This window comes from Halococcus dombrowskii (assembly GCF_022870485.1).
GTDB lineage: Archaea > Halobacteriota > Halobacteria > Halobacteriales > Halococcaceae > Halococcus > Halococcus morrhuae.
In genome coordinates, this window is record NZ_CP095005.1 from 335550 (window position 1) to 391984 (window position 56435).

Annotated in this window: 56 protein-coding genes (2 of these 56 cut by a window edge); 32 read left to right on the forward strand and 24 right to left on the reverse strand. The window is 64.2% G+C overall.

Features of this window, described 5'->3' with window-relative positions:
- Positions 1-309 carry the 5' portion of a sulfatase family protein gene (locus MUK72_RS01825; RefSeq protein ID WP_244703248.1) on the reverse strand. The gene continues 1158 nt to the left of window position 1, outside the view, so the window shows 309 of its 1467 coding nt (coding positions 1-309); the start codon lies at positions 307-309; its stop codon lies beyond the left edge, outside the window.
- Between the two features lie 115 nt (positions 310-424).
- Between MUK72_RS01825 and MUK72_RS01830 the strand changes: the two genes are divergently transcribed.
- On the forward strand, positions 425-2137 hold the full coding sequence (locus tag MUK72_RS01830) for a cation:proton antiporter (RefSeq protein WP_244703250.1): 1713 nt from the start codon (positions 425-427) through the stop codon (positions 2135-2137).
- Between the two features lie 97 nt (positions 2138-2234).
- Here the strand turns inward: MUK72_RS01830 and MUK72_RS01835 are convergent, their stop codons facing one another.
- On the reverse strand, positions 2235-2600 hold the full coding sequence (locus MUK72_RS01835) for a NifU family protein (RefSeq protein WP_244703252.1): 366 nt from the start codon (positions 2598-2600) through the stop codon (positions 2235-2237).
- A 25-nt stretch (positions 2601-2625) separates the two neighbouring features.
- A complete protein-coding gene (locus MUK72_RS01840; RefSeq protein WP_244703254.1) occupies positions 2626-2961 on the reverse strand; it encodes a DUF5783 family protein in 336 nt (111 codons plus the stop codon).
- Between the two features lie 87 nt (positions 2962-3048).
- On the opposite strand from MUK72_RS01840, the gene MUK72_RS01845 reads away from it, so the two are divergent.
- Positions 3049-4149, forward strand: a complete 1101-nt coding sequence (locus MUK72_RS01845; protein ID WP_244703256.1) for an aminopeptidase — start codon at positions 3049-3051, stop codon at positions 4147-4149.
- A gap of 46 nt (positions 4150-4195) precedes the next feature.
- On the opposite strand, the gene MUK72_RS01850 is transcribed toward MUK72_RS01845, so the two are convergent.
- From MUK72_RS01850 to MUK72_RS01870, 5 genes are all read right to left on the reverse strand, one after another.
- A complete protein-coding gene (locus MUK72_RS01850) occupies positions 4196-4384 on the reverse strand; it encodes an antitoxin VapB family protein (protein ID WP_244703258.1) in 189 nt (62 codons plus the stop codon).
- Positions 4385-4440: 56 nt separating this feature from the next.
- Positions 4441-5538 (reverse strand): phospholipase D-like domain-containing protein, encoded by a 1098-nt coding sequence (locus MUK72_RS01855; RefSeq protein WP_244703260.1) that lies wholly within the window; start codon positions 5536-5538, stop codon positions 4441-4443.
- A gap of 70 nt (positions 5539-5608) precedes the next feature.
- Positions 5609-6304 carry an SDR family NAD(P)-dependent oxidoreductase gene (locus MUK72_RS01860; protein ID WP_244703262.1) on the reverse strand — a complete coding sequence of 232 codons (696 nt, stop codon included), beginning with the start codon at positions 6302-6304 and terminating at the stop codon, positions 5609-5611.
- A gap of 279 nt (positions 6305-6583) precedes the next feature.
- The gene (gene fer, locus MUK72_RS01865; RefSeq protein ID WP_004051793.1) at positions 6584-6973 is read right to left on the reverse strand and encodes a ferredoxin Fer; all 390 of its coding nucleotides are present in this window, start codon (positions 6971-6973) and stop codon (positions 6584-6586) included.
- Positions 6974-7029: 56 nt separating this feature from the next.
- A complete protein-coding gene (locus tag MUK72_RS01870; protein WP_244703264.1) occupies positions 7030-8175 on the reverse strand; it encodes an inorganic phosphate transporter in 1146 nt (381 codons plus the stop codon).
- A 114-nt stretch (positions 8176-8289) separates the two neighbouring features.
- Between MUK72_RS01870 and hisA the strand changes: the two genes are divergently transcribed.
- On the forward strand, positions 8290-9015 hold the full coding sequence (gene hisA / locus MUK72_RS01875; protein ID WP_244703266.1) for a 1-(5-phosphoribosyl)-5-[(5-phosphoribosylamino)methylideneamino]imidazole-4-carboxamide isomerase: 726 nt from the start codon (positions 8290-8292) through the stop codon (positions 9013-9015).
- 74 nt (positions 9016-9089) lie between these two features.
- Here the strand turns inward: hisA and MUK72_RS01880 are convergent, their stop codons facing one another.
- Entirely contained in the window at positions 9090-9815 is a 726-nt protein-coding gene (locus MUK72_RS01880) for a hypothetical protein (RefSeq protein WP_244703268.1), read from the reverse strand.
- Between the two features lie 88 nt (positions 9816-9903).
- On the opposite strand from MUK72_RS01880, the gene hisB reads away from it, so the two are divergent.
- The 3 genes from hisB to MUK72_RS01895 are packed head-to-tail and all read left to right on the forward strand — an operon-like array spanning position 9904 to position 11599.
- Complete coding sequence (gene hisB, locus MUK72_RS01885; protein ID WP_244703270.1) at positions 9904-10488, forward strand: imidazoleglycerol-phosphate dehydratase HisB; 585 nt, start codon at positions 9904-9906, stop codon at positions 10486-10488.
- A complete protein-coding gene (gene trpY, locus MUK72_RS01890) occupies positions 10488-10991 on the forward strand; it encodes a TrpY family transcription regulator (RefSeq protein WP_244703273.1) in 504 nt (167 codons plus the stop codon). The genes hisB and trpY overlap by 1 nt, the downstream gene beginning before the upstream one ends.
- The gene (locus tag MUK72_RS01895; protein ID WP_244703275.1) at positions 10988-11599 is read left to right on the forward strand and encodes an IMPACT family protein; all 612 of its coding nucleotides are present in this window, start codon (positions 10988-10990) and stop codon (positions 11597-11599) included. The genes trpY and MUK72_RS01895 overlap by 4 nt, the downstream gene beginning before the upstream one ends.
- 15 nt (positions 11600-11614) lie before the next feature.
- Here the strand turns inward: MUK72_RS01895 and MUK72_RS01900 are convergent, their stop codons facing one another.
- Both MUK72_RS01900 and MUK72_RS01905 read right to left on the reverse strand, forming a co-directional pair.
- Positions 11615-12328 (reverse strand): queuosine precursor transporter, encoded by a 714-nt coding sequence (locus tag MUK72_RS01900; protein ID WP_004051782.1) that lies wholly within the window; start codon positions 12326-12328, stop codon positions 11615-11617.
- Between the two features lie 75 nt (positions 12329-12403).
- Positions 12404-14647, reverse strand: a complete 2244-nt coding sequence (locus tag MUK72_RS01905) for a twin-arginine translocase subunit TatC (RefSeq protein ID WP_244703277.1) — start codon at positions 14645-14647, stop codon at positions 12404-12406.
- 94 nt (positions 14648-14741) lie between these two features.
- Between MUK72_RS01905 and tatC the strand changes: the two genes are divergently transcribed.
- Positions 14742-15515 carry a twin-arginine translocase subunit TatC gene (gene tatC / locus MUK72_RS01910; protein WP_244703279.1) on the forward strand — a complete coding sequence of 258 codons (774 nt, stop codon included), beginning with the start codon at positions 14742-14744 and terminating at the stop codon, positions 15513-15515.
- A 27-nt stretch (positions 15516-15542) separates the two neighbouring features.
- Here tatC and MUK72_RS01915 read toward each other — a convergent pair whose 3' ends face one another.
- A complete protein-coding gene (locus MUK72_RS01915) occupies positions 15543-16658 on the reverse strand; it encodes an ORC1-type DNA replication protein (RefSeq protein WP_244703281.1) in 1116 nt (371 codons plus the stop codon).
- Positions 16659-16705: 47 nt separating this feature from the next.
- On the reverse strand, positions 16706-17494 hold the full coding sequence (locus MUK72_RS01920) for an SDR family oxidoreductase (protein ID WP_244703283.1): 789 nt from the start codon (positions 17492-17494) through the stop codon (positions 16706-16708).
- A 269-nt stretch (positions 17495-17763) separates the two neighbouring features.
- Here MUK72_RS01920 and ggt point away from each other — a divergent pair, with 269 nt between their 5' ends.
- Complete coding sequence (gene ggt, locus MUK72_RS01925; protein ID WP_244703286.1) at positions 17764-19638, forward strand: gamma-glutamyltransferase; 1875 nt, start codon at positions 17764-17766, stop codon at positions 19636-19638.
- 23 nt (positions 19639-19661) lie between these two features.
- Here ggt and MUK72_RS01930 read toward each other — a convergent pair whose 3' ends face one another.
- The 3 genes from MUK72_RS01930 to MUK72_RS01940 all read right to left on the reverse strand — a co-directional run bounded on the left by MUK72_RS01930 (position 19662) and on the right by MUK72_RS01940 (position 23534).
- The gene (locus MUK72_RS01930) at positions 19662-20876 is read right to left on the reverse strand and encodes a trans-sulfuration enzyme family protein (RefSeq protein ID WP_244703288.1); all 1215 of its coding nucleotides are present in this window, start codon (positions 20874-20876) and stop codon (positions 19662-19664) included.
- A 114-nt stretch (positions 20877-20990) separates the two neighbouring features.
- Positions 20991-21368, reverse strand: a complete 378-nt coding sequence (locus MUK72_RS01935; protein ID WP_244703290.1) for an FAS1-like dehydratase domain-containing protein — start codon at positions 21366-21368, stop codon at positions 20991-20993.
- Positions 21369-21554: 186 nt separating this feature from the next.
- Complete coding sequence (locus tag MUK72_RS01940; RefSeq protein WP_244703292.1) at positions 21555-23534, reverse strand: MutS2 family protein; 1980 nt, start codon at positions 23532-23534, stop codon at positions 21555-21557.
- A gap of 85 nt (positions 23535-23619) precedes the next feature.
- On the opposite strand from MUK72_RS01940, the gene larE reads away from it, so the two are divergent.
- The 5 genes from larE to MUK72_RS01965 all read left to right on the forward strand — a co-directional run bounded on the left by larE (position 23620) and on the right by MUK72_RS01965 (position 26506).
- Complete coding sequence (larE, locus tag MUK72_RS01945) at positions 23620-24480, forward strand: ATP-dependent sacrificial sulfur transferase LarE (RefSeq protein ID WP_244703294.1); 861 nt, start codon at positions 23620-23622, stop codon at positions 24478-24480.
- 58 nt (positions 24481-24538) lie between these two features.
- Complete coding sequence (locus tag MUK72_RS01950; protein WP_244703296.1) at positions 24539-24736, forward strand: hypothetical protein; 198 nt, start codon at positions 24539-24541, stop codon at positions 24734-24736.
- Positions 24737-24802: 66 nt separating this feature from the next.
- Positions 24803-25192 (forward strand): hypothetical protein, encoded by a 390-nt coding sequence (locus MUK72_RS01955; protein WP_244703298.1) that lies wholly within the window; start codon positions 24803-24805, stop codon positions 25190-25192.
- A 61-nt stretch (positions 25193-25253) separates the two neighbouring features.
- On the forward strand, positions 25254-25466 hold the full coding sequence (locus MUK72_RS01960; protein ID WP_004051753.1) for a DUF4177 domain-containing protein: 213 nt from the start codon (positions 25254-25256) through the stop codon (positions 25464-25466).
- Positions 25463-26506 (forward strand): DUF7972 family membrane protein, encoded by a 1044-nt coding sequence (locus MUK72_RS01965; RefSeq protein WP_004051752.1) that lies wholly within the window; start codon positions 25463-25465, stop codon positions 26504-26506. Before MUK72_RS01960 ends, MUK72_RS01965 begins: the two co-directional genes overlap by 4 nt.
- A 19-nt stretch (positions 26507-26525) precedes the next feature.
- On the opposite strand, the gene MUK72_RS01970 is transcribed toward MUK72_RS01965, so the two are convergent.
- Entirely contained in the window at positions 26526-27137 is a 612-nt protein-coding gene (locus MUK72_RS01970; protein WP_244703300.1) for a histidine phosphatase family protein, read from the reverse strand.
- A 102-nt stretch (positions 27138-27239) separates the two neighbouring features.
- On the opposite strand from MUK72_RS01970, the gene glmM reads away from it, so the two are divergent.
- Positions 27240-28568 (forward strand): phosphoglucosamine mutase, encoded by a 1329-nt coding sequence (glmM, locus tag MUK72_RS01975; protein WP_244703303.1) that lies wholly within the window; start codon positions 27240-27242, stop codon positions 28566-28568.
- On the opposite strand, the gene MUK72_RS01980 is transcribed toward glmM, so the two are convergent.
- A complete protein-coding gene (locus tag MUK72_RS01980; RefSeq protein ID WP_004051749.1) occupies positions 28565-28723 on the reverse strand; it encodes a DUF7563 family protein in 159 nt (52 codons plus the stop codon). The two genes, glmM and MUK72_RS01980, sit on opposite strands and share 4 nt — an antisense overlap.
- A 197-nt stretch (positions 28724-28920) precedes the next feature.
- Between MUK72_RS01980 and MUK72_RS01985 the strand changes: the two genes are divergently transcribed.
- Genes MUK72_RS01985 through MUK72_RS01995 form a run of 3 tightly spaced genes read left to right on the forward strand, consistent with a single transcriptional unit; the run spans position 28921 to position 31584 of the window.
- The gene (locus MUK72_RS01985; RefSeq protein WP_244703305.1) at positions 28921-30006 is read left to right on the forward strand and encodes an ABC transporter ATP-binding protein; all 1086 of its coding nucleotides are present in this window, start codon (positions 28921-28923) and stop codon (positions 30004-30006) included.
- Entirely contained in the window at positions 29999-30784 is a 786-nt protein-coding gene (locus tag MUK72_RS01990; RefSeq protein ID WP_244703307.1) for an ABC transporter permease subunit, read from the forward strand. The genes MUK72_RS01985 and MUK72_RS01990 overlap by 8 nt, the downstream gene beginning before the upstream one ends.
- The gene (locus MUK72_RS01995) at positions 30781-31584 is read left to right on the forward strand and encodes an ABC transporter permease (protein ID WP_244703309.1); all 804 of its coding nucleotides are present in this window, start codon (positions 30781-30783) and stop codon (positions 31582-31584) included. Before MUK72_RS01990 ends, MUK72_RS01995 begins: the two co-directional genes overlap by 4 nt.
- 270 nt (positions 31585-31854) lie before the next feature.
- Here MUK72_RS01995 and MUK72_RS02000 read toward each other — a convergent pair whose 3' ends face one another.
- Complete coding sequence (locus MUK72_RS02000) at positions 31855-32022, reverse strand: hypothetical protein (RefSeq protein ID WP_004051745.1); 168 nt, start codon at positions 32020-32022, stop codon at positions 31855-31857.
- Positions 32023-32253: 231 nt separating this feature from the next.
- Here MUK72_RS02000 and larB point away from each other — a divergent pair, with 231 nt between their 5' ends.
- From larB to MUK72_RS02065, 13 genes are all read left to right on the forward strand, one after another.
- The gene (gene larB / locus MUK72_RS02005; protein ID WP_244703318.1) at positions 32254-33018 is read left to right on the forward strand and encodes a nickel pincer cofactor biosynthesis protein LarB; all 765 of its coding nucleotides are present in this window, start codon (positions 32254-32256) and stop codon (positions 33016-33018) included.
- 115 nt (positions 33019-33133) lie between these two features.
- Positions 33134-33283 (forward strand): DUF7563 family protein, encoded by a 150-nt coding sequence (locus MUK72_RS02010; RefSeq protein WP_004051743.1) that lies wholly within the window; start codon positions 33134-33136, stop codon positions 33281-33283.
- A gap of 9 nt (positions 33284-33292) precedes the next feature.
- Positions 33293-33532 (forward strand): GIY-YIG nuclease family protein, encoded by a 240-nt coding sequence (locus MUK72_RS02015; RefSeq protein ID WP_244703320.1) that lies wholly within the window; start codon positions 33293-33295, stop codon positions 33530-33532.
- A 36-nt stretch (positions 33533-33568) separates the two neighbouring features.
- The gene (locus MUK72_RS02020; protein ID WP_244703322.1) at positions 33569-34951 is read left to right on the forward strand and encodes a phosphohexomutase domain-containing protein; all 1383 of its coding nucleotides are present in this window, start codon (positions 33569-33571) and stop codon (positions 34949-34951) included.
- A 182-nt stretch (positions 34952-35133) separates the two neighbouring features.
- Positions 35134-36294 carry a multicopper oxidase domain-containing protein gene (locus tag MUK72_RS02025; RefSeq protein WP_244703324.1) on the forward strand — a complete coding sequence of 387 codons (1161 nt, stop codon included), beginning with the start codon at positions 35134-35136 and terminating at the stop codon, positions 36292-36294.
- A 5-nt stretch (positions 36295-36299) separates the two neighbouring features.
- Complete coding sequence (locus MUK72_RS02030; protein ID WP_244703326.1) at positions 36300-37307, forward strand: halocyanin domain-containing protein; 1008 nt, start codon at positions 36300-36302, stop codon at positions 37305-37307.
- A 257-nt stretch (positions 37308-37564) separates the two neighbouring features.
- Positions 37565-37912, forward strand: a complete 348-nt coding sequence (locus MUK72_RS02035) for a group I truncated hemoglobin (RefSeq protein ID WP_004051738.1) — start codon at positions 37565-37567, stop codon at positions 37910-37912.
- A gap of 200 nt (positions 37913-38112) precedes the next feature.
- Positions 38113-39315, forward strand: a complete 1203-nt coding sequence (locus MUK72_RS02040) for an MFS transporter (protein WP_244703328.1) — start codon at positions 38113-38115, stop codon at positions 39313-39315.
- 399 nt (positions 39316-39714) lie between these two features.
- Positions 39715-41607 (forward strand): histidine kinase N-terminal 7TM domain-containing protein, encoded by a 1893-nt coding sequence (locus MUK72_RS02045; RefSeq protein ID WP_244703338.1) that lies wholly within the window; start codon positions 39715-39717, stop codon positions 41605-41607.
- Positions 41608-41987: 380 nt separating this feature from the next.
- A complete protein-coding gene (locus MUK72_RS02050; protein ID WP_244703340.1) occupies positions 41988-48170 on the forward strand; it encodes a DUF7507 domain-containing protein in 6183 nt (2060 codons plus the stop codon).
- Positions 48171-48231: 61 nt separating this feature from the next.
- Entirely contained in the window at positions 48232-48672 is a 441-nt protein-coding gene (locus MUK72_RS02055) for a response regulator (RefSeq protein ID WP_244703342.1), read from the forward strand.
- The gene (locus MUK72_RS02060; protein ID WP_244698896.1) at positions 48647-49816 is read left to right on the forward strand and encodes an ISH3 family transposase; all 1170 of its coding nucleotides are present in this window, start codon (positions 48647-48649) and stop codon (positions 49814-49816) included. The genes MUK72_RS02055 and MUK72_RS02060 overlap by 26 nt, the downstream gene beginning before the upstream one ends.
- A 299-nt stretch (positions 49817-50115) precedes the next feature.
- On the forward strand, positions 50116-51333 hold the full coding sequence (locus tag MUK72_RS02065; protein WP_244703344.1) for a helix-turn-helix domain-containing protein: 1218 nt from the start codon (positions 50116-50118) through the stop codon (positions 51331-51333).
- A gap of 445 nt (positions 51334-51778) precedes the next feature.
- Here the strand turns inward: MUK72_RS02065 and MUK72_RS20400 are convergent, their stop codons facing one another.
- The 4 genes from MUK72_RS20400 to samp2 form a co-directional block, all read right to left on the reverse strand.
- The gene (locus tag MUK72_RS20400) at positions 51779-52048 is read right to left on the reverse strand and encodes an HAD family hydrolase (protein ID WP_425311075.1); all 270 of its coding nucleotides are present in this window, start codon (positions 52046-52048) and stop codon (positions 51779-51781) included.
- Complete coding sequence (locus tag MUK72_RS02070; RefSeq protein WP_280518313.1) at positions 52045-52479, reverse strand: HAD family hydrolase; 435 nt, start codon at positions 52477-52479, stop codon at positions 52045-52047. The genes MUK72_RS20400 and MUK72_RS02070 overlap by 4 nt, the downstream gene beginning before the upstream one ends.
- A gap of 192 nt (positions 52480-52671) precedes the next feature.
- Entirely contained in the window at positions 52672-52998 is a 327-nt protein-coding gene (locus MUK72_RS02075; protein WP_244703346.1) for a GNAT family N-acetyltransferase, read from the reverse strand.
- Between the two features lie 46 nt (positions 52999-53044).
- Complete coding sequence (samp2, locus tag MUK72_RS02080; RefSeq protein ID WP_244703348.1) at positions 53045-53236, reverse strand: ubiquitin-like small modifier protein SAMP2; 192 nt, start codon at positions 53234-53236, stop codon at positions 53045-53047.
- 99 nt (positions 53237-53335) lie between these two features.
- Here samp2 and MUK72_RS02085 point away from each other — a divergent pair, with 99 nt between their 5' ends.
- Positions 53336-54316 (forward strand): replication factor C small subunit, encoded by a 981-nt coding sequence (locus MUK72_RS02085; protein WP_244703357.1) that lies wholly within the window; start codon positions 53336-53338, stop codon positions 54314-54316.
- A 4-nt stretch (positions 54317-54320) separates the two neighbouring features.
- Here MUK72_RS02085 and MUK72_RS02090 read toward each other — a convergent pair whose 3' ends face one another.
- The gene (locus tag MUK72_RS02090; RefSeq protein WP_244703359.1) at positions 54321-54824 is read right to left on the reverse strand and encodes a TspO/MBR family protein; all 504 of its coding nucleotides are present in this window, start codon (positions 54822-54824) and stop codon (positions 54321-54323) included.
- Between the two features lie 147 nt (positions 54825-54971).
- On the opposite strand from MUK72_RS02090, the gene alaS reads away from it, so the two are divergent.
- Positions 54972-56435 carry the 5' portion of an alanine--tRNA ligase gene (gene alaS, locus MUK72_RS02095; RefSeq protein ID WP_244703361.1) on the forward strand. The gene runs 1317 nt beyond the window's last position, so the window shows 1464 of its 2781 coding nt (coding positions 1-1464); its start codon is at positions 54972-54974; its stop codon lies off the right edge, out of view.

Consider the following 56435-nt stretch of genomic DNA (forward strand, 5'->3'; position numbering starts at 1 on the left):
CCAGGCGTTTGAGGAGTAACACGAACTTCGGTGGTCAGTGAGCGACTGAGCAAGCGTCGGGTGGCCTTCGAGATAGGGTTTCTCCTGGGTCGCGTTGTGCTCGCCAGGATAGCGACCGGTGAACATCGAGGCGTGCGAGGGGAGCGTCCACGGGGCCGGGGCGACCGCCTGATCGTAGACGGCGGCTTCCTCGGCGAACGTTTCGAGTCCGGGCGTCGTCTCGCGCTCGTCGTCGTAGACCGAGAGGTGGTCCTTGCGGACCGTGTCCATGACGACGAACAGGACGTTCCGCGCGGGCGTGTCGCTCATACGTTCCCGTGGCGACCGCGACCCTAAATACGCGCGGTTCGCCCCGCTCGGCAGCCAACCGGTCGTCTCCGCCGCAGGCGAGGCGCTTAACCGATCGTGTCGAATACCCCGCCACATGCTGGCCCAGACGGTCGCGGCGACCGAAGTCAATCTGCTCGTCGTCTTCATGATCGCCGCGGGCGTCGGCGTCTTCGTCGCCAAGATCGGCCGCTTTCCATATACGATCGCCCTCCTCCTCGCCGGCTTCGGCATCTCGATCATCCAAGCGCTCACCGGCATCCAGCTGTTCGACATCCAGCTCTCGCACGATCTGATCCTGCTGGTGCTCCTGCCGCCGCTGCTGTTCGAGGGCGCGGCGACGACCGACCTCGAATCGTTCCGCAACAACCTCGTGACGATCCTCACGCTCGCGGTTCCCGGCCTGATACTCGCCGTGCTCGTGCTCGGACTCGTGGGCCAGTTCGCCTTCGGCTTTCCACTGCTGGTCTCGCTGCTGTTCGCCGCGATGATCCTCCCCACCGATCCGGTGAGCGTGCTCGCGCTGTTCGACGAGCTCGGCGCGCCCGAACGGCTCTCGACGCTCGTCGAGGGCGAGAGCCTGCTCAACGACGGCGTCGGCGTCGTCGTCTTCACGGCGCTGTTGACGCTCGTCCAGGAAGCCAGACGGACCGGTACGCCCGTTTCGGAGCTGCTCACGCTGCAGGAGATCGGCTCGACGGGGTTGGACATCCTCGTGACGAGCTTCGGCGGGATGGTCGTCGGCCTGCTCGCGGGCTACGCGGTCTATCGCGTGATGGTCAACCTCGACGAGCACATGACCGAGATCGTCCTCACGCTGATCCTCACCTACGGGAGTTTCCTGCTGGCCGAACACTACCTCCACGTCTCGGGCGTGATCGCCACCGTCGTCGCGGGGCTGTTCATCGGCAACCGCGGCGTCGAGTACGCGATGAGCCCACAGACGAAGCTCTCGATCTTCAACACGCTCGAAACCGCCGCGTTCATCGTCAACACCTTCATCTTCGTCGCCATCGGCGCGACGACGCCGATCCGCCGGCTGGGCGAGTTCGCCGTCCCGATCGCGATCGCCATCGTGCTCGTCATCCTCGCGCGTGCGGTGGTTGTCTATCCGCTCACCGGGCTCGTCAACCGGTTTGCGAGCACCGAGGTGCCCTTCGACTACCAGCACGTCATGGTCTGGGGCGGGCTCCACGGCTCGATCCCGATCGCGCTCGTGCTCGGGCTTCCACCGGGCTTCGAGCTCGGCACCCAGCTCCGGGCGATGGTCTTCGGCGTCGCCGCCTTCAGCCTCGTCGTTCAGGGACTGACGATGCCGCGCCTGCTCAACGGGCTGAGCATCGTCACGCGCTCGGCCGACCAGCAGCTCTACGAACTGCTCAGCGGGCGCGAACGCGCCACCGACGCCGCCCTGGACGCCGCCGATCGCCTCCACAGCCGTGGCGACATCCCGGCCGATGTCTACGAGGACTTCACGACCGAGTACGAAGAGGAGCGTGACGACCTCCGCGAGGCCATCTCACAGCTCATGCGCGAGAACCCCGACCTCCGGCGCGAGGAGCTGCTCGTCGGCGAGCGCCGCCTGCTTCAGCGCGAGAAAAGCGCCGTGCAGGACGCAGTCCAGAACGGCGTCATCAGCGGCGACATCGGCGATCGCCTGCTCGAAGAGGTCGATCTGAAACTCGACCGCGTCGACGACGGCCGGAGCACCGTCGACGAGAGCGAGGAGGCCTACGAGGAGTTCTGGCGCACGCAGGCCGCGGAGTTCGGTCTCGACATCGAACCGAAGGGCAAGGGCGCGGACGACTGACGCGGCGCTCGGTGGCGACAGTAGACACTGAGAGAGATAGCCGGCCGAAAAATCGTCGATCGTTTTCGGATCCTGCGATCGGAACCCGCGGAGTGGCTTAGAACGGGGCCTCTGGGCCTTCGTCGTCCTCGGTCGTCTCGCCGGGGAACGAGGGGCTCATGCCGCCGCCACCGAAGCCGCCGTCGCCCATGTCACCGCCACCCATCCCGGTGTTGGCGTGGACCTGGTTGATCTCGGGGATCTCCTTGACCATCCGACTCTTGATCGCCTGGATCGTCATCGGCGAGATGCCACAGCCCGAGCAGGCACCGCCGAGCGACACGGTCACTTCGCCCGACTCGCGGTCGAGCTCCTGGATCGCCGCGCTGCCGCCGTGCATCTGGATCTGCGGGAAGTTCCGGCGCAGGAAGTTCGAGATCTCCTCGCGCAGGTCGTCGTCGCTGCTCTGACTCTCGGTGCTCATGCTCGTCGGTACGCTCGCACGCTTCTTAGACCTTTGGACTCCCGGCATCGAGGTCGAACACGTTCGCCAGCTCGGTTTCGAGCGTCGTGGTGTATTCGGCGAGCACCGCGTCGAACTTCTCCTCGTCGACGACGATGGCCGTGAGCCGATCGTAGGGCTCGTCGGGGATCGCGATCCGGAACCCCTCGTCCGTGTCGTAGAACGGTTCGCTCTCGTTGAGCACCTGTTGGTCGACGGCGTGGATCAGTTCCGAGTCGTAGCGCTCGCTCATCGACTCGAAGGCGTTGCGGTAGGCGGTCTGGAGCTCGGGGAAGTAGTTCGCGTACTTGTCCTCGAACTGCTCGGGGCTGAACTCGGTCATGCACGGCAAACGTGCGGCACGGACTAAAGCGGGCCGATGGAGATCGGGTTCCGAAACTGGTTTGGATCGTCCACGGCTCGATGAGACATGGACCCACGAGTCCGCGAGCACGCACAGCTGATCGCCGACGCCGTCGATCTCGCGGCCGGCGACGAGTTCCTCATCAAATCCGAGCCGCCGGCCGACGACCTCGTGACCGCCCTCTACGAGGTCGCGGGCGAACGCGGTGCCAATCCGCTCGCGATCCGGACCAATCGCAGCGGCCGGGCGATGCGGGCCTATCTCAACGCCGCCGACGAGAGTGGAGTGGAGTTCGAGACGCCTGCCCACCAGCGCGCGCTCGTCGAGGCCGCCGACTGCCACGCGATCATCCGCGGCCACGAGAACGTCACCGAACTCGGCGACGTCGATCCGGACGTGAACTCGGCCTACGAGAAGGCCCACGGCCCGATCCTCGAAGAGCGCCTCGGCCACCGCTGGACGCTCACCCAGCATCCCACGACGGCGAACGCACAGCTCGCCGAGATGAGCATCGAAGCCTACGAGAACTTCGTCTACGACGCCATCCTGAAGGACTGGAACGAACAGGCCGAGTTCCAGGCCCAGTTGGTCGAAATCCTCGACGACGCCGAGGAGGTCCGAATCGTCTCGGGTGCCTCGACCGACGTCACGATGTCGATCGCGGGCAACCACGCGATCAACGACACCGACAGCCACAACCTGCCCGGCGGCGAGGTGTTCACCGCACCGGTGCCGGATTCCGTCTCGGGCGACGTCCACTTCGACAAACCGGTCTATCGCCGCGGCCGCGAGATCACCGACGTGCGACTCACCTTCGAGGAGGGCGAGGTCGTTTCCCACGAGGCCGAGAAGAACGAGGACCTCCTGACGACGATCCTCGATACCGACGCGGGTGCGCGCCGGCTCGGCGAGCTGGGCATCGGGATGAACCGCGACATCGACCACTTCAGCTACAACATGCTGTTCGACGAGAAGATGGGCGACACGGTGCATATGGCCGTCGGCCGTGCCTACGACGACAACGTCGGCGAGGACAACAAGCAGAACCAGAGCGCACAGCACGTCGATATGATCGTCGACATGAGCGAGGATTCGCGGATCGAAGTCGACGGTGAGGTCGTCCAGCGCGACGGTACGTTCCGGTTCGAGGACGGTTTCGAAGGCTGAGTTAGCTATTCAGGTCAACAAATAATTTTGCAGTCATACGCGAACGTTAACGCCGCTCGGCAACGGTTTCGCGCATCGTTTCGGCCTCGTCGTCCGAGAGAATTCCGGCGATTTCAAGCAACGATCGCTCGCCGGTGACACGCTTGACGACATCCGAGAAACTCTCGTCCTCACGCTTTCGGCTGGCGAGACGTTCGTAGGCCTCGTCGTCCAGCCGGATGGTCTTCGTCCCCATGTGTACACATGCGTGTGTGTCAGCATGAAGCTTTTCGCGAGAACAGCTGTTGGCAGCTATCGATCGAACGCTTCGTCGAGGATTCGTTTCCTGTAATCGTGGTCGACAGCCGCTCGATACACGGCTGGTTCGTGGCTACGATTACGATAGGGTGACGTCTCATATCGGCCGATCTCGTTGAGTGTTGCTTCGATCCATGCCTTCCGGAATAGCGTTTGGCGCGCCCTATGTAGACCATCAGTAACTGCTGGCAGATGGGGTGCGCTTTCTCCCTTGAAATCGTAGTTGCGTGGGACAGACTGCAACAATTCGCCGATATTTTCGTAGTCATCAGGAATGATGAATCGCGTCCAGTTTCCCGTCTTTCCAACGAAACCGAAAACAACTCTGTTCCCGATGATCAGTCTGATCTCGGTTCCTGATGAAGGAACTGAAGTAACCAACTGCTTGTCCTCATCATCCAATCCAGATATCTCGATGAGTTCACGCATCAATTCGAGATGTTCCGCAGCCCACTCGCGGCACGGTGCTTTCGTTAGACGATTTATGAGTCTGTCATAGCCATCTCCTGTTCGTTTTTCAGGACTGGATTTTGCTATCGTAGCGCTAACCCGACGCGATTCCGAGGGAATCGACGTTGCACTGCTCGCGCTTGCGCTGCTCGGGATGGAAGAGGAGGTTTGGATGCGCTCGTCGATGGCATCGAGTTTCGCCGGCGAACTTTCGGTCCACAATCCCTCGAACCACTCGCGTAGCTCCACGATTCGTTCGGGGTCGTCGAACCGAACGCCGAGTTCGTCCCGTCGTCCCAGCCCAGTTCGGGCGAGGTTCGCCGATCCGACGAGCGCGCCGGTTTCACCGATGACAGCCTTCGCGTGGAGGTTCCGAACGTCACGTATTCGCTCGGGGTGGCGTGCGACGAACTCACGGATGGTTTCGCGCTCACTCCTGCGGTAGTTGTCGAGCCACGCCTCCATATCGGTCAACAGCCGCCACGACGCTGTATCGTCGAGAACGCCATCGAGATAGTCAAGCGTGATGTACGGTGACGCGAACAGCACCTCCTCGTCGGCGACGATCTCCCGTATCGCGGCATCGAACGGTGACACACCGCCAGCGGCGCTCTCGTCGGTGTGGTGGACGATTTCCGGCATGCTATCGTGATGAGTCGGTTCTGCAATGTAGCTTCTGCTGCATAGCAGTGTTCTCGCCGGTGAAAGCGAATCAGAACTCCTCGGCGTGCGGGCGGAGATCGAGTTCGAGCGTCCACGCGCACTCGTCCTGTTCGACGAGCTGCCAGTAGTTCGTGGCGATGGCGTCGGGATCGAGGTAGTCGTCGGGATGTTCGACGTCCTGGTCGGGCGGGCGGATGCCGCCGTCGATGACGACGTGAGCGACGTGGATTCCCTGCGGGCCGAGATCGCGGGCCATCGACTCGGCCATCCCGCGGACGGCGAACTTCCCGGCCGAGAAGGCGAGCGCACCCTCGTTGCCGCGAACCGAGGAGGTCGCACCGGTGAAGATCACCGTCCCGCCGTCGTTGTCGAGCATGTCGGAAACGGCCGCCTGTGAGCAGTGGAAACTCCCCTGCGGGCCGATCGCGAGGGCTTCCTCGAACTCCTCGTCCGAGAGGTCCAGCAGTCCCTTCCACGCGCCGCCGCTCGCGTGGTTGACGAGTACGTCGACGGGGCCGAACGCCTCGCGGATCTCTTCGAATCCCGCCGCGACCTGCTCCGCATCGGTGATGTCCGTCCGGATCGCGAGTGCCTCACCGTCCTCGTTCAGTTCGTCGGCGAGCTCCTCGATGAATGCCGAAGAACGTGCGAACAGGCCGACTGCACAGCCCTCCGCGACGAATTTCCGAGCGATCGACGCACCCAGTCCGGGACCGACGCCCGCGATGACGGCCGTTCGTGTCATATCCATCACTCACCATGCAGTCACAAAACTGTTCGGTGGATCGTCGGCAGTGACGGAGCGACGGCAGCGATCGGGATGGCGGGGTAGCAGGGTGGCGGCGAGCGCAACTGACGGTAGCGAGCGAGGCCAACGGCCGAGCGAGCGGGAGTCGTTCATCCACCTAAAGAGCAGAGCGCCTCTGAGCCGTCGTTCACTGTCGACGCGCGAGGATAGGGTTCCCACGGAGTTCGAGCGAGCGCCGGAAGCGCAAGCGAAGACCCCGTGTGAAAAGTGGGGGCGTTATATGACGCGGTTCTGCAGGTAGTCGAGGTGTTTGGCGTTGTAGACGATCTTGACCTCGTCGGCGGCCGGGCTGCCGATGCAGGTCAGACGCACGTTACGGTCCTCGACCTCCTCGTTGGAGAGGATCTGCTGCATGTCCATGTCGATCTCGCCCTCTTTGACGATGGCGGCGCAGTTCGCACACGCGCCCGCCCGGCACGAGAACGGCCAGTCGTACCCCTGTGCCTCGGCGGCTTCGAGGATGTACTCCGACTCGTTGACGTCGATCGTGCCGTAATCCTCTTCACCGAGACCGGCGTCTTCGGCCTTCTCGAACAGGTCGTCGTCGTCGATTTCCCATCCCTGATCGTCGAACACTTCGTAGTTGACGTATTCTACGGTGGGCATCACCCGCCGTTCACCCCCCGGCTTGTTAGGTGTTGTTGTTCGGATCACAGAATCGATTAAAAGACCGTGAGAAACCGGAAAACGAGGTAGGCAGCGATCGTCGAGATCGCGGGAACCAGGTTCTGGAGGGCGATGACTTTCGCCGTCGTCGCCGGCTCGAACAGCTCCGCCGCCTCGTCGGTCGCCCCCGGATCACGCAGGTCCTCATCGGCCACCACAGCCTCGCCGACCGACGTCCCACCCGTCGCCAGCGGATCGGTGCGCTCGTCGACGGTCCGGGTCGCCCGGCCCCAGCCGAGCCCGACGATCGACATCGTGGCGATGATGACGACGCTGACGGGGATGTCGAACCACGATAAGATCGTGACGAGCGTCGAACTCACGATCGCGACCACGAGCGCCGCCAGCAGCGGCATCTCGGTGAGCCCCTCGCCCATCGTCGCGATCGTTCGCCGGCCGATCGTGAACGCGCCGAGCCCGACCGCGACGCCGACGAGCAGCAATCCGGGCTCTATCGCGAGCGTGCCCGCGCCGACCAGCGGCGCGATCGCGTTGGCGGCGTTCGACGTGCCCGCGCTGAACGCCGTATAGCAGGCCACGATGACCACCAACAGCGTCCCGACGGCCTCGCGACGGGTGGTGTTCGCCCCGAGGCGCGGCCGTGGCAGCGCCCCCCGACGATCGAGTGCGAGCAGCGATCCCTCGGTCTGCTTGATCGCGAGCGCGCTGGCGAGCCGTGAGTAGAAATACCGGCCGACGACGGCGCTGACCCAGAAGGCGACGATCGGCGAGACGAGCCACCAGGTCAGGATCTCGGTCATCGTCGCCCAGTCGAGCGCCTCGCTCGCCAGCCCGAGGCCCGCGATCGAGCCGACGCCGGTCATCGAGGTCGAGGCGGGGACGCCGACGACGTTGGCGAGGAACAGCGCGAATCCGATGAAGAAGAGCACGACGACGCTCGTCTCGGGCGTGAAGTAGCTCGACGGGACGATCCGCCCGCCCATCGTTCGGACGACACCACGCCCGACCGTCCAGCCGCCGAGGAAGAAAAAGAGCGTCATCAGCGCCGCCGCGCCGGTCTTCGAGACCGCGCTCGCGCCGGCGGCCGGCCCGAAGGCGACACCGATGTTCGAGCCGCCGACGTTGAAGCCGACGAACACCGCGACGCCGAGGCCGACCACGAAGAGAGCCGAGAGTGCCATAGTTCCTCATACGACGCCGAACGGATAGTTCTTTCTCGCTCACGAGAAACCATTTCGTAAGTTATCGGCGACGGCTTCCGACGGGTTTAGGCCGGCGCTCGCGGAGAGCCCCTCATGTTCGAGGGTTTCGAGGTGATCCCGGCCGTCGACGTGCAAGAAGGGAAGGTCGTCCAGCTCGTCGGCGGCGAGCGCGGGAGCGAAACGGCGTACGGCGACCCGGTCGAAGCGGCCGAACGCTGGGTCGCGGCGGGCGCGCGCACGCTCCATCTCGTCGATCTCGACGGTGCGTTCGAGGGCGAACGCGAGAACGCACGGGCGATCGAACGGATCGTCGAGGCGGTCGACGTTCCCGTGCAGCTCGGTGGCGGGATCCGCACCGCCGCCGACGCCCGTTCGCTGCTCGACAGCGGCGTCGAGCGCGTGATTCTGGGCACTGCAGCCGTCGAAAATCCCGATCTCGTCGACGAGATCAGCGAGACCCACCCCGAACGAGTGCTCGTCAGTCTCGACGCCAGCGATGGCGAAGTGGTCGTCGCCGGTTGGACCGAGGGCACAGGGTTGAATCCTGCCGAGGCGGCCGTCGAGTACGCGGAGCGCGGGGCGGGCGGGATTCTGTTCACCGATGTCGACGTCGAGGGCCGGCTGGAGGGTGTCGAGGCCGAGCGCGTCCGTCGGATCACGGAGGCGGTCTCGATCCCGGTCGTCGCCAGCGGCGGTGTCGGCACGATCGACGACATCCGGACGCTCCGCGGGGCGGGTGCGGACGCGGTCGTCGTCGGCAGCGCGCTCTACGAAGGGAGGTTCACGCTCGCCGACGCGCGTGCGGCGCTCGACGAGTGAGGGAACCGCCGGCACGGGGTCAGTACGGCGACGGCGAGCGAATCAGCGATCGAGGGTGAGAGGACGGTTTCGTTTCACCGAGTGGCGTTCCAACGCGTGAGGAACGCCGACGCCAACCCGGTGAGACCGACCGGGATGGCGAGAGCGACCAGCGGGACGATGAGACCGGCGATGTCGAAGGGATTCGTGGTCGTACTACCAGTTGGGGTGGCTTCGGCACCACCGCCGCCACCGCCGGCGACGAGGCCGATGAGGACGGCAGCGATGAGCACCATCACGACGTAGCCGACCGCGGTGGCGATGAAGCTCGTGAGATAGGTCGCCCGTGCCTCGTCCAACCGTTCGGCGATACGGAGCCCGGAGATGACGGCCATGACGGGACCGGTCAGCAACACGACGATCAGCACCGAGATCAGAAACAGGCCAGCGATGATCGCCCCGCCGAACCCGCCACCGCTGCCGCCGGCGAGCAGTTCGAGGACGATGACGCCCAGCAGACCGAACCCGGCACCGACGATGCCGAACAGCCCGATGACGAACGTGAGCTGTGATCGCGGGCCGGACTGGGCGAGCGTGTCGCGCGCCGAGTCGAGGCTCCGGCCGATCGTCTCACCGGCACCACCCTCGCGGCGCGTCTCACCGGTCGATCGGTCGGCAGTCGGGGTGGTGTCGGCCGTGGAGCGGTCGTCGGCCGTGGAACGGCCGTCAGTCGTGGTGTGATCGTCGGCCGTGGAACGATCACCGGCGGTGGACCGGTCGTCGTCCGGGTCACGGTCGCTCGTTCCATCGTCGATATCCATGGCTCAGATGGCAGTCGGCTGGAAAATAAGGGTTTGGAACGGCCGACGGCTAGCACAACCGCCTTACGTCTGCCCGGAAAGCACCGATATGCCCCGGACTGCGACCGTAACGCGCGAGACGGCCGAGACGGCCATCGAGCTCTCGCTCACCATCGACGGCGACGGCGACTCGACCGCCGAGACGGGCATCGGCTTCCTCGATCACATGCTCGACTCGTTCGCGAAACACGGCCTGTTCGATCTCGACGTGACCTGCAACGGCGACCTCCACATCGACGACCACCACACGATCGAGGACGTCGCCATCGCGCTCGGAACGGCCGTCGACGAGGCGCTCGGCGACCGTGCCGGGATCCAACGGTTCGCCGATCGAAAAGTTCCCCTCGACGAGGCCGTCGCGGGCGCTGTCGTCGACGTTTCCGGACGACCGCTCTTTCGGTTCGATGGCACATTCTCGCAGGCCACGGTCGGTGAGTTCACGAGCGCGATGGCCCCACATTTCTTCCGCTCGCTCGCGACGAACGCCGGGCTGACGCTCCATACCGAAGTGACGGGCGAGAACGCCCACCACGAGATCGAGGCGCTGTTCAAGGCCGTCGCGCGGGCGCTCGACGACGCCACCCGTCCCGACGAGCGCCGCGAGGGAACCCCGAGCACGAAAGGCACGCTGTGATGTTCGATGAGATCATGGCGAAGTTCGCTGGCAGTCCGGGCCAGCAGGCGGTCGTCAGGCTGCTGCTCGAACGCGGCTTCTCGGTGAGTTCGGAGGGCCGGGTGGTCTCGGGCGACATCGAGATCCCGAACACGCAGATCGCGACCGAGGTCGGCGTCGACAGGAGAGTGGTCGATTCGACGACCGACACGCTGCTCGACGACGACGAACTGCGACCCATCTTCCGGAACATTTCGGCGGTCCCCAGTTTGAAGGACCTCGCGCCGGTGCTCGATCTCTCGGTGCTCACCGTCGCGGTCGGCGACGCCGAAGGGGTCGGCATCGTCGCTCGCGTCACGACCGTGATCGCCGATCACGACGTCTCGATCCGCCAGACGATCAGCGAGGACCCCGAGTTCACCGACGAGCCGCGGCTGTCGATCATCACCGACGAGCCGCTACCCGGTGACGTGTTGACCGAGATCCGCGAGCTCCCGTTCGTCCGCAAGCTCGAACTCGAATGAGCGAGATCTATCGCACGGTCGGGGAGCGCGGCGAGGCGGCCTTCGAGGAGCGCGGTTCACGGTTCATCGGTTACATCGCACCGGCCGAAACGGTCGGCGACGCTGAGGCGTTCGTCGCCGCCATCGAGAACGAACACCCGGACGCGTCGCACAACGTGCCAGCCTATCGGGTGCGCGCCGATCCGCTCCGAGAGTACGCGAGCGACGACGGCGAGCCCGGCGGATCGGCCGGCAAACCCGCGCTCACGGTTCTCGAACGAGAGGAGATCGAGAACGTCGCGGCGGTCGTCACGCGCTACTACGGCGGGACGAACCTCGGCGTCGGCGGGCTCGCGCGTGCCTACGGCCGGGCGGTGAAGCTCGCGCTCGACGACGCCGGAACCGTCGAACAGCGTCCGCACGAACGGCTCCGCCTCGCCGTCGACTACGACGACTCGGGGACCGTTCGTGGGATCCTCGAAAGTAGTGACGTGGATTTCGAGGCCGAGTACGAAGAGCGCGCGAGCTTCGCGGTGCGCGTGCCGAGCGCCGATGCTGCGGAGCTGCGCGAACGACTGCTGAGCGCGACCAGCGGGCGGGCGGAACTGGAATCGGACGACGGCGAGTGAGGAAGTGGGGGAGGGTTAGTCAGCGCCGGCGGCCGATCCGGCCGTCGTCCGTGAGCGCGCGTAGCCGACGATGGCGTAGACCGCGGGCGTGTCGAACAGCGCGATGAGGAGTTTGAGCAGATACTGGCCGATCCCGAGACCGAGCAGGATCGACGGCGGGAGCGCGCTGCCGACGCCGAGCAGTTCCGGCGCGAGATAGAAGGCGACGCCGACGAAGATCACGGTGTCGATCGCCTGACTCGTCGCCGTCGAGCCGACGTTGCGCAGCCAGAGCGCGCGCCCGTCGGTGTACTCCTTGAGCCGGTGGAAGACGAACACGTCCCAGTTCTGACTGACGAGATAGGCGATCAGGCTGCCCAGTACGACGTTCGTGCTCGCGCCGAGCACCGCGGCGAACGTCCCGGGATCGACCGCGCTGCTGGCTGCGGCCGGGGCAGCGATCGTCGCCCAGACCAGCACCAGCAGGACGAGGTTCATCGCGAAACCGAGGTTGACGAGGACGTGAGCCGACCGCCGGCCGTACAGTTCCGAGTAACAGTCCGAAGCGAGGAAGGTCAGCGCGTAGGCGAGCGACGCGCCCGGGAGGATCAGCTCCGAGCCGACGATCGGCAGCGAGAACGGGATCGAGAACGCGAGCACCTTCGTCGCGGTGAGCTGGGCGGTCACGAGCGCGGTCGTGAACAGGGCGATCAGCGCGACCTGGACGCCGGAGGCCCCGCGATCGCTCATCGTGGCCTCCCGGCGCTATCCGTCGAGGAGTGTGTCATATCGGAGGCGAACGCTACGTATAGATAGGCCGTTCGATCAGTCGGCGCTCTCGCGCTGGCCGCGCGTCGTTCGCCGCCCGCCGAGGGTGTATATCCAGAGCAGGCCGAGCCCGAGCCCGTAGCAGAGCATGATCGGAATGCCGATGATGAACATCATGAACACGCCACGTGGCGAGACGTAGGCGGTGAACGCGAACACGCCGACCGTCACCTCGCGCCAGCGGTTGCGCATCGCGCCGTAGAGCACCAGCCCCCCACGATGGAACAGCACCATCGTCACGGGGATCATCGCGAGCAGGCCGATGCCGGCGGTCGTGAAGAAGACGAGCCAGCCCGCGGCGCTGATCCGGTAGGCGACCACCATGTTCGAGCCCACGACGTCGGCGGCGAGCCACGAGATGACTGTGGGGGCCACGGTGGTGTAGCCGATGGCGACGCCGCCGACCAAGCTCGCCAGCATCGCACCGGCCCAGGCGAACAGCACCCGTCTGTCGCCGCCGGCTAGACCCCGTTCGCGCAGCGCCGGCCAGGCCCAGTAGAGGAAGAACGGGAGGATGGCGAGCACCGCCAGCAGCGTACTGAGTTTGATCTCGAAGACGAGCGCCTCGACGGGGTGGAGTTCGACGACGCCGATGCTCTCGGGACGGACGGCCGCCGGAAGACGGGTGAGGAAATCCGATCGGATCCCGCCGATGGCTCCCTGCGAGAGCCAGATGAACGTGCCGGCGAGCACGGCCATGAACAGTCCAAAGAGGAGGAAGGCCCGCGAGCGCAGGCTGTTGAGGACGAACGCGATGTCGTAATAGTAGCCGCCGATGTCCTCCTCGGTCGTCTCCTCGGCGGTGAACGAATCGACCATCCCGGCGGTCGTCCGGGTGAGCGCGTTGCCCTCGGGTTCCTCGGGCTCTTGGTCCTCGACGGCCGGCTCGAACTCGTCGGGGAACTCCTCGTCCTGATCGGCATCCGCGTCGAGTTCGTCGGCGTTCTCGCCGGCGGTCTGTGCGTCGTCGAAGCGATCGAGGATCGCCTGTGCCTTGTTCGGATCGCCGTCGCTCATCGCCATGCTCGCCTGCGCGGTCGCCTCCTCCTCGCTCATTTCGGCGAACGCCTCGGCCGGCGCGGCCCGAACGCCCGCCGCGTCGAGCGCGCCGACGTCGATCGTCGCGGGGCTGTCGGGGCGACCGGGTTCGGCGGCGGCACGCTCGACGGCGCGGTAGAGGTAGTAGACGAGCGCGAGGACCACCAGCACGAGGAAGATCGCGGCCGCGACGACCGCAATGGCCGCGTCTCGCGGCAGGCCGAGCAGCGGGCCGATATACTTGAACACCGGCTCCTCGGGCGCAAAGAAGGGGATCTGTGGGACGATCACCCGGTTGAAGTAGCCGCCGAAACCGGCGATGATGGCCCCGGCGACGCCGCCGGCGACCAGGGTGGGAATGCCGAGAACGCGCGCCCAGCGGTCGCGAACGACCCCGCGGACGCTGACGGCGCTCCCGCCGCGCTGGAGGGTCACGACGATGCGCGTGAGGCCGAGGCTGAGCACGTAGAGGAGGATGATCGGCAGCGCCCAGAGCACCTGCGTGAACGGGTCCGGCGGCGAGAACAGCGCGCCGAAGCCGAAGGCGGCGACGATGGCGTATTTCCACTTCTCGCGGAAGGTCTCGTAGGGGACGATCTCCGACAGCGAGAGCCCGGTCATCACGAGCGGGAGCTGGGCGGCGACGCCGAACGAAATGGAGAGCAGGAGGATGAACTGCGCCCAGAGCACGATCGAGTAGGTCGGCTGGAAGCCGACCGCGACGGAGTTCGACGCGAGGAATTCGAACATCAGCGGGAAGAAGACGAAGTAGCCGTAGGCGGCACCGAGAACGAACAACAGCGCGGCGATGAGCACGACGAGCGCGGCCTTCCAGCGGCCGCCGATCCGGGGCCAGTAGCCCCGGGTCTTGAGCGCGTCGCGCGAGTAGTAGAGCAGGACGGGCAGCGAGACGAACGCGGCGACGAACAGCGCGATCTTCACCTGCAGGAGCGGGACGTCGAACGGCGTCGTGGCGACGACCGAGGTCTGCTTGGCGACCGCGGGCGGCAATCGCGCGAAGAGATCCGTTTTGAGGCGATCCCAGACGTAGAGCCAGAGCGCGTAGAACGATCCGAGGAAGGCGACGAGGAAGACGATCGCGACCTTCTGGAGATGCGTCTGGGCGGCCGACAGTAGCGCACCCAGCGTCTCCCGTCCGCGCGCGACCGAGCGGCGAACGTCGTCGTCGACGGCTCCGGACATTCTACGAGAGGGTTGCTGACTCCCGGTTATCAATCTTGTCGGTCGCGGCCGCGAGAAGAAGGCTTACAACGCTGACCGCGAAACGATCGATCGAATGGCCGAGTCGACGGGGACGGGTGTCACAGACGGCGAGAACGTGCCGCTCGACGACACCGAGATGCCGCTTGCCGACCACATCGAGGAGATGATCAAGCGGCTGGCGATCGTGCTGGTCGTCATGGCGCTGGTCAGCGGCATCGTCTTCCCCATCGCCGACGATCTCATCAACTTCATCTGGTACGAACTGCTGCCCGGACCGATGGGACCGGGAGCGGCCAAACCACGCGTCTACGACCCGCTCGCGCTGATCCTCGCCCGACTCAAGGTCTCATCGCTCGCGGGCTTCGTGATCGCGCTACCACTCTTCGTCTTTCAGACCTACCGGTTCATGCGTCCCGGACTCTACCCCAACGAGCGCCGCTACTACCTCGCGGCCGTACCGACGAGCCTCATCCTCGCGATCGCCGGCGTCGCCTTCGCGTTCTACCTCATCCTGCCTGTGATCTTCACCTACTTCCTCCAGTACTCCGAGGGCGTCACGACGATCGCGTTCGGGCTGACCGAGACGTTCGGCCTGATGACGCTGCTGATGGGCTTTTTCGCGCTCGTCTTCCAGATCCCGCTGTTCGTGATGCTCGCGATCATGATGGGCGTCACCTCACGGGCCTGGCTCGCGAGCAAACGGCTCTACTTCTGGGGGGCTTTTCTCGGGCTCTCCTTCCTGTTCAGCCCCGACCCGACCGGGATGGCCCCCATCCTCGTCGCGGCGACGATGATCACCCTGTTCGAGGGCACACTACTACTGCTCCGTTGGACGGGCAGCGAGTAGCGAAGCGCTGCGAAACGGGAACGGAGTTCAGAGCCGATCGCGGATCGCGTCGGCGTCGTAGGAAAGCGAGAGTTCGCGCGACCGGCCGCGGCCCTCGACGGTGGTGTAGTCGGCATCGATCAGTCCGACGCTGTCGAGCTTGTTGACCAGCTCCGAATAGCGGGTGTAGCCGAGCCCCGTCTCGTCGTGGAAGGCCTCGTAGACCGCGCCAGCGCGCTCGCCGTCGTGGTCGGCGATCGTCGTCAGCAGCGTTCGTTCGGGATCGGACAGCCCGCGAACGCGTCGCGAGAGATGGACGTGTCTGGCCGTCTCGTAGGCCGTCTCGACGTCCTCGCTCTCCACGGCGTCGCTCGCGCGGCGTTCGGCGTTCAGCCCCGCTCGCCGGAGGAGGTCGATCCCGACCCGTAGATCGCCCGTCTCGGCGGTAAGGGCGGCCACCCGATCGAGAACGGGGGGTGCGAGAACGCCGTTGCGGAAACCGCGCTCGACGCGCTCGCCGAGGATGTCGACGATCGCGTCCTCGTCGTAGGCCGGGAAGAACACCTCCTCCGGACGGAAGACGCTCTGGACGCGCCCATCGAGTTCGGCGATCACGTCGAGATCGAGATCCGAGGAAACCAGGAGAACGCCGATCTTCGCTCCTGCATGGGTTTCGTGGGCTCTGAGCAGCGAGTAGAGCGTCTCGGAGGCTTCGCCCTCGTAGAAGAGGTAGTTCACGTCGTCGAGACACACAGTCAAGATCTCGTCCTCGTCGGTGAGGTGGTCGGTGATCTGCTTGAACAGGCTCTTGAACGAGACGCCGCTGGCCGGCGGTTCGTACTCGAAGAGCTGCTCGAAGATCCGCGAGAAGACCGCGTAGCGCGTCGAGTCGACCTGGCAGTTGACGCGCACGGTTCGAACCCCGCGCCGACCGTCGAGTTCGCCGAACAGTTTCTGGATCGCGGTCGTCTTCCCCGTGCCGGGGGGCCCGCGCACCATCGCGTTGAGCGGGCGCGAGCCCCGGACGGCGGGCCGGAGCGCGTACTGCAGCCCCTCCAGCTGCTCGTCGCGATGCCGAAAGGTCTCGGGCAGGTAGTCGATCTCGAAGACGTGCTCGTCACGGAAGATCGACTCGTCCCACGAGAGCATGCCGTCCTCGGCCATCACTTTCACCACGCTCCGCGACGATTTCAAGGCTTCGGCGGCGAGCCCTACCCGGTGTTGGTCAGTCCACCGTCGATGAGGATCGACTCGCCCGTGACGTAGCTCGCGAGGTCGCTCGCCAGGAACACGACGACGTCGCCGACCTCCTCGGGTGATCCGGGCCGACCGAGCGGGATTCCAGAGGACGATTGATCGCTCTGTTCGCTCGGTTCAGACCCGTCCGACGCCATGTCCTCGGACGACATCGCGGTCTCGATCTGGCCCGGATGGATCGAGTTGACGCGAACGCCGTGTTGACCGAGATCGGCCGCTGCGGCGTACGAGAACAGCCGAACGCCACCTTTCGCGGTCGAGTACGGCGTGAGGTTCGGATAGCCCTCGAAGCCGGCCGCGCTCGCCATGTTGACGATGGATCCGTCGTCCTCCTGCTCGATCATCGCCGCCGCTGCGGCTTGGGTCCCGAAGTACACACCATCCAGATTGATCTCCATGAGCCCCCGATACTCCTCGTAGCCGACCTCCGTGAGCGGTTTCTGCGGGCCGATGATCCCCGCGTTGTTGACCATCACGTCGATCCCGCCGAACTCCTCGGCCGCCCCGACCGCACTTTCCAGCGATTCGCGGTCGGTCACGTCGCACTCGACGTACTTCGCGCGAACGTCGGTCTCGGCTTCGAGCAGTTCGTGCGTCGGCTGCCCGCCGAGACGGTCCTCTTCCTGGATGTCGGCGGCCACGACGTCCGCGCCCTCCTCGGCGAACCGTCGGGCGATGCCGCGTCCGTTCCCGCTCGCTGCCCCGGTGATCACGGCCGTCTGTCCGTCCAATAAAGCGGACATGGACGCTATTTGGACAGCTACCCGCGTATATCTTTTGTAACTTATATTTCATATCGAATGCCAAATCGAATCGGTACGATCGCGAAGACAGCAACGAGATCGCGACGAAGCCCGATCCGTTCCGGCGATATCGAGGGGTGGAGCGTCATTACGCCACAGTTCGTCCGTCTGCGCGCTGACCATGGGCCGCCGAACGAGTTGTTTTCGATGTCATCCAGTGCGTAATACATCAAGTAGCGTTAATATGGTCTGTCGTGAGTTGGAAGTGAATGACAGACGATGACAGCCAAAGGGACGTGGAGGACGGACAGTTCGTCGACGGGCAGGGAGAAGCAGGCACCGGACGGAGTAAAACGCGACGCCGAACGTTTCTGAAGGGATCGGCCGTCGCACTCGGTGCGGGCGCGTTCCCAGCTACGGCCGATCGGGCCACTGCTCACGACGACGAATCGGATGACGGCGATCGTGTCGATCGCGTCGAGACGGCCACCAGCGGTGAGGGGATGGTCGCCTCGTCGGACCCGCGGGCGAGCAGTATCGGGGCCGACGTGCTCGACGCGGGCGGCAACGCGGTCGACGCAGCGGTCGCGGTCCAGTTCGCGCTCAACGTCGTCCAGCCCCACACCTCGGGTATCGGCGGTGGCGGGTTCATGCTCGTCTACGACGCGGGCGAGGACGAACTCTATTCGGTGGACAACCGCGAGCGCGCGCCGTTCGGCGCGACGCCCGATATGTTCCTCAACGATGACGGCGAGCCGATACCGTTCGACGAGCGCATCACGCTCGGGCAGGCAGTCGGCGTGCCCGGCACGCTCAAGGCCTGCGACATCGCGCTGAAGCGGTTCGGCACGCGGGAGATCGCCGATCTCATCGAGCCAGCGATCGATCTCGCGGGCGGGGCACGGGTCGACTACTACCTGGGCAGTACGATCGAGGAGGAGTACGAGAAGTTCAACGACGCCGCGCGCTCGGTGTTCGCGCCCGGCGGAACACCGCTCGCCATCGGTGATCAGGTCGAGCAGCCGGATCTCGCCGCGACCTTCGAGACCATCGCCGAGGAGGGCGTCGGCGCGCTCTACAAGGGCTCCGTCAGCGAGGCGGTCGCCGACGTCGTCCAGGAGAACGGCGGCAGCATGACGGCCGCCGATCTGGGCGCGTACAACGTGACCATCGACACACCCGAGTACGTCGAGTACGGCGACGTCACGGTGCGAACGCAGCCGCTGCCGAGCTCCGGCGGGCTGACGATCGCGCACATCCTCTCGCTGCTCGAACCGTTCGATCTCGCTGGATACGACCGACAGTCGGTCGAACTCTACCGGCTGCTGGCGGAGGCGTACAAACTGGCCTACGCCGACCGCGGCGAGTACATGGGCGACAAGCAGTTCGTCGACGCGCCGTGGCAAGGGCTGCTCGACGAGGAATACCTCGGCGAACGCCGGGCGACGATCGAGGGCGGCGGGGTGACGACCGAGATCCAGCAGCCGGGCGATCCCTGGAGCTACCAGCCCGGCGACCCCTACGCCATCGACCCGCTCACCGTCGACGACGTCTCGCAGGTCAAGGACGCACCGCGCCCGTACATTCCCAGTCCGCGCGGCAGCACGACGCACTTCACGGTCGCCGATAGCGAGGGGAACATGGTCTCGTGGACGAGCACCATCGAGCAGCTGTTCGGCAGCGGCATCATGGTGCCCGACCACGGGTTCATGCTCAACAACGAGATCACCGACTTCGACGCCGAACCCGGCGGGCCGAACGAGGTCCAGCCCCTCAAGCGGCCGCTCAGTTCGACGAGCCCGACGATCGTCTTCCGCGACGGGAACCCCTTGTTCACCGTGGGATCGCCCGGTGGCACGACGATCATCACGACGGTCGCGGAGATGATCATCAATCTCGTCGATTTCGATATGGACCTCGCCGAGGCGGTCGCCGAACCGCGTCTCTACGCCAACTCGGAGCCCGCGATCTATCCCGAAGCGAGCGTGCCGGGGGACGTCCAGCAAGGGCTGCGCGGGCTGGGCTACGAGCTCGCGCCGTTCACACGACTCGGCAACGTCATGACGATTCGACGGGACCCGGAGACCGGCGAATACACCGGCGCGGCGGACTTCCGGAACGGCGGGGCGACGCGGGGGGTCTAAAATTCACTCGATCACCCCTCAACTCAGTCGGTTGTCGGCGCGTCGGTGCGCTCGATCGCCGCGAAGCCGCGTTCGAGGTCGGCGAGCAGATCCTCGGGGTGTTCGATGCCGACCGAGACCCTGATCAGAGTGTCGGTGATGCCGTTTTCGAGGCGCGTCTCACGCGGGATCGGCTCGTGGGTCATGCCCGCAGGATGCTCGATGAGGCTCTCGACGCCGCCGAGGCTCACGGCGAGCGAGAACACGTTGAGCGCTTCGAGGAAGGCCTGCGCATCCTCGAAATCACCGTCGAGCTCGAACGAGAGTACGCCGCCGAAGCCCGATTGTTGTTCCCGGGCGAGCTCGTGCTGGGGATGGCTGTCGAGACCTGGATAGTGGACGTCTCGAACCGCCTCGTGCTCGTCGAGGTGGGTCGCAAGGATCGACGCGTTGTCGGCGTGGCGCTCCATCCGGACGGGGAGCGTCTTCAATCCGCGCGCGACGAGGAACGAATCGAAGGGCGCGAGCATGTCGCCGAGCCCGACCCGCTGGTGGAATTCGAGCGTCGCGGCGAGGTCGTCATCGCTCGTGATCGCCGCGCCGCCGACCGAGTCGGAGTGGCCGTTGATATACTTGGTCGTGCTGTGGACCACGACGTCGGCACCCAGTTCGAGCGGCTGCTGGAAGTACGGACTCAGGAAGGTGTTGTCGACGACGAAGGTCGCGTCGTCGCCGACCGCCGCCGCGATGGCCTCGATATCGCAGAGCTTCAGCAGGGGGTTGGTCGGCGTCTCCATCATCACGAGGCTCGTCTCGGGTTCGATGGCCGCCGCCACGGTTTCGGCGTCGGTCGCGTCGACGAAATCGACGGCGACGTCGAGACGATCCTCGAAGACGGTCTCCAGCAGTCGGCGCGTGCCGGCGTAGAGATCGTCGAAGGCGACGACGTGATCGCCGGGTTCGACGACGGACAGTGCTGTCGTCGCGACCGCGGCCGTCCCCGACGAGAAGGCGAACGCGCGATCGCCGCCTTCGAGCGCGGCAAGACGCTCTTCGAGGGCGTGGCGCGTCGGGTTCGAGAGCCGCGAGTAGAGGAACTCGCCGGCGGCCGGGTCGGCGTCGTCGAGACCGATGCTCGGATCGAGCGCGCCGAGCTCGAACGTCGAGGAGAGATGGATCGGTGGCACCACGTCACCGGTTTCGGCGGTGTCTCCACTCGTGGCGATCGCCCGCGTGTCGAACCGTCGGTCGTCGTCCATGCTCGCGCTACCGTCCCCTCGACCAAAACCCTTCGTTAGTTGTCAGTAATTATTGCCGGAGCGATATGAGCAGTGGTAATTTGAGAGGAGGATCGGTGCGGGCGGCGGGCGGTTCTACGCCGGGATCATCCCTTCGGACTCGCCGCGCATGACGACCTCGCCGTCCCCGTTGTGGCAGACGAACGCCGACTCCATCAGCGTCCGGTCGTCGGTCTCGGTGAGCGATCGGATCTCCGACTCGCAGGTGATGGCGTCGCCGGCGAAGACCGGGCGCACGAACTCGAACTCGAGCGTGTGGGCGATGTAGTCGATGTCGCCGCCGAGCTTGGTCGGGAGCGTCGCGGTGAGCAGCCCCTGGGCCATCAGTCGGCCCTCGGCGTCGCGCTCGACGTGCTGTTGGCCCGTATCGCCCGACAGCTCGGCGAACCGCTGGATGTCGTCCTCGCTGAACGTGCGCTCGTACGAACGGGTTTGACCCTCGTGGACGTCCATTGTGATCGACGGGAGACGGCCCAACGGCATAACTGCTGGTACAACCGGAGTTTCGTTTGCCGCGGTTGCGGCGGCACGCGACTCCCGTCCGTGTCGTGATTCGCGGTGAGTCGATCAGCGGTTCCACTCCGTGCGGACAGCCGTTCGGGAGCGCGATGGCGGATCGGACGTGAGACACCGACTCGACTACTCGAACTTCCCCAGCAGTTTCTCGTAGAACCCGTCGGTGTCGTCGTCGGACTCCGTGGCGAGCTTCTCGACGATGAGTTCGGGCGTCGAACGCGCGAGCACGTCCTTCTTCGGCGAGCGCTCGACGACCAGTTCTCCGTCGTCGAGCCCGACGGCCTCGATACCGTCGATCGAGACCGAGAAATCGGCCGCCTCGCTGATCTCGCCGGCGAGATGTGAGACGAACACGCCCGTCGTACTGCCGGCGAGCTCCTCCAGGATGCCGGCGATGATCGTCGCCGACGCGCCGGGTTCGGTGATGCTTTCGAGTTCGTCGACGAGGACGAGCCGGTGTGTCCCGCCGGCGACGAGACCGGCGAACTCCCGGAGGGTGGCCTCGAACGCGCCCGCATCGAGCGTTCCTTGGCTCTTCTCCTGGTAGTGCAGCGCCTCGTAGCGCTCGATACGCACCGAGTCAGCAGGGACGGGCAACCCCATATGGGAAAGCACCGTCACGAGCGCGAGCAGGTCGAGCGTCGAGGTCTTGCCCCCCGAATTCACGCCCGAGAGGAGCGTCGGCCCCGACACCTCGTAGTCGATCGGTTCGACCTCCGCGAAGGCACAGTCGAGCAGCGGCGAGCAACCACCCTCGATGGCGATGCCCGAGTCCCCGAACTCGGGGAGTACGCAGTCGAAGTCACGGGCGAAGCGTGAAACGGCGAGTTCGACGTCGCGCGCGAGCGCTGCCCGAACGAGTTCGTCACAGCCCTCGCGCATGCCGGCGAGATCGGCCGCGAGATCGCGCTTCAGTCGACTCGCTCGACGGTCGCGCGCCACCGTCAGGTCCTCGCGTAGTCGGTTGACGATCTCCTCGTCGTGCTCGACCGGAAACGTCGGTTCCTCGGGGAACGCGCGCGTCGCGAGTTCGGCTTCACTACTGTCGAGCGCCAGCGCATCGACGAGATGGTCGCGTGCGGCCTCGATGGCCGCAGCGTGTTCGTCCTCGAGCTCCCGCGAGAGCAGCGAATCGACGCCCGCGCCCTGCTCGACCAGCGAGAGCAGATCGGCCCCCTCGATCGTGACGTCGCGCTCCTCGATGGCCTCCCGAAGCCGGTCGTTGGCGACGCTCTCAGCTGTGGAGACCGTCGCGTCCAAGTCGTCGACCGCCCGTTCCAGCCGATCGAGTTCATCGTCGCCGATCACCGTGCCGTCGTCGTCGAGCTCCGCGAGCCGATCGTCGAGCGCCGCGAGATCGAGGGATGAATCGAGCTCCGCGGCGCGGTGGACGGCGCTCGCCGCACGGATGCGCTCGCGGTTGTGCGCGAAGAAGGCGAGCGTGCGCTCGGGGACCACCTCCTCGGGACTGTCGAGCGCGTCCGGCATGACCCGCACGTCGCCGTCGATGTCGACGCCGGCGAACGCCTCATCGAGAACGATGACGGTCGCGTAGCCGCGCGCGAGATCCGCCAGCCCGCGCGTGTCCTCGACGATCTCGACCGAGAGCTCCGGGAACGCCTCCTGGGCCTCGGCGTGGCGTTCGGCGTCCGCGGTCGCGAGACAGCGCTCGCGAATCCGCTCCGCTGGCGGGGATTCGAGCGGTCCGACGCCGACGAGCGCGTCCAAGGTTTCGGGATCGGGCTCGCGTTCCATCGCCCGCTCGACCCATTCTCGGACCTCCTCGATGCGCGAGGCGCTCCCCGTTGGAAAGAGCGTCTCCAGTCGGTGGGCGGCGTCGTCCGTGACCGCGCGCTCCTGGAGGAGATCGAGTACGGCACGATGGATCTCGCGCGCGCGATCGGTGGCGAGGAAGGTCCCCGAATCGTCGTGTTCGGCACGGATGGCCGCGCGGGCGATGGCCGCCGCCCGTCCCGGCGTGATCTCCGGTGCGCGCGCGAGCGCCGCCACGTCACCCTCTCGCAGCGCGCGCTCAGGCTCCTCGATCGACTGGAGGCGCGCCGCGGTCTTCTCCCCGACCCCGGAGATGGATTCGAGCTCCATCGAGTCGATACTCCCCCGCCGGGGAGAAAAACCATCCGGGCAGCGCGAGCGCCGTGCTTTTGGCGCGTGGCCACCCATCGAGTCCATGAGCGTCCGAGAGAAAGCGGTCGCCGCACGCGAGGATCTCGCGGAGCGCGACGGCGTGCTCGTCGCCTTCTCCGGCGGCGTGGATTCGAGCGTCGTCGCGGCGCTGGCTCACGACGCGCTCGGCGACGACGCGGTGGCCTGCACCGCGAAGAGCGAGACACTGCCCGACGCCGAACTCGGCGGTGCCAGCGAAGTCGCCGAGGAGATCGGGATCCGCCACGAGATCGTCGAGTTCTCCGAGCTCGACAGTCAAGAATTCGTCAAGAACGACGGCGAGCGCTGCTATCACTGCCGGACGATGCGGCTGTCGGCGATGTTCGACGCCGCCCGCGAGCTGGGAATCGACACCGTCTGTGACGGGACGAACGCCGCCGATCCGGGCGGGGGCCACCGGCCCGGCCTTCGCGCCGTCGAGGAGCTGAACGCCTACTCGCCGCTGCTCGAACACGGGATCACCAAGGAAGGAGTCAGGGAGATCGCCCGCGAGTACAACCTCTCGGTCTCTGAAAAACCCTCGATGGCGTGTCTCTCCTCCCGAATTCCCACAGGGCTCGAAGTCACTGAGGAGCGGCTGACGCGCGTCGAGAAGGCCGAAACCCTGCTGCGAACCTGGGGGTTCGAACAGTTCCGCGTGCGCGATCACGACGGCCTGGCCCGCATCGAGGTCTCGCCCGATGAGCTGGAGCGCGCGCTCGATCCCGACTTCGCCCGCGCGGCCCGTGAGCATCTCTCCGATATCGGCTTCGAGCACGTCACGCTCGATCTGGAGGGCTATCGAACCGGCAGCGTCAGTCCCGGCGAAGGAACTACCGAAGACGATCTCGACCTCGGTGCGGAGTACCCCATCCCAGAGGACTGAAGCGCGCACGCGCTGCCGTCGGAGAAAGATTCATTGATCACCGGTCGAAATATTTCGTATGGGCGTTCGGCTCGATCAGGAGAGCTTCGACGACGCGCGACGCGCAGAGGTGGGAGCAGTTGCCGGCGCGACGGGCACGGTCGTCGCCATCGGCTCGGGTGCGAGCGGTCCCGTGGAGATCGCGCTGGTGACCGGTCTCGCCGCGCTCGTCATCGGCTACGGGATCATGCTGACGACGATGGTCGAACGGAGCTGATCGGATGTTCGGCGCGATGGCTATAGCGACCAGAATCGTTTTCCTCGCGACCAGTGAACGACGGGTATGGCCGGAGCCCCGCGTCGTGCCCTCGCGATCGTGCTCGTCGTCGTGCTCGTCTCTAGCGGCTGTCTCACGCTCGGACCGTCGATATCGGCGGATACGGACGGCTCGGCGGTCTTCGAAAGCCTCTCGGCCGAGGAGCCGTGGGCGAGCGAGCACGTCCGCGTGAACGCCACGCTGCGCTCGACGCCGGCGGCGGGCAACGTCACGACGATCACGATCATCGGCGAGAACAAACAGGAGTACGATACGGTGAGCGTCGGATCGGGGCAGAGCGTCGTCCCGCTCTGGGTACCCACGAACCGGAACGCGACGCTCGTCGCCTCCAACAGCGTGAACTCGACGACGCTCGACACGCTCAACGTTTCGACCGGCGGGAACCAGCTCCCTTGAACTAGCGGCGAGTCGTGAGGCAGACGTGGGGACTTTTACTGTCGCCGAGTCTGGACGGCACATGGACGATCAGGACTCCCGGCGGTGGGAGTACGAAATTCTCAGGCCGCCGCGCGACGAGACGAAAAAGGAGGCCGCCAACCCGAAGGCCGCGATCAACGAACTGGCGGCCGAGGGCTGGCGACTCGTCGAGACGATCGACTACACCAGTGGGGGGACCAAGTATATCGTCTTCGAACGGCCCCGCTCGGCAGCGACGGGAGACGGGTCGTGACGGCCGACGTCGACGATTCTGCGGTCGACAAGGACCTCGACGTGAGCACGGCGAACACGATGCGCGAGCGCGCCAACGAGAGTCGCCTCAAACTCTGGATACTGCTGAAGGCCAATCGGCTCCTCGTCACGGCCGTGCTCGCGGTCTCGTTCTTCGTCGTCTTCGTTATCGGGGTTACAGTATTACCGCCGCCGCTGATCCCCCAACTCAACAGCAGCGACACGATCGACACGCTCTTTTCGACGATGATCAGCGCGGTCATCACCGGTGTGACGCTCGTCGTCACCATCTCCCAGCTCGTGCTCTCACAGGAGAACGGCCCGCTGGGCGAACAGCGTCAGCGCATGGAGGACTCGATGGATTTCCGTGACTACACCGAGGAGCTGGTCGGAGCACCGAGCCCGGCCGATCCCTCGGCGTTCCTCCGGAACATCATCGACGTCTGTCAGGACCGCGCCGAGGCGATCCGCGACGGGTTCGGCGATATCGAAAGCGACCAGCTCCGGTGGGAGATCGACCAGTTCACCCAGAGCGTCATCGGCAACTCCGAGACCGTGCGCGACCAGCTTCAGGGAGGCACGTTCGGCAACTTCGACGTGGTGTTCGCCGCGCTGAACTACAACTACGGCTGGAAGATCTTCCAGATCGAACGACTGCTCAACGATCACGAGGCGGATCTCGGCGAGCGCGAGAACGAGCTGTTGAACGAACTGAAAACGGCGCTCTCGATGTTCGGCCCGGCGCGCGAACACGTCAAGACGCTCTACTTCGAGTGGGCGCTGACGTCGCTCTCGCAGCTGATTCTCTACGCGGCGCTGCCGGCACTCGCCGTCGCCGGCATCATGATGGTGATCGGCGAGGCGGGGACGTTCCCCGGGAGCACGCTCGGCATCGAGAACATCGCGCTGTTGGTCGGTGCCAGCCTGACGGTGACGCTGCTGCCGTTCCTGCTGCTCGTCTCCTACATCTCCAGGATCGTGACGCTCGCCAAACGGACGCTCGCCATCGAGCCGCTGATCCTCCGGGAGTCCCAGCGGTAGGGCGATCGAAACTCCGGATCTACGTCGAATTGCGGTAGCTCGTATCGTTCCGTCGAACCAGCTCGAACCCATCCGCCGTGGATCGACACTCGTTCACCGCACAGTTGTCCTGCGAGTGTTCGTCGAGAACCGTCGCGTAATCGGTTTCCAGAACGTGGCTACAGACCGCGTAGAGCGGCCCACCGTGAGTGACGACCAGCACCGTGTCGTCGCCAGCGAGCGCATCGAAGCCGGCAAGCACGCGCTCACGCAGGTCGAGCAGGCTCTCGCCGCGTTCGGGCGTCGCCGCGAGCGCCGACTCGCCCGACTGGCCCACGGAGAACGCGGGATACTCCTCGAACATCGTCTCGTAGGTCAGCCCCTGATAGACGCCGAAATCGCGCTCGCGCCAGCGCTGCTCGAACGTCGGTTCGGGCTCGACACCCGCCTGCTGGATACGCTCGGCCGTTTCGCGTGTCCGTCGGAGATCGGAGGCGATCACTCGATCGAACGCGTAGCGCGCGGCGAGATGCTCGCCGGCGCGGGTCGCCTGCTCGCGCCCGCGCTCGGACAGCGGCGTCGGTGCCCAGCCCTGAAGGCGTCGCTCGGCGTTCCAGTCGGTTTCGCCGTGGCGAACGAGTACGATGGTCATGATCTGTGTGCGTCGGCCGTCCGAAAGAACGTTCGTATCCGAATCGCGGGGCGGCGTGGTCGCGTGAGTCAGCGTTTTGTACGGCTCGGCATTCGAACGACCATGTTCGGCACCAGCGGTATCCGGGGACCGGTCGGCGAGGAAGTCACCGCGGCGCTCGCCCTCGACGTGGGGGGCGCGCTCGGCATCGACGCCGAGCGTGTCGTCGTCGGACGCGACCCGCGCGCAAGTGGCCGTCTCCTGACCGACGCGCTGACGGCCGGCCTGCGCGAGTCCGGCACCGACGTCTTGGACGCGGGTCTGGCGGCGACGCCGACGGTGGCCCGGGCTGTCGGCTGGCAGGACGCCGACGCGGGTGTCTCGGTGACGGCAAGCCACAACCCGGCACCGGACAATGGACTCAAACTCTGGCAACCGAGCGGACAGGCCTTCAACGAGGAGCGACGCGAGGAGATCGCCCGGCGCGTGCGCGATGGAGAGTCGAGCCTCGTCCCGTGGGACGACCTCGGCGAGCGACGCGAGATCGACGCGGGCGAGCACCACCTGGACGTGCTCAGCGAAGTCGAAATCGACGATCCACCATCGGTGATCGTCGATCTCGGCAACGGTGCCGGCGGGCTCACGGTCGAGGCGCTCCAGGAACTCGGCTGCGAGGTCGAGACGCTCAACGCCCAGCCCGACGGCTCCTTCCCGGGACGGCCCTCGGAGCCCACCGCCGAGAACTGCGAGTCGCTTCGCGCGCTGGTCGAGGCGAGCGACGCCGCGGTGGGGCTCGCTCACGACGGCGACGCCGACCGCCTGCGTGCCGTGACCGGCGAAGGGGAGTTCATCCCGGGCGACGTCCAGCTCGCACTCTTCGCCCGCGAGGCGGTCGCCGAGAGCGACGTCGACGACCCCCAGGTCGCCGTCCCCGTCGACACGAGCCTCGCGGTCGACGACGCGCTCGCGCCGGCGGCATCGGTGACACACACGAAGGTGGGCGACGTCTTCGTCGCCGAGCGCGCGACCGATGCGGACGTGGTCTTCGGCGGCGAACCGAGTGGCGCGTGGATATGGCCCACACAGACTCTGTGTCCCGACGGCCCGCTCGCGGCCGTTCGGTTGATGGCCCTCGCCGCCGAGCGTCCGCTCGCCGAACGCGTCGCCGAGATCGAGACCTACCCCATTCGCCGCGAGAGCATCGAGGTCGCGGAGAAAGAGAGGGTGATGGAGCGTGTCGAGAAGCGGGTGGCTGCGGAGTACGACGACGTGCGGACGCTCGACGGGGTTCGGGTCGACTTCGACGACGGCTGGGTACTGGTACGGGCGAGTGGGACCCAGCCGCTCGTGCGGATCACCGCCGAGGCACGCGACGAGGGGCGCTGTGAGGAGCTGTTCGAGCTGGCGAGCGCTGTCGTCGCGGATGCACGTCAGAAGGAGGGGTCGGGTTAACTTCGCCGCGTCGAGCGCGCCTGTCTGACATCCGCGCCGTCGCGGATCTTGTCCTCACACTGGGGACAGACGCGTGGTTCGTCGATGCCGCTTGGGGTGAACACTCGCGCATACGCCGCCGTCACGAACGCACCACAGTTCTGGCATTCCGGCATACAGTGTCATTTCGTGCCATCCAATATATAGGCGACGATACGCTCGCGGCCGGTCTCCGGGTTCCTGTCGGCCGTACGACCGCTCTTCGTCGCAATCTCGTCGTGGAGCGAAAATCGCGGATCGAAGGGTCGTGAAAACGAATCGGACGAACGTTCATGTGTTCATCGAGCGTAGCGATCGGGACGGGCCGAGAACCATGGCTGCAATCACAACCGAGGGGCTGACCAAACACTACGGCGACGTCCGGGCCAACGAGGACCTCTCCTTCGAGGTGCGCGAGGGCGAGGTGTTCGGCTATCTCGGGCCGAACGGCGCGGGCAAGTCCACCACGATCCGCACGCTGATGGGCTTTCAGTCGCCGACGAGCGGGAGCGCAACGGTGTTGGGCCACGACGTCACCGATCGGAAAGCGATGATCGAGGCCAAGCGCCACCTGGGATACGTCCCCGCCGAGATGGGGTTCGACGAGGACGTCACCGGCAACCGATTTCTGCGCTACCAGGCGTCACTCAAGGGTGACAGCCGGAGCGAAGAGTTGTTGGAGCTGTTCGATCCCCCGATGGACCGGGAGATCGGCGACTATTCGACGGGCAACAAGCGCAAACTCGCCATCGTGCTCGCGTTCATGCACGATCCCGATCTCGTCATCATGGACGAGCCCACCTCGGGGCTCGATCCGCTGATGCAGGAGCGCTTCTACGAGTTCATCCGCGACGAGCAGGCGAGGGGAAAGACGTTCTTCTTCTCTTCGCACATCCTGAGCGAGGTCCAGAAGATCTGCGATCGGGTTGGCGTCATCCGGAACGGCCATCTCGTCGAGCTCGAAGACGTCGAAACCCTGCTCGATCGTGGCGGCAAGCGCGTCTCGGTGCGCGTCGCCGACCCCGTCGATGGAGAAGAGTTCGCCATCGAGGGCGCACACGACGTGAGCGTCGCCGGCGACGAGCGATCGCCCCAGCCGACCACGGCCGATGGGGGCGAGAGCGGCGACGGGGCGCGAACCGCGAGCGATCGGCCGTCGTCCGCCGACGGACCATCCGGGAACGGGGATTCCTCGTCGGGCGGCCGCGACGGCACGAGCGTGAGCTTCACGTTCACGGGCGACTACAACGACCTCCTCTCGCATCTCGTGGCGTACGATATCCTCGATCTCGACATCGCGGACGCGCCCCTGGAGGACGTGTTCATGCGTTTCTACGGCGAGGTCGATCCCGACACGGAATCGGCAGCCAGCGGGGCGACTGAAGCGGAATCGAGCCCGGAGGAGAGCGCGGATGTTTGAGGTCGCGCGCTACGAGGGCGAGCGCCGGGCGATGCTCGCGCTCACGATCGTGGTCGCGGCGGCGTTCTACGGCACGATGTTCGTGGCGATCGCCCCCTCGTTCACCGACCTCGATCTGGCGAGCCTCTTCGCCGAGCTCCCCAAACAGCTCACGGAGGGCCTCGGCATCGAGAGCATGAACACCCTTTCCGGAATCCTCGCGGTCGAACTCTACCAGGTCGGCTGGCTGCTCGTGCTCGGCATCTATCTCGCGTACAACGCGGCCTCGATGATCGCCGGCGAGATCGAGTCCGGCCGGATCGACAGCCTGCTCGCCGCGCCGGTCTCGCGGACGCGACTCGCCGGCGAGGAGTTCCTCTCGCTACTGCTCCCGATCCTCGCGATCAACGCGGTCACGCCGATCGTGCTCTTCGTGGCTGCGGGCTTCCTCGACGAAACGCTCGATCCGATGAACCTCCTCGTGCTCCACGCGCTCGCCGTGCCCTACCTGCTCTGCTGTGCGGCCGTCGGCTTCGTCTTCTCGGTGTTCCTCACGGACGAGAGCCACGCACGGATCGCCGCCGTCGGAACCCTCGTCGTCACGTATCTGCTCGAAACGGTGTTCATCGGCACCGACTACGAGGTTCTGGGCGTCATCGCGCCGATGAACTACATCGATCCGACCGCGATCCTCGTCGACGGCAGCTACGACTTCGCGGGTGGGGCGATCCTGCTCGCGGCCGCCGTGGTGCTGGTTCTCGTTGGTCTCGTTCGGTTCGGGAGGATGGATATCGGATGACGCTCGACGTCTTTCAGTACGAGGGTGAACAACGAATCGCCGCCGCGCTCGGCCTCAGCGCGGCCTTCGGGCTCATGGGGCTCGCGTTCGTCGCCACCGCGCCGCTCGTGACGTCCGACGTCGCCACGAGCGCACAGTTCGAGCAGCTCACCACGCAGCTGCCACAGCCGTTCGTTCAGGCGTTCGGCCTCGAAAGCCTGTCGAGCGCCGAGGGGTTGCTCGCCGGCGAGTTCTACACCCTGTTCTGGAGCCTGTTCTTCGGCATCTATCTCGCATACACCGCGGCGGGATCGATCGCCGACGACGTCGAGACCGACCGGATGGACGTGTTGCTCTCCGCGCCGATCTCGCGGGGCGCGGTGGTGTTCGAGAAGTTCCTCGCGCTGCTCGTCCCGATCGTCACCGCGAGCGTCGTCACACCGGTGGTGATCGTCCTCGCTGCCGCGTACATCGACGTCACCGTTCCTCTCGCGGAGCTCGCCGTCCTCCACGCGCTCTCGATCCCGTATCTGCTCTGCTGTGGGGCGATCGGACTGGCGCTCTCGGTATCTCTCGACGACGCCGACACCGCGAGAAACGCCGCCATCGGGCTGCTGTTCGCGCTGTATCTCTTCCAGTCGTTCATCCCCGTGACGGACGTCGGCTGGCTGGCGAACGTCGCCCCGATGGCCCACTTCGATCCGAACGACATCCTGCTGGACGGTGTGTACGACGTCGCCGGCGCGGCCCTCCTGCTCGCCGCCACAGTCGTTTTAGTGGGATTGAGCCGGCTCCGCTTCATCCGGATGGACATCCAATGACACGTCCCGCGACGCGGCCCTGACGATCGAATCGGACTGTGATCATCGCCATTCGGTGAACGGATGAACGGGTTCGGCGACGAGAAACGACGGTACGTTCGGCGGGAACTGCTCGATATCTGGCAAAAACTAGTCCCGGTAACGACGGGACGACCACGGCGAGATCGCCGCATTCGGCGGTAACGCTACTGTCCATACTGCATTGATGTTCGACACGCCATAGCCGTCGCTGATCGGCGGTAAAATAGTTCGAAAATCGAGAGTTCGACCTTACAGGTCGCGCGGCTGCACGGTCTTGCGGTCGTTCTCGTCGGCGCGACGGGCGGCGTTTTCGAGCAGCGCCGAAACCTCCTCGTCGAGGGCATCGTAGAAGTCCGACGAGACATTCATGTCACTCAGCTCATCCTTCACGGCGGCTTTGACGATCAGGTCTGCCATACAGGGCCGTTTTCAAAAGGGCGCTTTATAAATATTGCCATAATCGCTCGATATCGGCGCTCTCGAAGCGGTTCATCCGGTCACCCGGGGTGATGGCGACGCCGGCGGTCGGAAAATACCACGAACAGCGGCGTGAAATCTACCGACGACGGCCGAAGCGGACCGCTGGTCGACGGTGGCCGGCCGCCGGGAAGGCGACGAGGAGTAGTACGTCCAGCACCCAGGGAGCGCATGCGCGAAACGCTGGCCGCCCTCGCGGCGGGCGAGATCTCGATAGCGACCGCCGAGGCGCGCCTCGCGGGCTACGCGACGGGCGAGGCGGGACGGTTCGACGCCGCCCGCGAGACACGAAGCGGGGTGCCCGAGGCGGTGTTCGCCGAGGGGAAGACGACCGACGAGATCCACGAACTGCTCGATCTCGCCCTCGAAACGACGGGACGAGGGTTGGCCACCAGAATCGACGACGACACCGCCACGACGGTGCGTGACCGATTCGTCGACGACCGGCCCACGGCGGAGATCGATCACGAGGCACGGGCGAACGTCCTCCGGGTGCGGACGGCCGATTTCGAGCCGCCCATCCTCGACGCGACGATCGGGATCGTCACCGCCGGCACGGTCGATGCGGGGCCGGCGGGCGAGGCGGCGGCCGTCGTCGGCGAGATGGGAGCCACCGTCGAGCGCTACGACGACGTCGGCGTCGCCGGCGTCCATCGGCTGTTCGACGAACTCGGCGGGCTACGAGGGGCGGACGTACTCGTGGTCGCCGCCGGGCGTGAGGGTGCGCTGCCGACCGTGATCGCCGGGCTCGTCGACGTTCCGGTGATCGCCCTGCCGACCGCCTCGGGCTACGGCTATGGAGGCGAGGGTGAGGCGGCGCTCGCCGGTGCGCTCCAGTCGTGTACCGCGCTCACGACCGTGAACGTCGATGCGGGGTTCGTCGCGGGCGCGCAGGCAGGGTTGATTGCACGGACACTCGACGAGGCACGAAAGTGAGCGAAGACGGGCACGGAGGACAGGGTTGTGCAGCGGCGATACCGCCGCGGAAAGGGTATTTACCGCGTGAGACCCTACAATCCACGTTGGCGAAACCACTGCCAGCACACCACACATGCCAGAATGTGACTACTGTGGCGAGCACGTCTCGGAGCAGTTCGAGCGGGTGTTCGCCGACGAGGACGGGCGGCTGTTCGCCTGTCCCGGCTGCGCGGCGAACGCCGGCATCGCCGAGGCGGCCAAAGAGCGTGCGAAAAACGCCTGAACGCCCTCCGTGAGCCACCACGTCTACATCGTCGAGTGTAGCGACGGCTCCCTCTACACCGGCTACACGACCGACGTCGAGCGACGGGTGGCCGAACACAACGCCGGCACCGGCGCGAAATACACCCGCGGGCGGACGCCCGTCGAGCTGCGCCACACGGAGACGTTTGAGTCGAAAGGGGCGGCGCTGTCGCGCGAACACGAGATTAAGGGGCTCTCGCGCAGCCGGAAAGAACAGCTGTGCGAGTGACGGGAAGTTTTTGTTCACGGCGGCGACACCGGAGGCATGGACGCTATCTCGTTCGGTACCGACGGCTGGCGGGCGACGCTCGACGTCTTCACCGCACCCCGCGTGCGGATGGTCGGCCAGGCAGTCGCGACCCATCTCGATGGGCGCGGCGCGCCGGTCGGCATCTGCTACGACGCCCGCGAGAGTTCGCGCGGGTTCGCCGAGGAACTCGCGCGCGTGCTCGCGGCCAACGGATTCGACGTGCTGCTCCCCGAACGTGATCGCCCGACACCGCTGCTGGCCTGGGCGATCGCCGACCGCGACCTCGCCGGCGGGCTGATGGTCACGGCCTCGCACAACCCCGCGGAGTACAACGGCGTGAAGTTCATCCCCGACGACGGCGCGCCCGCGCTGCCCGAAGTCACGGAATCGATCGAGGCGAACCTCGCCGAGCCGGAATCGCTCCCCGAAGCGGAGTGGGGCACGATACAGGAAACGGATTTCGTCGCCTCGCACGCCGAGCACGCCCACGATCTCGTGGCGGAGTACGCCGACGAGGCCGCCCTCGACGACCTGACCGTCGCCTACGACGCCATGCACGGCAGCGGCCGCGGCGTCACCGACGGACTGCTCTCGGAGGCGGGTGCGTCGGTCGAGCGCCTGCGCTGCGAGCGCGCACCCGACTTCGGTGGCACGCCACCAGAACCGAGCGCCGAGCATCTCACCGAGTTGGCAACGCGCGTCCAGGACGGCGATGCGAGCCTCGGCATCGCCAACGACGGCGACGCCGACCGGCTCGCCGTGGTGACATCCGAACGGGGCCACCTCGACGAGAACCTGTTTTTCGCCGCACTCTACGACTTCCTCCTGGAATCGGCGTCGGGGCCGGCGGTGCGAACCGTCTCGACGACGTTTCTCATCGATCGGATCGCCGAGGCCCATGGCGAGTCGGTCGTCGAGACGGCGGTCGGATTCAAGTGGGTCGCGCGGGCGATGGCCGAGGCGGGCGCACTCGTCGGCGGCGAGGAATCGGGTGGTTTCTCGGTCGACGGTCACGTCCGCGAGAAGGACGGCGTCCTGCTGGCGCTGCTCGCGGCGGCCGCCGAACGGGAGGAATCGCTCGACGACCGTGTCGATCGCCTGCTCGACGAGCACGGGGAGATCCACCAGTCGAAGATCAGCGTCGACTGTCCGGACGACGAGAAGACGCGCGTGCTCGACGAGCTGGAGGGTGAGCTGCCCGATCGTGTCGCAGGCGAACCGGTCGCGGACATCGTGACCAAGGACGGATTCAAGACCGTACTCGAAAGCGGCGCGTGGCTGCTCGTCCGGCCGAGCGGGACGGAACCTGTACTCCGGGTCTACGCCGAGGCCGAAAGCGAGGAGCGGGTCGCGGCGTTGCTCGACGCTGGCGAAGAGCTGGTCGTGCCGCTCGTCTGAGTCGGGCAGCGGCCAGCGGATCGTCGGCGGGATGGCGCGCTCGTCGAAGGCCGATCGTGACGGAAACGTGGGAGATCGGCATGGAAATATATATCACTATCGACCACCAGTGGGCCGGTTCTCACTGCATGAAAATTGGGTTCGCGGTTTATTCAACTCCCGCTCGAACGTATAACTGTATCATGACCGATCGGATCGGCGCTCCGGGGACGGGCATCTCACGGCGGGAGTTTCTGGCGGCGAGTGGTGGTGTCGGCACGGCGATGCTCGCCGGCTGCACGGCGGGCGGGCGGCAGTCGGCGACGAACCCCACGCTCGGCGAGCCGCCGGCGAACGTGAGCGGGAGCGACGGCAAACTCCCGTACACATCCCCGCCCGAGGTCGTGCAGGTCGACGATCAGGGCGGGGAGGTGACGCTCAGCACCCAGCAGTGCAGACACGCAGTGCATCCGAAGGAGACGATGGGCGGACCGATCGAACTCCCGCAGGTCTGGGCGTTCAAAGCCGACGACGGGCCGGCGAGCGTGCCGGGGCCGATCCTCCGCACCACCGAGGGCAACGACATGGCGGTGACGCTCGACAACACCGACGGAATGCGCCCGCACACGGTCCACTTCCACGGCTCACAGAAGACCTGGAAGAACGACGGCGTGCCGACCACGACCGGGATCCAGGTCGAGCCGGGGGAGAAACACACCTACTCCATCCCGGCGAACGTCCCCGGCACGCACTTCTATCACTGCCACTACCAGACCCATCGCCACATCGATATGGGGATGTACGGCATCCTCCGCGTCGACCCGAAGGGGTACGAACCGGCCGACAAGGAGTACTTCATGACGGTCAAGGAGTGGGATTCCCGGCTCAATCGGATGATGGCCGGCGGGGACGCCCAGTACAGCCCGCGCGATCGCAACCCCGACGTGTTCACGATCAACGGCAAGAGCGCCCCGCGCTCGTTCCACCCCGAGGACGGCTCGCCGATCATCGTCGACAAGGGCGACACCGTTCGGGTCCACTTCGTCAACGGCGGCTACATGTCCCACCCGCTGCACACCCACAACCACCGCTTCGAGGTGATCGAGCACGACGGCGGCGTGATTCCCGAGGTCGCCCGCTACGATCAGGACGTCACCAACGTCGCGCCCGCCGAGCGCCGCGTGATCGAGTTCACCGCCGACGCCGACCCGGGCATCTACCTCCTGCACTGCCACAAGGTCAACCACGTGATGAACGGCGATAGCTATCCCGGCGGGATGCTCGGCGCGATCGTCTACCGCGAGGCGATGGATTCCGACATCTTCGGCCAGCTCATGGAGTACGCCGGCTACGACGGGAAGTGATCGCAATGCAGGGAACCACAGCGGACCCGAGCGCGGCACGATGCGGTCGACGGGGGTTCCTGAAAGCCGCCGGCGGAACGGCCGTCGGTGTCGGGGCAATCGGAGCGACAGCAGGAACTGCCAACGCACAGGAAGACGGCGCTGCGGGTTGGTTCGACGGCGTCGATAACTACGATGACGTGGTCGACAAGACGGGAACGAAGCAGATCGAAGTGGCCGTCGGCGCGAAGGGTAACGGCGGGAACTTCGCGTTCTCGCCGCCAGCCATCCGCGTCGATCCCGGGACGACGATCACGTGGAAGTGGACCGGCGAGGGCGGCGGCCACAACGTCGTCGCCGAGAGCGGGGCCTTCGAGAGCGAGATCGCGAGCGAGGCCGGCCACACGTTCGAGCACACTTTCGAGGAAAAGGGAGCGGTCAACTACGCCTGCGTACCCCATCGGAGCATGGGGATGCGCGGGGCGGTCCTCGTCGGGGCCGATGCAGCCGTCGGGAGCGGCGCGGAGAACGGTAGTGAGGAATCGTCGTCGCCGTACGGTAGCTGGCTCGACGACGTCGATGGTTTCGAGGAGGTCGTCGACCAAACGGATCGTGATCGGATCGAGATCGGTGTGGGCGCGCCGGGCAACGGCGGGGTCTTCGCGTTCGACCCGCCGGCGATCCACATCGATCCCGGGACGACGATCGTCTGGCGACGGCTCAGGGAGAGCGAGGCGCTCACGGTCGTCGCCGACGACGAGTCGTTCTGGACCGATTTCAGCGGGACGGGCGGGGAGACGTTCGAGTGGACGTTCACCGGCAATCGGGTCGTGAAATACTCCTGTCCGGCCTACGAGCAGCTCGGGATGAAGGGGTTGCTCGTCGTCGGCAACCCCGATCTCCCGTCGGCCGGCGACGTGCTCTCGACGCCGTGGGGCGGCGCGCTGGCCGGGAGCGGGCTGATGGCCGTTCTCTCGCCGCTCGTCTTCGGCGGGTTCCTCGCGGTTCGGAGGAGCCGCGATCGGGAGCCGTGAGCCACCGAATCGACGGGAAGCACCGATTCGCCGTCGGCCGGAACCCTCATCGTTCGCCGTCGATGCGATGCCCGTCGATCGGTATCGAGCCAGTACCGTCGAACCACCATATCAGTATAATGAAGATCTGTGCGAGCGGGATTGGTGAAGGACGGTATTGTGGACCGTGGTTGTGATGACCATTCGTTCCGAACGGGTTCGGGTGAAACTATTACCGTCTCCCCCACCTCGTCCCGATGATGCCAGCACGGAGTTCGATGTATCAGGAGATCGGTGGCAGCGAAGCCGTCGAAGCAGTCGTGGCGAACTTCTACGAGCGTGTCTTGGACGACCCGCTTCTCGAACCGTATTTCGAGGGCTACGATATGGAGGCGCTCTTCGCGCACCAGGTCCAGTTCGTGAGCGCCGTCGCCGGCGGCCCGGTCGATTACAGCGGCGACGACATGCAGAGCGCCCACGAGGGGATGGGGATCACGGGGACGGCGTTCTCACACGTCGCCGGCCATCTCGCCGACGCAATGCGTGCGAACGGCGTCGCGGAACCCCACGTCGAGAGCATCATCGACGAGGTCGCGGCGCTCGAAGACGATATCGTCGGTCAGTAGCCCGTCCACTCACCGTCTCACCGTGGGATAGCCAAACGGGGTGTGATCGTACCCATGTGGACGCAAAAATACGTGAAAACCCAAACTATCAAACCGCCATCCGGAGAACGGCCCGTAGAATGGATAGCCGTCCAACTATCGTCGATCGTCATCTTCCGGCCGATGTCGGTCGGTGACCGGGTCGCCGTCAACGGGGGACGATGAGTGCCAACGAATCCGGGAGCCTCCGATCGGGCACCGTTCCGTGGCAGGCGTCGAACCTCCACGTCGTTCTCGCGAGCTCGATGGTCGGGATCATGGGCGTCTCGTTGCTCACGCCCGTGCTCCCCCAGCTGAAGGGCGTGTTCGGCGTCGGCGATGCCGCCGTCGGCCTGGTCGTGCCGGCGTTCACCATCCCCGGGGTCGTTCTCACCCCGTTCATCGGCCTGCTGGCCGATCGGATCGGCCGTCGCTGGACGCTCGTCCCGCTCCTGGTACTGTTCGGCGTGGCGGGTGCAGGGATCGCCTTCGCCTCGACGTTTCGGCAGGTACTGCTGTTGCGAGTGCTCCAGGGGGTCGGTGGCAGCGCGCTGATCATGCTCGCGATCACGCTGATCGGCGACTACTACGACGACCCGCGCCGCAGCGCCGTCATCGGGATCAACGGCGGGGCGATCGGGAGCAGCGGGGCGATCTTCCCGTTCGTCGGCGGCACGCTCGCGGCGGTGCGCTGGCAAGTGCCGTTCCTGTTCTTCGGCGTGGCGATCCTGGTGGGTCTCTACGCGCTGTCGGTGCTCGACGAACCGACGATCGGCGAGCAGCAGTCGGTGCGGGAGTATTTCCGGCGCATACGTGGCGTGGTGGCGTACCCACGCGCCGTCGCGGCCAACCTGACCGTGCTCGTCCACTTCTTCATGTTCTACGGCATGTTGACGGCGATCCCGCTGGTGCTCGGCGATAGCTACGGGCTGTCGAGTAGCCGTATCGGGATCGTCCTCGCCACGCTCTCGGTCGCCAGCGCCGCCTGCAACACCCAGTACGGACGCATTTCGACGCGTGTCGGCCCGGTCGTCCTGATCGCCGTCGGCTTCCTCCTCTACGGCGGATCGCTGCTCGGGCTCGCGACACAGCCGTCGCTCGCGCTCGTCGTCGTCTGTCTGCTGGCGTTCGGCACCGGCGTCGGCCTCATCACGCCGTCGCTCGACAGCACGATCGTCGGTCTCGTCCCCGAGGAGCTGCGTGCCGGGCTGATGAGCGTCAGAACGAGTATGCTCCGACTCGGCCAGACGATCGGCCCGGTCGCGTTCACCGCGGCCGCCTCCCTGTCGTTCGGATCGAATACGATCGGCTTCCCGATGGTGTTCGCCGGCATCGGCTGTCTGGCCATCCTCGGGGGCGGTGTCGCCGTGGCCGCCCACAGGTGAAGTCGTCGACGGACTGTCGGACAGAGCGGTCGCACCCGTGACGCGAACGTCCGTTCGTTGCAGTGGGTTCCCGTCATCCAATCGCTGCGTACGGCTGCCGAAAAAACGTCAGCAAGAGATACTTCCCCGACAGAGTGGCGAGGCAGTAGGCTACAACGAATAATGAGAACAGAAGACGGTTGTTACGTCACGACGCGGATCGATCCGGGCTGAATCGGCCACGATCTCACGCTGCCGTTGGACGATAGCAGAGCGTGATTCGATCGAATCCGGAACGACAGCTGAACGGCATCAGAGATCCTCCACGGACGACCGTCTGAGAAACGGCGAGCTCGTTGAAACCGATAGTCCGTTACAATAACTTATTTGCTTCTGAATGATAAGGATGTTGTAGATCGAATGGAGCAATGGGTTCTTCCCGCATACGCGTTCGCCGGAGGTGTCGGCGGTGCCGTCGGAATAGCGCTGACGACGCATCACGACCGCCGGGAGTCCGCGTTCGTGTTCGGTCTCTTTGCGCTATCGCTCGCGGTGTGGGCCGCTTCGAACGCTGGACGCATGCTCGCACAAAGCTTCGAGTGGATGCTCTTGTTCACTCAGCTATCCTATATTGGTGTTTTGACGGCTCCCATTGCATGGTTTGCCTTCACACTTCGGTATACGGGGCATCGGGAATGGCTCACTCGTCGGCGACTCGCGCTGCTTTCCGTGATTCCGCTTCTCAGCGTTCCGTTTATCTTCACTTCTCAGTACCACTCCGTCTACTATTCGTCGATTACGCTCAGCCCGGGTGTAATCGGTCCGTCACTCACGACAACACCTGGTATAGGGTATATCATCACTGTCGGCTATCTCTACTGTCTTTTGATGACTGGTATTGCGCTGCTCATTGCAGCTGCGTTCGCCGCTGAGCGATTGTACCGTCGCCAATCGATCACGATCGTTGTCTGTGTGTTGGTGCCGATGATTTCGACGACGCTCTATCTGCTGGGGATCGGTCCAATCCCCAATGGTGCTATCACGCCGATCACGTTTGCAGTGGTTAGTATTCCGCTTGGGGTCGTCGTTCACCACACCGAGATCGAGGGAATCGCCCCGATTGCACACGAACGTATCTTCCAGACGCTCGATGACCCAGTCTTCGTTTGCGATCCAAACGATAGGATCATCGAACTCAACCAGGCTGCATGCGAGCTGGTGGGTGAAAACAAGAGCGCAGTGGAACATCAGCATCTCATCGACGAACTTCCGACGGATTTGGTCGACAATGGCGACCTTCACCCGGATCTCACCTCCGCGTTTGGTCGTGAAGTGCAAGGCGACGGGAGTTGCCAGCAGTATGTCGGCCATCGATACGATGTCGATCCTCGGCTCATGAGGGGGTCACAGGGTACAGTGCTCATGCTCACCGACATCAGCCATCAGAAACAGCAACAGGAGAAGCTCGCGAGGCGGAATACGGCACTGGCCGAGAAAACCAGCCAGCTCGAACTGAAAAACGAACAGCTCGAACGGCTCGCGGACGTGATCGCACACGATCTCAAGACGCCTCTCTCAACGGCGGAAAGCCTGCTCAACCTGATTGAAGCTGATTCTGATTATGCGGATGATCCAGAGCTCCGTCAGTCGCTGTCGGATCTGGAGATGGTTCACGAGCGACTGTGGGAGTTCTCCGAAACGATTCCAACGCTCGCGCGTGAAAGCGCGGATGTCGAATCGACGACGACTCACGATCTGGAACGGCTCGCTCGCTCAGCATGGGAGGTGGTTGAAACCGGTGCGGTATCCCTCTCGATAGCCGACAGCCGTTCGTTGGAGGCGGACTCACGGCGGCTCAAACTGATCTTCGAGAATCTCTTTCGAAATGCCGTAGAGCACGGTTCCGGGCAGCTGGTTCGATGCGATCAGAAGGACCCACTCTCGACTGAACTCCACGCCAACACTGATCGAACCATCCCAAAGGACCGAGATGACTCCGGAGTCACGGAGAGTTCTCGCAGCATCGCTAACGGCGGACGACGGGAGACTGTCGTATCAACCGTAACGGTTGGTGCTCTCAGCACAGCCGACGGCGGAAAAACAACGCGAGGTTTCTATATCGAGGACGATGGTCGGGGCATTCCGGAAGAGCGCCGCGATGCTGTTCTCGAATTCGGTGTGAGTACTGGCTCGGGCACGGGGTATGGACTGGCCATCGTCCGCGCGATCGTCGAAGCGCACGGCTGGTCACTCTCCCTCACAGCATCGTCAAGCGGTGGGGCACGATTCGAGATCACGACAGGGCGTGGGTGATAGTGTCATTCAAGAACAAACGATAGCTGTCTGTAGGCCCGCAATGACGGTGTCTGGACGAGGAGATCCATGCCGTCATCGTTCCCTCACCCACCCCATCCGTGGCTGGCATGTTGCCATACCCCTGTATGCTGGTATGGGCTTGATATGGTGTACGTTTATTGAATTATCCGAATGAGCAACGGTATCAGCAGCGGATCGTCAGCGAGGAGCAACAGCGCGATGCGGATGCGGAACGATCGGCAGAGCAGTATCGGTGAACGAGCGACAGGCGATTCCGGCCGCAATAGTAATCGGCTTTTCTGTGACTTTGATGCGAGGGACTGCCTGTAATGAAGGCTCAGCGTCTCGCGGTTGTTCTGATTGTAGGAGTAGTCGTCGTGAGCACTGGAGCAGGCGTACTGCTGTATTCGGACGGCAGTGATATCGGATCGAACAGCCAGTCCGATGGGACAAACTCGACGGGCGATGACGTTGCTGTTCTCAATCAGTCGGCCGATGGGAAGGTGTATCTCGACGTTGCATCGGATCCCCAGCGGGATCGGGCGGATCTCGGCCATGCTCTGGACGGACTGTATGACGAAAAATCGATCAACGTGAGCAATATCGATTTCGTCGAGAGTCAGCGCGAGGCCAGCACGATCGCGATCGCGACGGATGGCTGGTCGAACGCCACGTACATCGCCAACTGGGTCGAAAACCACCTCGACCACCCACGGGCAAATGCGGATGCTGACTCCTCCACTAACTCGGGGGCTACGTCCTCGCAAGTTCAATGTGGCGTGGAGCCGACCTACTATCAGATCGACTTCGTCGCTGGTGAGCCGATCGAGGAACTCCAGGGTCCCAAAGGAACGTACACGCCGGACGAACTCATCCGCTTCGCGCATAGCAACTCGGAGAAAAACGACATTCGGCGCTCGTCGAACGGTGAGTTCACCACGAACGAGAGCCTCCGCAACGCCGTCGACAGCAAGTCGATCCGCGTCGAGGACGGAACCGCGAAGGTATCGTTCTCGATCAGCGAGGACAGCGGTCCGGTCAAACTCACGCTGGCGAGTTACACGAAACCGCAGCGAATCTGGACGCGCGCGACCGAGCACCAACAGGAGTTCGTCGATGCGGACACGCGGACGTTCAAACCCGGTGGATCGTACACGCTGAGTGCCGATCTCCCGGATTCGAAGGTCGTCCCGTGTGAGACCGACACCGCACCGGACCAGTCCAACCCGTCGACTGAGACGGACACTTCGGAATCGCCGAGTACGCCCCAGTCGTCCACTCCGTCCGGAACGCCCGAAACAGCGACCTCTGACACCACTCCTGAGGCTACGTCAGATACCACCCCTGGGACGACTACGTCAGAGACAACAAATCCCGAAACGACCGAAGCTGCCCCCGGAACGCGGACCTCTGGCACCACCACGTCAGAGACGACGAACCCCGGAACGACCGACGCACCACCAACGACAACGACGACACCGCCGACTGAGACACCAGCCGCAGATCTCGGTGTGACGAAGACAGTCGATGACGCGAACGCGACCGTCGGCGACAACGTGACGTTCACCATCGAGGTCACGAACAACGGGCCGAATGCAGCGAGCAACGTCTCCGTCGACGAGATGCTTGGCAGTGGTCTCGCATATCAGAGCGGCGAGGTTTCACAGGGTGTCTATGACCCTGTCACCGGCGTCTACAGTGTTGGCACGCTCGCAAACGGCGAGACGGCCACTTTGGAGATCACCACGACGATCAAGAGTAGCGACAATACGACCAACGCAGTTGAGGTAACGAGCGACCAGCCTGACCCGACTGACCCGAACAACAACGACTCGGCGAACCCGACGCCGTCGGTTGCGGATCTCTCGCTGACGAAAAACGTCGACGAACCTTCGCCGAACGTCGGCGACAACGTCGAGTACACGCTCACGCTCTCGAACGACGGTCCCAACGCGACTTCCAACGTGACCGTTGCAGACGCGCTGCCGGATGGCGTGAGCTACGTGAGCTCGGATGCGAATCAGGGCGAGTACAACAATGGAACGGGCCTCTGGACTGTTAATAGCCTCTCTGACGGCGGGGAAGCCACGCTCGCCATCGTTGCAACGGTCGAGAGCTCGGACGACGTCACGAACGTCGCAGAAGTCAACTCCAGTGATACGTTCGATCCGAACTCCACACCGAACAACAACGAGTCCGGTGAGAACGATCAAGACAACGTAACGATCAACGGTCAGTCTGCTGACCTCGCAGTCACCAAAACGGCGAACGCTACCGATGCAACCGTCGGCGACAATGCGACGTTCACCGTTGCTGTGACGAACAACGGACCGGACACGGCAACGAACGTCTCGGTCAACGAGTCGCTTGGTAGCGGATTCGAGTTCCAGAATGCGTCGGTAACGCAGGGCGGCTACGATGCAAACACCGGCGTCTACACTGTTGGGACGCTCGATAGCAACGATACGGCGACGCTGACGCTCACTGCACGAATCAATAGCACGGACAACACCACGAACGCAGTCGAGGTGACGAGCGATCAGCCCGATCCGAACCCACCGAACAACAACGACTCGGCGAATCCGACGCCGTCGGTTGCGGACCTCTCGCTGACGAAGAACGTCAACGAATCCGCACCGAACGTCGGCGACAACGTCGAGTACACGCTCACGCTCTCGAACGACGGTCCCAACGCCACCTCGAACGTGACCGTCGCGGACGCGCTGCCGGATGGCGTGAGCTACGTGAGCTCGGATGCGAGTCAGGGCCAGTACAACGACGCAATGAACCTCTGGACGGTCAACAACATCGCCAACGACAGCGAGGCCACGCTCTCAGTTGTCGCGACGGTCGATACAACGGACGACGTAACGAACGTCGCGGAGGTCAACGCCAGCGACACGTTCGACCCGGATTCGACGCCGAATAACGACGATCCCGACGAAGACGACCGAGGCAGCACCACGATCAACGGTCAGTCGGCCGATCTCGCAGTGTCGAAAACCGTCAACGATACCAATGTCACCGTCGGCGATACCGTCGCATTCACCGTCGAGGTGACCAACAACGGTCCCGACGCGGCCACGAACGTCGCGGTCGATGAACTGCTCGGGACTGGCCTTGACTTCCAGAGCGCAACGGTTTCACAGGGAACCTACGACAATGAGACCAGCACCTACGCTGTCGGAACGCTCGCAAGCGACGAAACCGCAACCCTGACGCTTACTGCAACGATCGAGAGCGCCGATGACACGGCGAACGCGGCTGAAGTCACGAGCGACACACCAGACCCGAACGATCCGAACAACAACGGGACCGTGGACCCCTCGCCGTCGGTTGCGGATCTCTCGTTGACGAAACGCGTGAACGAAACCTCGCCGAACGTCGGCGATACCATCGAATACACGCTCACGCTCTCGAACGACGGCCCAAACGCAACCACCAACGTGACCGTTGCGGACTCACTTCCGGACGGCCTCTCTGACGTCAATACGACCGCAAGCCAGGAAAGTTACGATACCAAAAGTGGTCTCTGGACGGTGGGTGAGCTCGCCAGCGGCGACCAGTCCACACTCACCATCACGGCGGCAGTCCAGAGCACTACCGACGTGACGAACGTCGCGGAGGTCAACTCCAGCGATACGTTCGATCCGAACTCCACGCCGAACAACAACGAGTCCGGTGAGAACGATCAAGACAATTCGACGGTCAACGGGCAGTCGGCCGACCTCGCGGTGTCGAAATCGGTCGATGATAGTGGTGCAACGGTCGGCGACAACGTGACGTTCTCCGTCGACGTGACGAACACTGGCCCAGACACGGCCAGAAACGTTGTCGTCGACGACGCGCTCCCGGCTGGGCTCACTTTCCAGGACGCCTCGGCGACGCAGGGTAAGTACGACGAATCGACCGGCACCTACACCGTTGGAGACCTCAAGAACGGTGCGACAGCGACGCTCACGCTGACTGCGACGATCAACAGTACCGACGCGTCTACTCTTGAGAACGTCGCTACGGTGACGAGCGATACGTTCGATCCCGACGAGTCCAACAACGAGGATTCGTCGACACCCTCGCCCCAGGTGGCTGACTTGAGTCTCACCAAGTCCGTCAACGAGTCTGCGCCAGCGCTCGGGAGTAACGTCGAGTACACACTGACGCTCTCGAACGACGGACCAAACACGGCGACGGGCGTGGAAGTCACGGATGCGCTCCCTGATGGTCTCAGTCTCGTGAGTGCAGATCCAAACACGGGAAGTTACGATTCCGGCGTCTGGACGGTGAACGAACTCGCAACCGGTGAGCAGACGACGCTCACACTCACCACAACCGTCGAAAACACGGAAGATGTCATGAATACGGCAGAGGTAACCGCCAGCGATCAGTTTGATCCCGACTCCACCCCGGGTAACAACGTCCCGGACGAAGACGATCAGGCTAACACGACGGTCAGCGGGCAGGCGGCTGACCTCGCAGTGACGAAAACGGTCGACGACAGTGAGCCAACGGTTGGCGACGATGTGACGTTCACCGTCGACGTGACCAACGATGGGCCGACCACCGCGACGAACGTCTCGGTCAACGAGTCCCTCGGCGACGGACTCTCGTTCCAGAGCGCCCGGGTCACGCAGGGCAGCTACGACGAAGGAAGCAACGTCTACGACGTTGGAACACTCGGCAGTGGTGAAACAGCTACACTCACGCTGACCGCAATGATCGACAGCGCTACGGACACGACCAACGCGGTCGAAGTGACCGGCGATCAGCCCGATCCAGTCGAGCCGAACAACAACGACTCGGCCACTCCGACACCGACGGCTGCGGATCTCTCGCTCAACAAGACGGTCAATGAAAGCGCACCCTCGACCGGAGCGGGTATCGCTTACACGCTGACACTCACGAACGACGGCCCGAACGCGACTTCGAACGTGGCCGTCGAAGATACGCTTCCGGATGGCGTTACGCTCGTGGATGCGAATGCGAGTCAGGGCAGCTACGTCGCTGAAACAGGCGTCTGGGCGGTTGGCGATGTCGAAGACGGAGGAACAGAGACGCTTACGATCAACGCAACGGTCGACAGCGCAGGAAGTCAAACCAATACTGCGCAGGTCACATCGAGTAGTATAGGCGACCCCGACTCGTCCCCGGGCAATGACGATGGCGGAGAGGACGATCAGGACAGCGTGACGACTCAGTCAACTACTCCACAATGTAGTGTTCAGATGAGTAACGTCACGGCACCGGACAGTGTCGATCAGGGCCAGCAGGCGAACATCGAGGCTGACGTCACCAACACTGGACTGGCAAACAACTGTGGGGCAACCGCGACGCTCAATGCCACCGGGAACAGTAGTCGTGCAGTCGATATCGTGTTCCTCGTCGACACCTCGGCGAGTACAGATCCGTATATCGACCAGATCGCGAACCAGCTCAATGGCTTCGCCAATGACCTCAACGCTCAGAATATCGATGCCCGCTACGCGGTGGTTAGCTACGGAGGGAATGGGTACGTAAACACCGATCAAAAGTACACGAGTGATAGCCAAGACGCGATCAACACGCTCAACGGCCTCAGATCCGATGGCAGCCAGGAGCGCAACTACGCGGCGATCCAGCAGGCCCTCAGTTTGGACTCGCGTGCGAACGCCAACACGTTCCTCATCGATGTGACCGACGAGGATACAGACCGCCATAGTGGCGATCCCACCAAGACAGAGATAGCGAACCAGATCGATGATGCAGGAGCGTCCTTCATCGCTGTTTCGCCTGATGAAACCGAAGTCGAGCAATCCGAGCTAGGTATGAAGACCTTGTCGGAAGAAGTTCGAAATGGACACTGGGTCGATCTCTTCGCCCCCGGTGACGGTCCGGATGATTATAACCCGGATCTTAACGATTTCGTCAGTGGATTCCAAGACATCGTAGTCAACCAAGTCGAAGAGGGCATTAACCGTGAGACGAGCGTCACACTCGACGCAGGAGAGTCCAGGGACCTCTCGTTCACGGTCGATACGAGCTCGTTCCAAGCGGGGTCAGAGCTCGAATACACGGTGACTGTTGGGAGCGAAACGAAAACAGGAACGATTACCATCACCGGAACCGGGAGTACTTCGATGTCAATCAACGCAGCGTCAATCGGTGATTCATCGCCGACAGCGAACACTGCGAGTCAGGACACGGCAAACGAGACGACGGCAACGCCCGAAATGACTGAATCGTTGAGTGAAAACACGTCGACCACGACTACGACGCAAACCGCGACAACTGAAACGAGTACGGCGACTGCGACCACCGAAACCGAGACTGAGACAGCGACTGACAAGCCCACTGAAACGGCAACCACAACGGTGGATACGACGACCGAGACGCAAACCGTGACGGAGACCGAAACAGCGGCAGAAGCCGCAGAAACGCCGACTGGAGCGTCGGTCGAGGCAACCGACACAACGACGACGATGGTGAACACAACGGCCGAAGCCTCGTCCAATACGACGGTCGGGACGTCACCCACGGCCAACGAGACGGCTCCCGGAACCGAGAACACGACGACTGCTCCATAGGCAACCGCCTCTAGAACCTTCATTTGTCTTGATGTCTTTTTGCCAATCAACCAACCAGCCAATGAGCTCTGAACCGACTCCAACCGACGAACGCTCGAACACCGGTGATGATATTCGGGTCCTGCTGAGCGATGACGACGAGACGTGGGCACGCACACAGCGACGGGTTCTCGAACGCCAAAGCGACCGGCTCGTCGTCGAAACTGCCCACAGTCTCAGCGAAACACGCCAGCACCTTGCCTCAGCGACACCGGACTGTCTCGTCTGCGACTACCAACTCGGTGATGGCACCGCTCTGGAGTTGCTTCCCGAGGTCAGAGAGTCCCATCCCAAGCTACCGTTTATCCTCGTGACCGGACGGGGGAGCGAAGCAACTGCCAGCAAGGCGATCAGCAACGACGTCACCGAGTACGTGAGGAAATCCATACTCAGTACCTCACAAAGCGGGTTAGGTGAACGGGCTGCTTGGTGGATTGATGGAGGCCAACCAAGCAGCCAGTGAACTCACAGAGGACCAGGTGCTTAACTTTCTCGTCAACACGCTCAACGAGGAGATCGATATCGGACTCGGCGAGAACGCCGATATCGACTCCAAGGACATCTGGGACGTCCTCGTCGGCGCAACAGCCGACGAGGACTCGGTCAGTCACCTCTGTGAGATTTCAGAGGACTCACCCCACGGCAATACGATTCTCCATCACCTCCGGACGAAGTTCGAGCTCGCAGAGCTCGAACGAGTCGGCAAGACGCTCATCCAACAGGATACCCTCGAACTCCTTCCGGATCGGCCGGTGGAGGTCGTCGCCGACCTCCACCTCCGTCCGTACTACGGCGAGGAGTACGACTCCAAGGAAGAACTCTACGAGTCACTCGCCAAAGCTGGAACGACCACGTTCCACGGCTATGCCACACTCTACGCCCGCGTACGCAACAAACGCTACACGCTGGCGGTGCGCCGTCTCACCGACGGCGACACCGCCAGCTCGATCCTCGCGGAACTGCTCGGCGTGCTCAACGGCCTTAACCTTGAAGTCAAGGCCGTCTACCTCGATCGGGAATTCTACGATACGTACTGTCTGACGCTGCTCGCTGCCCACAACTACGCTTTCGTCATGCCGATCGTGAAGTGGGGCGAGAAGATTCAGACCGAACTGAGTGAAGGCTGGAGCCGCGTGATCGACCACGACCTCCGAGGGGAAATCGACGGTCACACGTGGACCGTCGATTTCCCGGTCTACATCGACTGTACGTACCAACAAGGAAAGTACGACGAGGAAGGTGTGGCGCGTCACGGCTACGCCGTTGACGCGCCGTTCATCGACACACCGCGTCAGGCTCGGAAGTACTACAGCCGACGCTTCGGGATCGAATCGACCTACCGGTTGTCCGAACGAAGTATTGCGATGACGACGACACAGAATCCGGCGGTGAGGTTTCTGTACGTGCTGATCAGCTACCTCCTCCAGAATGCGTGGCGGTATCTCCACTGGGAGTACGTGGCGTCGCCGCGCCGAGGCGCGCGACGCCTCTGGCCGTGGCGATTCGATGAATTCCTCGGAATGGTGCGGAGAGCAGCGGAGACGGCGCTCGCGGTGCGTCGCGCCGTCCCCGCAAACAAGCCACCGGACGACCGCTTCGAGCGGTAATCCACCGACCGGGAACGCCTACTCAGCGAGTGGCAACACCGTTGCGTCGGCGGCGTTCCGCCGCCGACTGCGACAGGTTTGATGCTCTCGGTGTCGAACAACCCTCCTCAGCAGTTACTCGGCACCGATTTCTCCACCGAATTCACACTCAGAAGCAGTCAACCGACGAGCTTTGTGAGGTACTGATACTAGGAGATCAATCAACACTCCTGCGCCGTCGCATCGAATCCGCAGTCGATTCCGTTCGTACCGAGCGCGCACTCGCTCACGAGCGCCGAAGCAAGGAGGCACTGTTGGAGATGATCACTACGAGCGTCACACGCGAGGAGCTCGCCAGCGATATCTGTCGACACCTCGTCGACGAGCGCCAGTATGCGTGTGCATGGATCGGTGTTCACGACAGCGAAGGAGCGATCGTTCCGCTTGCGAGCGCGGGAGCAACCGAGTACGTTACGCAGATTTTGGATGGCGAGACGGAAATCGGCAGTAGCTCGGAGCCAGCGCTCGTTTCACTCGACGAGAACGACTCAGTACTCATCCCTTCGTATGAGGGCGCGTCTGCTACAGATGCACCGGACGCAGCCGGATTGGAGACTGTCGCCAACCGGATGAGCGACGGGAATACTGACTCCGATTGTGACCGAGAGCAATGGGAGCGCCTCGCCTCAAAGCACGGGTTCCGATCTATCGGCGCGGTACCGATCAAGCACGATCAGATCCGCTTTGGCGTGCTCGCTGTCTACGCTACCGACTCCAGACAAGTCGACGAGCGCGAGATCGCGTTCATCAGCGAATATGCCGACACGATTGGCTATGCATTGCAGGCGACCAACTGGCGGGAGACGCTGCTCACATCAAACACGACTCACGTCGAATTCACGATCAGCGACCGGGAGATCCCGCTTGTAGCGCTCTCGCGAGCACTCTCTGACTCACCGACAGTAGAGGTGACGACCGTAATCCCACGAAACGAGACCGAAGTGCTCTGTGTCGTGACCACCTCAGACAGCTCGAAGGAATCACTTCTTGATGCGGCGTCAACCGTTGATGCGATTCGATCGATTGATGTCTATGAAACTGGCGGCCCAGTTCGGTGTGGTGTCGTCAGCGAGAGACCGATTCCGGAACTGACCGTTGTCGAACGTGGTGCTCGCTTCGAGCGCACATCCATTACGGATGGGCGGGCGAGCGTGTCGGCTCGTCTCGGAGAGACCACATCCACCAAACAGATCGAAACCAGACTTGGAGACGTTTACGAGAGCGTTTCGATGACGATGGTCCAAACGGATCCAACACGGAGTCCTGCCGAGAGCAGCGACGACTGTCCACCGTTGACCGATCGCCAACGGCAAGTGCTCGAGATAGCGCTGGAGATGGGGTATTTCGAGCGGCCACGGGGGAAGAACGCCGAGGAACTTGCGACGATGCTGGATATTTCCCGCTCGACGTTCACACAGCATCTCCGTGCCGCAGAACAGAAGACCCTAGGTGGTGCCGTCGATGAAGGAAAGCGGTAGTTTGCCGTACAGTACGAAAACTACTGCACAACATCGTCGATGAGGAGAACACCAGGGCGACTCGGAACGATTTTCGGCGTGAACGTCACCGCGGACCGAGCTCTCGAAGGTGATTCGAACAGTGACCGGCGAGAGCGCGTGATGATCGGAACATGACGGCCGCTATCGGATTCACGCGACGAAACAAATGCGTGCGACCAAGTCGATGATCGATTGCGGAACCGACGAAGACGAGATCGATACACCGTTTACCGCTATAGTAATTCGGTCCATCGGCGATACGATCCGAGCGATACAGAGGAGAGGTGAAGGGGAGGAGGAATCGCCGAACATCGATCACATCAGGAGTGACTATCTCGGTTCGCCATACACCACCATCGAACGTCAGGCCGGGTTGCTAACGTAATACGTTCTGAATCGGAGATCCATTCCGGTCGTCTTCCGATCAAAGGATTCCGGGCAGCTCAGCTGGGGACTCGATCCGATACGTCGGCGCTGGATCGGGGTCGTTCGGATGGGTTCCGTGCTGACGGTTCGAGGGTACCCACACCGACTGCAACCCCGCTTCGTGAGCGCCAACGATGTCGGCAGCATGGTCGTCGCCGACATGGACTGTCGTTTCAGCCGGCACGGAAAGTGCAGAAAGAACGCTTCTAAACGGCTGTAGTGCCGGTTTCGGCGAGATTCCTTGGTCTGGATCACAGAACACCGTCACTCGAAGACGTCCGCGATGCCGAGAGACTCCAGTTTCGCTCTCTGGGTCCGCTTGCCACCGTTCGTAACGAGACCGACGGCGTAGCGTTCGCGGGCGTATTCGAGAGCGTTCTTCGCTCCGGGACGAAACAAGACGGCCGTTTCGTCGACGACGTCAGCAGTGATCTCGCCGAGTGTCACGAGAAGCGACGGGTCGATAACGGTCTCCGTCGGGCGATCTTCGAGAACTGTGCGGTAGAGATTCGTATAGAACTCCGCGTCGTTTGCGGCCGTTTCGATGGTGGTCGTATCGACTGCACGGACATCGGCGGGCGCAAAGAGCGGGTCGATCCCCGCACGTTCGAAAACCGCCCGGTGGATCGTCCGATCGGACTGATCGGAGAGACAGAGCGTGCTATCCAGATCGAAACAGACGGCGTCGATCTTCGACATTTCGTTCACTACAGCGATCAGTGAGGAATCGGTTTCGCCTCACATGACCCCAAGCCGATCAACGAGCAGTTCGGCAGTCGGTAGAGCACCGGATGTCGATGTTCGACGCCACAGGTGTCGTTCGCTATCGCGACATGCGATATATCGAATTGCGCAGCAGGCGCTGCCGGCGGGTCGTCAGCAGTCAACACGTTATTCGTACTGTCCACGGAACCGGTCCGGTTCGTCGGTCGGCTCGATCGCGAATCCGAGTGAATCGTAGAACGGGCGAACGCGGCGGTGGAATTCGGCACGGAGATCGCCAGCGGTCGCTGCGGCGGCGCGCTCGACCAGTCGCGTCCCGATACCCTGGCCGCGTCGCCGCCGACGGACGGCGATGGCGTCGATCTCCCGGCCGTCGAGCACGCACACACCGAGACATCGATCATCCGCGATGGCGATCCACACCGCGTCCGCCCCGATGCGCTCGCGGACGGTGTCGGCGTCGATCGCGAGCGACGCCCCATCCAGGACGTTCATCACTGACGCGAGCTCCGCCGGGCGCGCGAGACGGATTTCCACCGGTTCAGCCGCCCTTGATCAGTCTGAGCACGCGCACGGACTCGGCGTCGATCGCAGCGTCGGCCGGGACCGGTCGGCCATCCAGGAGTACCGTCGCCTCGTGGCGGCTCAGTTCCACCGCATCAAGCAGGTCGCCGTAGGTCCCTTCGACGACGAGTTCGTGGGTGTCGCCGCCGACGATATCGACCGTGACCATACCGACACGAGCCGACGATCGGGTTTGATGCTGTCGGACGGCTCCGAGCGCTCGTCACGGTCTCGGGTGTCTTAAGAGCCGCCCACCCTTCGCATCGCCATGAGCGAGACCAGCGGATCGGGGGGCCGGGGCGAGATCTGGATCGAGAAATACCGCCCGTCGGCGCTCGCCGAGGTCGCCGGCCAGGACGACATCACCGAGCGGCTGCGGAGCTACGTCGCCCAGGACGACCTGCCACACCTGCTCTTTTCGGGCCCCGCCGGCGTCGGGAAGACGACCTCGGCGATGGCCATCGCGCGCGAGATCTACGGCGACGACTGGCGCGACAACTTCCTGGAACTCAACGCGAGCGACGAGCGCGGGATCGACGTCGTCCGCGATCGCATCAAGAACTTCGCACGCACGAGCTTCGGCGGCTACGACTACCGGGTCATCTTCCTCGACGAGGCCGACGCGCTGACGAGCGACGCCCAGTCCGCGCTCCGCCGGACGATGGAGCAGTTCGCGAACAACACCCGGTTCATCCTCTCGTGTAACTACTCGAATCAGATCATCGACCCGATCCAGTCGCGCTGTGCGGTCTTCCGGTTCGGCCCGCTGCCCGAGACGGCGGTCGCGGAGTACGTCGAGCAGATCGCCGGCGAGGAGGGTATCGAGATCACCGACGACGGGGTGGATGCTCTCGTCTACGCCGCCGACGGCGACATGCGCAAGGCGATCAACGGGCTGCAGGCCGCCGCCACCACAGGAGAAACGGTCGACGAGGAGGCGGTCTACGCCATCACGGCCGCCGCACGGCCCGAGGAGATCGAGACGATGGTCCAGCACGCGATCGGCGGCGATTTCACCGCCGCACGCGCGAAACTCGACGACCTGCTCACCGACTGGGGGCTCGGCGGTGGCGACGTCATCGACCAGCTCCACCGCTCGGCGTGGTCGTTCGAACTGGACGACGAGGCGACCGTGCGACTGCTCGAACGAGTGGGAGAAACGGACTACCGCATCACGCAAGGGGCGAACGAACGGCTCCAGCTGGAGGCGCTGCTCGCGTCGCTCGCGCTCGGCGACGCGGGCGAGTGAATCGTCAGTTCAGCGTCCAGATGGCGTAGTTGAGCGCCGTCGCAAAGGAGGCCCAGGCGAGATACGGCACCAGCAGCGCGGCCGCCCGGCGTTCGACGCGCGCCGCGGCACCGATCGTGGCGACGATGATGACCCAGAGTGGGACGATGACGACGAGTCCCAGAATCGGTGATTCGAGCCCGAAAAAGGCAGGTGACCACGCGACGTTGAGCACGAACTGGGCGATGAACAGCGCGAGCGCGACCCGCACTTGGCGATCGTCGAGGCCGGCACGCCAGACGAGCCACGCGGCCAGTCCCTGGAAGGCGTAGAGCACCGTCCAGACCGGGCCGAAGAGCCAGTTCGGCGGGGTGAATCCCGGTTTGTCGAGCGTCGTATACCACGTCTCGATCTGCGGGGCCGTGATCAACCCGCCGGCCGCGCCGAGGAGGACGCAGGCCACGACGACCGACGAGAGCGTGACGAGCGGCCGTCGGTCGGGGAGCGATCGCCAGTCGACTGTCGACATACCTGTCATCAACGAGCCATCGATTTGGCGTTATCGCCGATCGAAACTGCCCGGATCGGGGTACGGAAACCGCCCGACTGGACCGTGAATCGACCGTTCCGAACGGGACGCAACTGTTTTAGGCGAACGGCGGTTTGAGCGGATATCATGAGTACGCTCGAAGCGGAGTACCGACTGCAGTATTTCGAGGAGGAGGGGTTCGTCCGGAAGGAGTGCCCCGACTGCGGCGATTTCTTCTGGACGCGCGATGCAGACCGCGAGAACTGTGGCGAACCACCCTGTGCGGAGTACGAGTTCATCGGCAATCCGAGCCTCGACGAGGAGCGGAGTCTGGAGGAGATGCGCGAGGCGTTTCTCTCCTTTTTCGAAGAGCACGATCACGAGCGCATCGAGCCCTATCCCGTCGCGGCGAACCGCTGGCGCGACGACGTCCTGTTGACACAAGCCTCCGTGTACGACTTCCAGCCGCTGGTGACGAGCGGTGCGACGCCGCCGCCGGCGAATCCGCTGACGATCTCCCAGCCCTGCATCCGGATGCAGGACATCGACAACGTGGGCAAGACGGGCCGACACACGATGGCCTTCGAGATGATGGCCCATCATGCCTTCAACGCGCGCGAGGAGCTCGACGATCCCGACCAGTACGCCTACGAGGGCGAGGTTTACTGGAAGGACCAAACCGTGGAATACTGCGACGAGTTCTTCGAGGCGATGGGCGCGAACCCCGAAGAGATCACCTACATCGAGGACCCGTGGGTCGGCGGCGGCAACGCCGGCCCGGCGATCGAGGTCATCTACCGCGGCGTCGAGCTCGCGACGCTCGTCTTCATGTCGATGGAGCAGGACCCCGACGGCGAGTACGAGCTGAAGGACGGCAACACGTACTCGAAGATGGACACGTACATCGTCGATACGGGCTACGGGCTCGAACGCTGGACGTGGGTCTCACAGGGGACGCCGACGGTCTACGAGGCGATCTACCCCGAGATGATCGCCTTTTTGAAGGAGAACGCCGGCATCGACCACACCGACGAGGAGGAGGAACTCGTCACGCGCGCGGCGACGCTCGCGGGCCACATGGACATCGACGAGGCCGAAGACGCCGAACGTGCCCGCGGGACGATCGCCGAACAGCTCGGCGTCGACGTCACCGAACTCCGCGAGCTGCTCGAACCCTTGGAGGCGATCTACGCCATCGCCGATCACTGCCGGACGCTCGCCTACATGCTCGGCGACGAGATCGTCCCCTCCAACGTCGGAACAGGCTATCTCGCCAGAATGGTGCTTCGGCGGACGAAACGGCTCTGTGATACGGTTGGAGTGGACGCGCCGCTCGACGAGCTGGTCGACATGCAGGCCGAGCGCCTCGACTACGAGAACCGCGACACGATCCGCGACATGGTGCGGACGGAGCTCGAAAAATACCGCGAGACGCTCGAACGCGGCGGACGGCGCGTGCGCCAGCTCGCCGAAGAGTACGCCGAGCGCGACGAGGCCATCCCGACCGAAGAATTGATCGAGCTGTACGACTCCCACGGGATCCAGCCCGACATGGTCGCCGACATCGCCCGCGAGAAGGGGACTGACGTCTCGGTGCCCGATGACTTCTAC

Excerpts from the sequence above, each read along its gene's own strand:
- MUK72_RS01985 (WP_244703305.1), top strand. The coding sequence starts at position 28,921 with ATGGCTGCAATCACAACCGAGGGGCTGACCAAACACTACGGCGACGTC.
- MUK72_RS02030 (WP_244703326.1), top strand. The coding sequence starts at position 36,300 with ATGCAGGGAACCACAGCGGACCCGAGCGCGGCACGATGCGGTCGACGG.
- MUK72_RS02085 (WP_244703357.1), top strand. The coding sequence starts at position 53,336 with ATGAGCGAGACCAGCGGATCGGGGGGCCGGGGCGAGATCTGGATCGAG.
- MUK72_RS01895 (WP_244703275.1), top strand. The coding sequence starts at position 10,988 with ATGAGCGAGATCTATCGCACGGTCGGGGAGCGCGGCGAGGCGGCCTTC.
- MUK72_RS01840 (WP_244703254.1), bottom strand. The coding sequence starts at position 2,961 with ATGACCGAGTTCAGCCCCGAGCAGTTCGAGGACAAGTACGCGAACTAC.
- MUK72_RS01960 (WP_004051753.1), top strand. The coding sequence starts at position 25,254 with ATGGACGATCAGGACTCCCGGCGGTGGGAGTACGAAATTCTCAGGCCG.
- MUK72_RS01830 (WP_244703250.1), top strand. The coding sequence starts at position 425 with ATGCTGGCCCAGACGGTCGCGGCGACCGAAGTCAATCTGCTCGTCGTC.
- MUK72_RS02020 (WP_244703322.1), top strand. The coding sequence starts at position 33,569 with ATGGACGCTATCTCGTTCGGTACCGACGGCTGGCGGGCGACGCTCGAC.
- MUK72_RS01870 (WP_244703264.1), bottom strand. The coding sequence starts at position 8,175 with ATGGCACTCTCGGCTCTCTTCGTGGTCGGCCTCGGCGTCGCGGTGTTC.
- MUK72_RS02045 (WP_244703338.1), top strand. The coding sequence starts at position 39,715 with ATGGAGCAATGGGTTCTTCCCGCATACGCGTTCGCCGGAGGTGTCGGC.
- MUK72_RS01970 (WP_244703300.1), bottom strand. The coding sequence starts at position 27,137 with ATGACCATCGTACTCGTTCGCCACGGCGAAACCGACTGGAACGCCGAG.
- larE (WP_244703294.1), top strand. The coding sequence starts at position 23,620 with ATGAGCGTCCGAGAGAAAGCGGTCGCCGCACGCGAGGATCTCGCGGAG.
- MUK72_RS01950 (WP_244703296.1), top strand. The coding sequence starts at position 24,539 with ATGGGCGTTCGGCTCGATCAGGAGAGCTTCGACGACGCGCGACGCGCA.
- MUK72_RS01980 (WP_004051749.1), bottom strand. The coding sequence starts at position 28,723 with ATGCCGGAATGCCAGAACTGTGGTGCGTTCGTGACGGCGGCGTATGCG.
- MUK72_RS01835 (WP_244703252.1), bottom strand. The coding sequence starts at position 2,600 with ATGAGCACCGAGAGTCAGAGCAGCGACGACGACCTGCGCGAGGAGATC.
- MUK72_RS02055 (WP_244703342.1), top strand. The coding sequence starts at position 48,232 with ATGAGCTCTGAACCGACTCCAACCGACGAACGCTCGAACACCGGTGAT.
- MUK72_RS01905 (WP_244703277.1), bottom strand. The coding sequence starts at position 14,647 with ATGTCCGGAGCCGTCGACGACGACGTTCGCCGCTCGGTCGCGCGCGGA.
- MUK72_RS01935 (WP_244703290.1), bottom strand. The coding sequence starts at position 21,368 with ATGGACGTCCACGAGGGTCAAACCCGTTCGTACGAGCGCACGTTCAGC.
- MUK72_RS01850 (WP_244703258.1), bottom strand. The coding sequence starts at position 4,384 with ATGGGGACGAAGACCATCCGGCTGGACGACGAGGCCTACGAACGTCTC.
- MUK72_RS02060 (WP_244698896.1), top strand. The coding sequence starts at position 48,647 with ATGGAGGCCAACCAAGCAGCCAGTGAACTCACAGAGGACCAGGTGCTT.
- MUK72_RS01915 (WP_244703281.1), bottom strand. The coding sequence starts at position 16,658 with ATGGCCGAGGACGGCATGCTCTCGTGGGACGAGTCGATCTTCCGTGAC.
- MUK72_RS01880 (WP_244703268.1), bottom strand. The coding sequence starts at position 9,815 with ATGGATATCGACGATGGAACGAGCGACCGTGACCCGGACGACGACCGG.
- hisA (WP_244703266.1), top strand. The coding sequence starts at position 8,290 with ATGTTCGAGGGTTTCGAGGTGATCCCGGCCGTCGACGTGCAAGAAGGG.
- MUK72_RS02000 (WP_004051745.1), bottom strand. The coding sequence starts at position 32,022 with ATGGCAGACCTGATCGTCAAAGCCGCCGTGAAGGATGAGCTGAGTGAC.
- MUK72_RS02075 (WP_244703346.1), bottom strand. The coding sequence starts at position 52,998 with ATGAACGTCCTGGATGGGGCGTCGCTCGCGATCGACGCCGACACCGTC.
- ggt (WP_244703286.1), top strand. The coding sequence starts at position 17,764 with ATGACAGACGATGACAGCCAAAGGGACGTGGAGGACGGACAGTTCGTC.
- MUK72_RS02035 (WP_004051738.1), top strand. The coding sequence starts at position 37,565 with ATGTATCAGGAGATCGGTGGCAGCGAAGCCGTCGAAGCAGTCGTGGCG.
- MUK72_RS02090 (WP_244703359.1), bottom strand. The coding sequence starts at position 54,824 with ATGTCGACAGTCGACTGGCGATCGCTCCCCGACCGACGGCCGCTCGTC.
- fer (WP_004051793.1), bottom strand. The coding sequence starts at position 6,973 with ATGCCCACCGTAGAATACGTCAACTACGAAGTGTTCGACGATCAGGGA.
- MUK72_RS01995 (WP_244703309.1), top strand. The coding sequence starts at position 30,781 with ATGACGCTCGACGTCTTTCAGTACGAGGGTGAACAACGAATCGCCGCC.
- samp2 (WP_244703348.1), bottom strand. The coding sequence starts at position 53,236 with ATGGTCACGGTCGATATCGTCGGCGGCGACACCCACGAACTCGTCGTC.
- MUK72_RS02040 (WP_244703328.1), top strand. The coding sequence starts at position 38,113 with ATGAGTGCCAACGAATCCGGGAGCCTCCGATCGGGCACCGTTCCGTGG.
- MUK72_RS01990 (WP_244703307.1), top strand. The coding sequence starts at position 29,999 with ATGTTTGAGGTCGCGCGCTACGAGGGCGAGCGCCGGGCGATGCTCGCG.
- MUK72_RS01860 (WP_244703262.1), bottom strand. The coding sequence starts at position 6,304 with ATGACACGAACGGCCGTCATCGCGGGCGTCGGTCCCGGACTGGGTGCG.
- MUK72_RS02070 (WP_280518313.1), bottom strand. The coding sequence starts at position 52,479 with ATGTCGAAGATCGACGCCGTCTGTTTCGATCTGGATAGCACGCTCTGT.
- trpY (WP_244703273.1), top strand. The coding sequence starts at position 10,488 with ATGTTCGATGAGATCATGGCGAAGTTCGCTGGCAGTCCGGGCCAGCAG.
- hisB (WP_244703270.1), top strand. The coding sequence starts at position 9,904 with ATGCCCCGGACTGCGACCGTAACGCGCGAGACGGCCGAGACGGCCATC.
- tatC (WP_244703279.1), top strand. The coding sequence starts at position 14,742 with ATGGCCGAGTCGACGGGGACGGGTGTCACAGACGGCGAGAACGTGCCG.
- MUK72_RS02025 (WP_244703324.1), top strand. The coding sequence starts at position 35,134 with ATGACCGATCGGATCGGCGCTCCGGGGACGGGCATCTCACGGCGGGAG.
- MUK72_RS01930 (WP_244703288.1), bottom strand. The coding sequence starts at position 20,876 with ATGGACGACGACCGACGGTTCGACACGCGGGCGATCGCCACGAGTGGA.
- glmM (WP_244703303.1), top strand. The coding sequence starts at position 27,240 with ATGTTCGGCACCAGCGGTATCCGGGGACCGGTCGGCGAGGAAGTCACC.
- MUK72_RS01920 (WP_244703283.1), bottom strand. The coding sequence starts at position 17,494 with ATGTCCGCTTTATTGGACGGACAGACGGCCGTGATCACCGGGGCAGCG.
- MUK72_RS01940 (WP_244703292.1), bottom strand. The coding sequence starts at position 23,534 with ATGGAGCTCGAATCCATCTCCGGGGTCGGGGAGAAGACCGCGGCGCGC.
- MUK72_RS01855 (WP_244703260.1), bottom strand. The coding sequence starts at position 5,538 with ATGCCGGAAATCGTCCACCACACCGACGAGAGCGCCGCTGGCGGTGTG.
- MUK72_RS02065 (WP_244703344.1), top strand. The coding sequence starts at position 50,116 with ATGATCACTACGAGCGTCACACGCGAGGAGCTCGCCAGCGATATCTGT.
- larB (WP_244703318.1), top strand. The coding sequence starts at position 32,254 with ATGCGCGAAACGCTGGCCGCCCTCGCGGCGGGCGAGATCTCGATAGCG.
- MUK72_RS01845 (WP_244703256.1), top strand. The coding sequence starts at position 3,049 with ATGGACCCACGAGTCCGCGAGCACGCACAGCTGATCGCCGACGCCGTC.
- MUK72_RS02010 (WP_004051743.1), top strand. The coding sequence starts at position 33,134 with ATGCCAGAATGTGACTACTGTGGCGAGCACGTCTCGGAGCAGTTCGAG.
- MUK72_RS01900 (WP_004051782.1), bottom strand. The coding sequence starts at position 12,328 with ATGAGCGATCGCGGGGCCTCCGGCGTCCAGGTCGCGCTGATCGCCCTG.
- MUK72_RS01955 (WP_244703298.1), top strand. The coding sequence starts at position 24,803 with ATGGCCGGAGCCCCGCGTCGTGCCCTCGCGATCGTGCTCGTCGTCGTG.